We start from the raw sequence: 57671 nt of genomic DNA, 5'->3' as shown, positions 1-57671 counted from the left end.
ACAGCGTGCAATGGGCCAAGTATGCGGGGAGAGGCGTGCCCTATACGGTGAAGCAGGACAACAAGGCGGGAAATTCGTTGGGACGCATCATCTTCCGTTTCCCTAATCCACACGCCGTCTATCTGCACGACACCCCTTCGCGCTGGGCTTTTACGCGTAAGAACCGGGCGGTGAGTCACGGATGTGTGCGTTTGCAAAAAGCACTCGACTTTTCCTTCTTCCTGTTGAAAGAACCCGACGAACTGCTCGAAGACCGCATCCGCCTTGCTATGGACATCAAGCCGGTGAGCGACGAAGGGAAAAAGTTGGCCGGCAGTGAGGAGTACCACGAATTGAAACATTACAGCCTGAAAGAAAATATCCCTTTGTTTATCGACTATCAGACAGTCTATCTCTCTGCCGATAATCATCTGATATATTGCGAGGACGTTTACCACTACGACGCCTCTTTGCTTAAGGCAATGGACAATCGCAAATTGAAACCATAAACAACAAACCACAGATAACGAGAGATGATGACCCCTTATAACGAACGTGAGGTTCTGAAACTTCTTCAGGAAGAGAGTACCCAACGGCAAGGATTCGAAATGATTGTAGCGCAGTATAGCGAGCAGTTGTATTGGCAAATCCGCCGGATGGTGCTTTCGCACGAAGATACGAACGATTTGTTGCAGAACACTTTCATCAAGGCCTGGACGAATATCGACTATTTCCGTGCCGAGGCGAAACTGTCTACCTGGCTCTACCGTATCGCATTGAACGAGTGTCTGACCTTCCTCAACAAACAGCGCGCCGTCGCCACCTTAGCCATTGACGACCCCGAAGCGATGATGGTGCATAAACTGGAGAGCGACCCCTATTTTTCGGGCGACCGTGTACAGTTGTGCTTGCAGAAGGCACTGATGACACTGCCCGAGAAGCAACGTATGGTGTTCAACCTGAAATACTTTCAGGAAATGAAATACGAACAGATGTCCGAAGTGTTCGGAACATCGGTAGGTGCGCTGAAGGCATCTTATCACCATGCTGTGAAGAAAATAGAAAAGTTTTTGGAAGAAATTGATTAAACCTTTGGACGCACATGATGTCTAAGGAAAAAGAGAGGAGAAAATGTATGAAAGAAGAAGATATCCTGTTTAAACGGCTCGGTAAGGAAAATTCCTTCAAAGTTCCCGACGGCTACTTTGAAAACCTTGCTTCGGAGGTGATGAACAAATTGCCGGAGAAACCGCAGGTTGTTTTTAAGGAAGAGACGGTCAGTACATGGACAAAGCTGAAACCGTTGTTGTATATGGCGGCCATGTTTGTAGGAGCTGCCTTGATTATCCGGGTGGCGTCCACCACTCCCAAGAGCGCAACCACGGATGAGGTGGCCGCTACGGAAGTTGATGTGGAAGCCATATCCGACGATATGCTTGACGTAGCCTTCGACCGTGCCATGTTGGACGACTACTCATTATATGTCTATTTGAGTGACGCAAGTGTAGAATGATTTTTAAAACCGATTTGAATACAGAAAATGAAAAAAGTAATCGCATTAGTCGTTTTGTTGTGTAGCTTTATGTCCGTTCTCCGGGCCGCCGGTGGATGCGACCAGCATTTATCCCGCGAGGAGTTCAGAGCAAAGCAAAAAGCGTATATCATCGAACAGGCGGGATTGACGAAAGATGAAGCAGCCAAGTTCTTCCCGATTTATTTTGAACTGCAGGACAAGAAGAAGAAACTGAATGACGAATCGTGGGAGGTGATGCGCAAAAGCAAGGATGAAAAGATTACGGAAGCCCAGTATGAAGGTATCAACGAGAAAGTGATTAATAACCGTATCGCTGCCGATCAACTTGATAAAAACTATTTGAGTAAGTTCAAAAAGATTCTTTCCAATAAGAAAATCTTCCTTGTGCAACGGGCGGAGATGCGTTTCCACCGGGAAATGATAAGGGGAGTGAACCGCAATGATAACGGAAGAGGAAAAAGAAAATAGCTTAGGGAATAGCCTTTAGTGTCGTCAATACCTGAGTTCTCAATAATTGATGGTGGAGAACTCAGGTATTAATCGTTTGTTACAACCCTTTCTCCTTAGCCTCGTTCCAGATGGCATCCATTTCTTCGAGTGTCATCTCTTTCAGATTTTTTCCCTCTTTGATGGTATGTTCTTCGAGGTAATTGAAACGGCGGATAAATTTCTGATTGGTGAGTTCCAAAGCATTGTCCGGATTGATTTTATAAAGGCGGGCAGCATTGATAAGGCTGAACATGACATCTCCGAATTCGGCCTCTGCTTTTTCCTTGTCCATATTGGCTACCTCTTCCTGAAACTCTCCGATTTCTTCTTTCACCTTATCCCAAACCTGTTCGCGTTCTTCCCAGTCGAAGCCTACGTTGCGTGCCTTGTCCTGTATGCGGTAAGCCTTGATAAGTGAGGGTAGGGCAGCGGGGACACCGCTCAGCACACTCTTATTTCCATCTTTTTCTTTCAGCTTCAACTGCTCCCAGTTTTGGGATACCTCACCGGCCGTTTCAGCTTTCGCTTCTCCAAATACGTGAGGATGGCGGAATATCAGTTTGTCGCACAGCTTGTCGCAGACATCTTTGATGTCGAAATCTCCTGTCTCCGAACCTATCTTCGCATAGAAAGCAACGTGCAGCAACACGTCGCCCAATTCTTTGCAGATATCCTTTTTATCCTCTCTCATCAGCGCATCGCAAAGTTCGTAGGTCTCTTCTATCGTATTGGGGCGCAGGCTTTCGTTGGTCTGTTTGCGGTCCCAGGGACATTTCGTGCGCAGTTCGTCGAGAATATCCAAGAAGCGGCCGAAGGCTTCCATTTGTTCTTGTCTGGTATGTAACATAATTGTATATTTTTTGATTGGGTGAATATTGCACTGTAAAAGTGCACAAAGTTACTATTTTATGCACTTCTGTAGTACAGTTTGGTTTGTTTTCTTTTCCCACTCCCGATAAGAAATCAGCAGCCCCACCACTTCCGAGTAATTCTTCCGTCCGCTTTCTATCTTGTTTCCTTTCAGATAGAGGTCATACATCCAGTCCTGTACGGCACCCACCACCGGACTGTATTTCGCTGTCCAATACGCTTGAGTATCCTTTGCCAGTCCGATGATTTCCGGACGGATGCGTTGGACAAACTGTAGATATTCTTCCTTCGGAATCAATCGCTGTGCATTGCTCAGTACATGGCCGAGTATCGAGAAGTATCCCGAAAAGCGTATGGCGGGCACTGTGGAACGCGTACAGACCTGATACGCATAAAAATTGGCTTCCGCTTCGCTTGTGATACCCAACAGATGTGCCAACTCGTGCGCATAAGTGGCAGGATAATTGGCGGGAAGCAAATCGCCATTCAAGGTAAATTCGCAGAAGAAAGGTCCCATGCTGCCGGTCACGCCCACCATAGATATGAATGGCGTAAACAGCATCGTCTTCGCTTGGGGAGATGCGTGGGGCGGGCGGTGCACACGAAGGCTGTCGCTCAACAGATTATATAATCGTACGGTTTCTTTGCCTGTCAAATCCCGGTCAATGCTATTTGCCGGCGTGTAAGAAAGGTTGAGCTGTACGATATACTCATCTACAAAGGCTTTAAAATGCTCCGGCGTATAGGCGGTATAAGGAATTCTGGTTCGTTGATAAAAGTTCTTTTGCGAGTAATTGAGCCCCCAGGCAAGGTAGAACCATGCGTAAATCCACAACAGATACTCTCCGTCGTGCAGCAAGACCTTTTTCCAGGGCAATTTCCGATGAAAATGACCGTAGAAAGGATAGATAACAACCCCAGCAATGCTGAGAAAAATGAATAAGTCGCCTATGGCAAAAGGGAAGAGGTTGGAAAAAGCCGACAGACCGTAGGAAATAAGCGGATAAATGGTGTCGGAATATACGGCTGCCCAAGCGGGAATCAACTTTGTAAGCCATACCGCAAGCAGCACTGTTTCCAATGCTATATGCCTATGTTTCAACCGTCGTTTCATCATTATATTCAGTTTTTGAAGAGCAAAAATATGCATTTAATAAACGTTGCGCGAAAAAATACCTCTATATTTGCAAAAAAACTGTTAAGGGCTGAATTTAAATTATTAATTTTGTGCCCGTTATTTTTTTGACAATACATTATTTATACATAGAAAAGCAATATGGAATTAGCAAGTAAGTACAATCCCGCTGACGTAGAGGGAAAGTGGTACCAGTATTGGCTGGACAATCATTTATTCAGTTCAAAACCCGATGGTCGTGAACCTTACACCGTCGTCATTCCGCCCCCCAACGTCACAGGTGTGTTGCACATGGGACATATGCTTAATAATACCATTCAGGATATTTTGGTTCGCCGTGCTCGTATGGAAGGCAAGAATGCTTGCTGGGTGCCGGGAACCGACCACGCTTCGATTGCTACCGAAGCGAAAGTAGTAAACAAACTCGCCGCTCAAGGCATCAAGAAAACCGACCTGACACGCGAAGAATTCCTGAAACACGCCTGGGAATGGACGGAAGAACACGGAGGCATCATCCTCAAACAGCTTCGTAAACTCGGCGCATCCTGCGACTGGGACCGTACTGCCTTCACGATGGACGAAAAACGGAGCGAGAGCGTACTTAAGGTTTTTGTCGACCTGTTCGATAAAGGCCTGATTTATCGCGGTGTCCGCATGGTAAACTGGGACCCGAAGGCGCTGACTGCCCTTTCGGACGAAGAGGTTATCTACAAGGAAGAGCACGGAAAACTCTATTACCTCCGTTACAAAGTGGAAGGCGACGCCGAAGGACGTTATGCGGTAGTGGCAACCACCCGTCCCGAAACCATCATGGGCGACACGGCGATGTGCATCAACCCGAACGACCCGAAGAACGAATGGTTGAAAGGCAAGAAAGTAATTGTTCCGTTGGTAAACCGTGTCATTCCGGTGATTGAAGACGACTATGTAGACATCGAATTCGGTACGGGCTGTCTGAAAGTGACCCCGGCTCACGATGTGAACGACTATATGCTTGGCGAGAAGTACAACCTGCCCAGCATCGACATCTTCAACGACAACGGTACGTTGAGCGAAGCCGCCGGTATGTACGTAGGCATGGAGCGTTTCGACGTACGCAAGCAAATCGAGAAAGACCTGGAAGCCGCCGGCCTGCTCGAAAAGACCGAAGCCTATACCAACAAGGTGGGATACTCCGAACGCACCAACGTGGTGATTGAGCCGAAACTGTCGATGCAGTGGTTCCTCAAGATGCAGCATCTTGCCGACCTGGCACTTCCGCCCGTGATGAATGACGAACTGAAATTCTATCCGGCAAAATACAAGAACACCTACCGTCACTGGATGGAGAACATCAAAGACTGGTGTATCAGCCGCCAGTTGTGGTGGGGACACCGCATTCCCGCTTACTTCCTGCCGGAAGGCGGATACGTGGTGGCCGTTACCCCTGAAGAAGCATTGGCGAAAGCGAAGGAAAAGACCAGAAACGAAGCCCTGACGATGGATGACCTCCGCCAAGACGAAGACTGTCTGGACACATGGTTCTCGTCCTGGTTATGGCCTATCTCCCTGTTCGACGGAATCAACAATCCGGGCAACGAGGAAATCAGCTACTACTATCCGACCAGCGACCTGGTGACGGGACCGGACATCATCTTCTTCTGGGTAGCCCGCATGATTATGGCCGGTTACGAATACGAAGGCAAGATGCCGTTCAAGAACGTTTACTTCACAGGTATCGTTCGCGACAAGTTGGGACGCAAGATGTCCAAGTCGCTCGGCAACTCGCCCGACCCGTTGGAATTGATTGAAAAATACGGTGCCGATGGTGTGCGTATGGGTATGATGCTCTCTGCCCCCGCCGGAAACGATATTCTCTTCGATGACGCACTCTGCGAACAGGGACGTAACTTCTGCAATAAGATATGGAATGCCTTCCGTCTGATTAAAGGATGGACGGTCGACGATACCCTCCAGCCTGCCGAAGCAGCCCGCCTGGCTACACACTGGTTTGAGTCGAAGCAGAACGAAGTAGCGGCAGAGGTAGCCGACCTCTTCAAGAAGTACCGTCTGAGCGAAGCCTTGATGGCTGTCTACAAACTGTTCTGGGACGAATTCTCTTCTTGGTATCTGGAAATGATTAAGCCCGCTTACGGACAAGGTATCGACCGTGACACCTACAACGCCACGCTCCGTTACTTGGACAATCTGCTTCACCTGCTCCATCCCTTCATGCCGTTCATCACCGAAGAGTTGTGGCAGCAGATGACGGAACGCAATGTTGCAGCTGGCGAAAGTTTGATGGTAAGCGCTTTGACTATGAATACGAGTGTTGACGCCGACAACGTGGCACAGTTTGAAGTTGTGAAGGAGATAATCAGCAACATCCGCAGCATCCGTCTCCAAAAGAACATCGCACAGAAGGAAGCGCTCGAACTGCAAATACTGGGCGAGCATCCGGTTGCGCCGTTCAACGCGGTTATTCAGAAGATGTGCAACCTCTCTTCTGTCACTGTGGTAGAGAACAAGGCAGAAGGTGCCGCTTCTTTCATGGTGGGAACCACCGAATTTGCCGTACCTTTGGGCAATATGATTGATGTGGAAGCAGAAATAGCCCGCATGGAAGCCGAACTGAAACACAAGGAAGGTTTCCTGCAAGGCGTATTGAAGAAACTTAGCAACGAGAAGTTTGTCAACAACGCTCCGGCCGCCGTTATTGAAATGGAACGCAAGAAACAAGCGGACGCCGAAAGTATCATCCGTTCGTTGAAAGAGAGCATTGCTGCATTGAAGAAAGCGTAAGTACCCGATACTTAAATATACGAAAAGGCTTCCCAATATGAATTTGGGAGGCCTTTCTTTTTGGGACGATATTCCTGTATACCGCTTGTAGAATACCTTACGTTTGTCTGCAATCGATAGGTGGAAAAGTTGCACGCTATCGGATGAAAACTTTTTTTCATCCAATCGCAAAGTTGTTTTTTCTCTCTTTCAAACTATAAATGCAACCTTTGTTTTTATAAATGAAGCCTTCGTTTATAAAAACAAAGGTTGCATTTATATAATCGGAAGTTGCGTTTATAGTTTGTTATTGGAAAATTTGAAGTTTGTTGCGAGGAAAAAAGAAGTTTGGTTTCGATGCAGTGAAAGTTTTCTCTTAGTACTTTCGGAGAAAGAGAACGGTAGACTGATAATAACCACAGGGGGGAATCATGGATAATGATTCAGTTTGTTTCAAGGAAGTAAAAGAGGAAGCAGTAATGGAAGATAATCCTTCAAATCTGTGCGTAGTTGTTTTAATGCTTGCTGAATACGGTAATCTACAGTTTTCGGAGATACTCCCAGCGTTTCGGCAATCTCTTTGTAACTCATGTCACGGAAGCGGTGCATCACGAAAGATTCCCGATAACTTTCGGGTAGTGAGGCGATGGCTTCTTCAATTCGTTTGGTGAGTTCCTCAATCTGATAGTAATCCGTATCTTGCAGCATTTCCTGCATCTCCTCGTAGAAGCGTGTATCGGCTCGTTGGGCGGCGTCGATGTGTGCTATTTTGTTCAAAGCCCTGCGATACACCATTTTAAAAAGATAAGAATGAAGAGAAGACTCGATGACCAGCGTTTCTCTGTTTTCCCAAATCCATAAAAGAGCATCTTCCACGATTTCTTCCGCATCTTCCAACTCGACAAACCGTTGACCATACGCGCACAGCATCGGATAATATCTCCGAAACAGTGTATCAAACGCTTTCTGATCTCCGCGTTGAACGGCTGATAATAGAAAATCATTGTCTGATTGATAGGTTCCTTTCATGTATTAGTCCTGTATTTCAACTGCAAATATAGCTTTTTTATGAGAAAACAAAGATTTTCTGAAAAAAAATGGTTTTTAGTTTAGGAGTCTTCCGGTTCTCTCTTGTCTTATAATAAAAGGCAATAAAATAGCATATGGATAATACAGGTAAAAATAAGATAGAAGAACTGCTTCCCCGTTATTGTGAAGGACTGACAACGGAGGAAGAACGCCTGCAAGTCGAAGCTTGGATGGATGAATCGGAAGAGAACCGACGGATGGCAAAACAAGTTCATGCACTTTATTTGGCTACGGATACACTTCATGTTATGAAGAAAGTAGACACAGAGAAAGCTTTGTCAAGGGTAAAAAGCAGGATGACAGGTAAGAAGAAAACGATGTGGTGGGAATGGGCACAACGTGCGGCAGCAGTTCTGTTCATTCCACTTCTCGTCACTTTGATGGTGCAGCATTGGGGAAATGATGAGCAAGAGCTGGCACAAATGATGGAGATAAAGACTAATCCCGGAATGACTACTTCGTTAACATTACCTGACGGTACACTTGTGTTCTTGAATTCAGAATCAACACTAAGTTACCCGTCACGCTTCGACGGAGATACGCGAAACGTAAACTTACAGGGAGAAGCTTATTTCGAAGTTGCCAAGAATCCGGAAAAGAAATTTATAGTCTCTACTCCTCATCGGTCGCAAATAGAAGTACTGGGCACTCATTTCAATGTAGAAGCATACGAAAAAGAAAATAGAGTTTCGGCTACATTGGTAGAAGGAAAAATAGGTTTTATCTACAAATGCGATAATGCTTCGAAGAAAGTACTAATGGCTCCCGGCCAAAAATTGATCTATGATTCGAAAGACAGTAAGGTACAACTTTATGCCACTTCCGGTGAATCGGAAATTGCATGGAAAGAAGGGAAGATTATCTTCAGAAACACCCCTCTCGAAGAAGGTTTGCGAATGTTGGAAAAACGGTATAATGTAGAGTTTATCATTAAAAACAATCGTCTGAAAGGAGATTCATTTACAGGTGCATTCACCAACCAACGCTTGGAACGTATCCTTGAATACTTCCAGCTTTCTTCTCAAATCCGCTGGCACTATCTTGATTCTCCGGATATAACAGATGAAAAGAGTAAGATTGAAATATATTGATTGAATAACCTTAATACAGAAATGCAATGAAAGACAGTCCCCCTTAAATAAAAAAACATACGGGATGATATTGGCGTATCTTCCCGTATGGAAATCGGTAAATCTTTTTGATGCTTGTTTGGCGACAAGCTTAGATAAACTTTTTATTAATTTTAAGTCATCACAAATTTATGCAAAATTATTTTAGCATCCAATTTTTATGGGTGGTAAAGTCGCTTTGGCTAACCTCAAAAAAAATCCCATTATCTATGAGACTATTAGTTTTGTTCTTAGTATGTTCTATCGGGCTGGGTTATGCAGCCGATAGTTACGCTCAGAAAGCTATGATTAGTATCGATGCCCGCAATCAGCGTGTAGAGGATATTCTGAAAGAGATTGAAGCACAGTCGGACTTTGACTTCTTCTTCAACAACAAGCATGTTGATTTGAATCGCCGTGTATCAGTCTCGGCTGATAAGAGTAATATTTTTAATGTATTACAAGAAGTCTTTGCCGGTACGAATGTGAAATATTCAGTGTTGGATAAGAAAATTATATTGTCTGTTGAAGCGCAATCATCACAACAGGAAAAGAAAGTAACAATATCGGGTATGGTACTGGACACTCATGGTGAACCGATAATTGGAGCCAGTGTATTGGAGAAAGGCGTACAGGGAAATGGAACGATTACAGACATTGACGGTGTCTTCAAACTTTCCGTATCTTCATCGAAAGCACTATTGGATATTTCCTATATCGGCTATCAGTCACAGACTGTTGCGGTGCAGGTCGGTAAAAATCTAAAAATCATTTTACAGGAAGATTCCAAGCAATTGGAAGAAGTAGTCGTGGTAGGTTATGGAACACAGAGTAAAAAGACATTGACAGGTGCTGTCTCTATGGTGAATATGGGGGATGTAGAAATGAATACTGTTCCGAATGTATCTCGTGCATTGGCAGGTAAGGCTGCCGGATTTCGTGTAAATCAGATCTCTGCGCAACCTGGTGGTGAGGCTAAATTCCGTATTCGTGGTGAGACTTCTATTAGCGCGGGTAATGAACCCTTGTTTGTTATTGACGGTTTTCCAGTGTCGTCTTCCGGTAATTTAAGTTCGGGGAACGGCTATTATGAATCTGGTAATATTGATAATGTGTTGGAGTCTTTGAATCCGGATGATATTGAATCAATTTCAGTATTGAAAGATGCCGCTTCTACGGCTATTTATGGAGCACGTGCCGGTCATGGAGTTGTTTTGATTACAACAAAACGAGGTAAGAGTCAGAAGCCCAGAGTGACTTATTCCGGTATGGGATCTGTGCAGGTAGCCCGTTCGAATTATAAGATGCTTGATACTCGTATGTATATGGATATGTACAACAAACAGCAGTATGAAGAATGGATGAAACTGAACGGTATGGGCATTTACGAAGGATACGTGGCAAAGTCGGAAAAACCGACTCAGTATAAACCGGCTTTCAATAATGACGAGATTTTGTTGGCAAGCGGTACCGATTGGTTGGATGCAGTGATGCGCAACGGTTATACGCAGCAACACAATCTTTCCGTGAATGGCGGTACGGAGAAAACCCGTTATCTGGCTTCCGTCAACTATATGGATCAAGAAGGTATTGTGAAGAATAATGGCGTTAGCCGTTTTTCCGCTCGTTTGAATTTGGATCAGGAACTGAATGAATACGTTTCTTTCGGATTGACTGCCACATACACACAGAACAGATACGATAATGTTCCCTTGGGCGATGGACAGAATGAATATTCCGGCGTGCTGACCGGTGCCATTGAATCCAATCCTACTATTCCTATTTATGATGCAGAAGGAAACTATTATATCGATCCGAAACGACCGTTTGTAGCCAATCCGGTATCGTTGTTGGAAATACAAGACAATACGGTGAAAGACCGTTTGATGGGTTCGGCATTCGTCTCAGTGAAACCTTTGAAAGAACTGGAAGTGAAACTGCAATTAGGGGCCGACCGCAGTTTTCAGAAACGTTCCAGCTACTTGCCTAAAACAACTTTGCAAGGAGCTAACAAGAACGGAAGAGCGGATATTTCTCAATCGACCAACACTACTTATCTGATGGAGTTGACTGCTCAATATGCGAAGAGTTTCGGCGACCATAATGTGAAAGTAATCGGTGGCTATTCGTTCCAGAAATTTAAGAATGATGGTTTTAGTGCCGGCAATTCGGATTTTTTGGTAGACGGGTTTGGTTACAATAGCTTAGGTTCGGGCAATTACAAGAAACCTTCCGTAGGTTCATGGGCTTCTATCAATAGTATTGCTTCGCTGTTTGCCCGTGCCAACTACTCTTATCTGGGAAGGTACTTGCTCGAAGCTACGTTACGTGCCGATGCCGCATCCAATTTTGCACCGGAAAACCGTTGGGGATATTTTCCTTCTGTATCGGCAGGTTGGATGATTAGTGAAGAAAACTTTATGAAAGGGGCTTCCAAATGGCTCTCTATGTTGAAGTTGAGAGCTTCTTATGGGCAAACTGGTAATTCCAACGTTGGTTATCGCATTTATGACTATTATGAGGTAGGCAAGAACTCTATTATAGGCGGAGCGGAGTCGACGGGAGTATATGCTTCGGATTTGGGAAACAAAAGCATTACATGGGAGACAACGACGGAATTTAACCTCGGAGTGGACTTCGGAATATTCAACAACCGCTTCAAGTTGGCAGCCGAATACTTCAAACGTAAGATAACAGACCTGCTCCGAACGGACAAGCCATTGCCTTTCTATAACGAGATAAACAAAATCGCCGGAAATATAGGAGCCACGCAAAGTCAGGGTGTGGAAATCACTCTGAATACAGTGAATATTGTTACAAAAGATTTTGAGTGGGATACCACATTGACCTTGTCACATTATAACGACCGTTGGCTGAAACGCGACCCGAACTGGAAACCGAGAGCTTATGAGAAAGAAGACGACCCGATACGTGCGTGGTGGGAATATGAAGCAATCGGCATCCTGCAACCGGGCGAAAAGGCTCCCGAAGCACAAAAAGACTTGGTGCCGGGTATGATGAAACTGAAAGACCAAGATGGAAACGGTGTGTTGGGAGATGAAGATAAAGTGTATATGGGTAATGGCGACCCCAAAATCATTTATGGTCTGAACAACTCGTTCCGCTACAAAAACTTCGATCTGAATATTTACTTCTACGGTGAAGCGGGCAGGAAGCGCGGAGCCAGCTATTACGAAGGATGGACACGCATGGATAACGGCATCAACGTTTCTACTTATGCATTGAAAGCATTCAACAGCAACAACCTTTCTGCTACAGACCCTACTTATGTAAGAGGGGGAAACGGTTGGGGCGATTATTACGTGAAATCTATCTATTATGTTCGTTGCGGAAGTATAACGTTGGGATATAAAGTGCCGATTAGTCAAAAGATTGTGAACAATCTTCGGGTATACGTAGATGTGAACAATCCGTTTGTGATTACCAACTGGACAGGTCTGGATCCTGAAACGGATAACGGAACATATGCATATCCGAATGTGACTTCTTATAATTTCGGTGTATCAATCTCTTTCTAATAAGTCGTAAATATGAAAAGGATAATTTATACAGCAATAGCAACACTCTTGTTTCTTGTTTCGTCTTGTACGTTGGAACAAGAAGTCTACAATAAAATAAACCCGGGAATGTTCCCGCAAAACGCTGAAGATGTAAATGCGCTAGTCAATGCGAGCGCCTATCACGTGTTCTCCCCGTGGGGGATTTTTGAAGTGGCGGCAGGTTATGTGACGACTTCGGAAATGGTGACCGATTATGTGGAGAATACATGGGGATGGACTACCGTATACAATTCATACGAAGCCAACGACTGGCACATCGACGGAGACTGGCGTCGCGTGTATGACTACTCCCAATACTTGGCTTCCATGACGCTGACGATGGAACGTATCAAGAATGTAAATATGGATGAAACACTGAAAGCTCGTTATATGGCAGAGTTGAAATGCGGACGCGGCTTTCTTGCTTTCCTGATGTATGACATGTATGGTCCGATACCTATTGCCGATTTGGAAACGTTGCAGAAACCGGAAGCGGAGATTGTCATCCCCCGCTTGTCTGAAGAAGCGATGCGTGAATACATTGTTACTAATCTGAAGGAAGCGGCTGACATATTACCTTATAAATATGAAGATACGGATTACGGACGTTTCACGAAAGGGCTTGCCAACACACTGTTGTTGAAGTTTTATATGATGACCAGGCAGTGGGACGAAGCGGAGAAAATAGGACGTGAACTGACCAAATCAGAATACGGTTATAAACTGGTAAACGATTATCATTCTTTGTTTTCTCTATCCGGAGAAAAGAATTCGGAAGTCATCTTTTCTTGTGTAGCCGAAGCTGGTGTAATGGAGCAAAAATGGTTTGCACACGTATTGACATCTGATTATCCTGTTCCAGCCGGAATGGCAGTGACGGCATGGGGAGGATACAAAATATCATGGCCTGCCTACGAATCATTTGATCCTAAAGATAAAAGACGGGAAAGAATTATAGGCGAGTATACCGGTACGGAAGGTGTATATCACAGTCGGGCTACCGACCGTGACGGGGGGACAACTGGTGTACTCTTTTATGGTGCAATCCCGGTGAAGTATAAAATCGAAGGAGTGATAGGAGAACTGTGTGAAATAGATATGCCAATCTACCGTTATGCTGACGTATTAACTTTGCTTTCGGAAGCAATTGTCCGCAATGGAAATAGCATAACTCAGGAAGCTGTCGGGTTATTGAATCAGGTACGTGTTACCCATGGCGGACTGAAAGCTTATCAATTGAGTGATTTCGCTTCAGTGGAAGATTTCCTTGATAAATTGTTGGAAGAACGTGGGCATGAGTTCTATTTTGAAGGTGTACGTCGACAGGATTTGATTCGTCACGGAAAATTCATAGAAGCGGCACTTGCTAAAGCAAGATTTGCGGGTCAGCCGACTGGTAAAATCGAAACGAAGGTGGATGGGCAATATAAATATGAGAAGTTTCCGTTACCTACTCATTTGATTACTGAAGGACAAGGTCTTATAATTCAAAACCCCGGTTACTAAAAATGGATAGTATTATGAAACATTTATTATATACTCTATTAGGTATTTTATTACTTGCCGGATGTAAAGAGGACAAGTATAATGTAATTATTCCTATGTCGGATATTTACCTGAGTGCGCCTCAGGATGGAACGAAAATTGACTTGAATGATTTGTCAATCGATGAATATAGTTTCTCATGGGATAAGGCATTGGAGAAAGGTGCCAAACTGATTCTTTGTGCTACCAGAGATTTCAAAAAGCCGGTGAAGATTGACGCTGGTAAATCGACCTCTTTTACTTTGTCCGTATTGGCAGCCGATCAGTATTTCTCTCAGTTGGGAATAAAGGCCGGTCAAGAAGCGCTGTTGTATTGGACTGTTAAAGAGACTGGCAATACTACGGCTGCTGCGTCGGATGTGCATACGATTCATGTGAAACGTATGTCTACCAAGTTATTACAACCTGAGGATATGACTGAGATTGCTTTGGCTGAAGATAAACCGGAAACTGCCGTACAGTTTGAATGGGATACGGAAGGAAGGCCTGAATCAACCTCATATTCACTCTGTCTGTCACTTGATCCTGAAATGAAACAGACTGTAGCCGAGCAAAGTGTAGGGATTGTAAAAGGTAAGTCTTCTCTGACACACGAGCAACTTCAGACCTTGCTCGACCAACTTTCTATTAAACGTTGGACATCCAACGCTATATATTGGAATGTGAAGACTGATGACGGGCAACTGGTGTCACGTTCTTCCGGAGTACTAAATATGACGGAAATGATGCGTTTCATTGATGTTCGCGGTGATGAGAAGATAACCTATCGGGTTGCCCGTATTTCTTATAGTGACGGAACTTCATTGGTTTGGCTGGCGGATAATTTGCGGACGACCAAGTACCCTGACGGAACCGACATTGAAGCAAATAACTATAAGGATACACCGGCATCCCTCGGAGAAGGAAGAGTGAAAGCATACGGAGTTCATTATCATTATGACATTCGTGACAAAATAGCTCCTACGGGTTGGCGTTTACCGACTATGCAGGAATATAAGACTCTGTTTATCGAAGCTGGGACGGCCGAAGGGCAATGGAATGTATTGAAAGATCCTGAATATTATGAGTCAGTGAAAGGGCAGGCTTATCTGAATGACTGGAAATTTAATTTGTGTGCTTCCGGTCAATGGGTAGAACCGAATATTAATAATCACACTGGACAGTATTGTTATTTGTTGGTGAGTGATAATACAGAGCATGCATGTATGCTTCATGATGGTGGAGCAACATTGTGGACTCCTTGGACAACGGGAGCTCCTGCACGTTTTATCTTCAATGAAAATTAATCAGGCGAAAATTAAAAATAGATCAATCATGTTAATCAATATAAAGAAAACTATGACCATATTATCTACCTTATTATTAGGTATTATGTGTAGCTTTTGTTCTGATACAATAGATGTGTATGCAGGACAGTACGGAGAGGAAGAGGGTACGAATGAACCGGAAACCCCGGAAGTTGTAGGTAAAATTGTTCATATTGAATCGTTGAGAAATCCGGATAGAGGTTTTCATCTTGAATGCAATTTGCTTGCTGATGAGATGAAAAGTCCATATAATGATTATGAGGTATATGGTGAGGATTTGTATAAGAAGAAAATAGAGCAGTTTGATGCGAAAGATGATAATCTGACTCTTGTGCAGCAGTATATTTATCTGACCAAGTGGGTGAGTAAAGACCTTGATGATGAGGCTTTGAATAATATCCGCAAGGTGTTTGAGTTGATGAAAGCTCAGGGATATAAAGCCATTCTTCGTTTTGCATACAATCATGCGGGGCTTAATACGTCTGGCGGTGAATCTAGACAATGGATTCTTAGGCATATTGAACAATTGACACCGTTGTTGAATGAATATATCGGTCAGATCGCTACGGTGCAAGTTGGTTTTATTGGTGCTTGGGGAGAGTGGCATACGTCGCCGTTAGCAAATGATCAGGATGCGAAAAATGCAATTGTCAGTGCTTTACTGAGGGCTTTGCCATTACCTTATTGTGTAGAAATGCGTTATCCGAACCATAAGAAAGCACTGACATTGGAACAAGAAGAATACCGCGGACGTATTGGTTATGCGAACGATTATTTTACGGCCGGTGAACATTCTCATGCACCGGGCAATGACTTTGTTCCTAATACGGATGATTATAAGCAGATAACAGAAGAAGTAAAAGCGAATAACTTCTATATGAGTGGTGAAATCCCTTATGATGAAGATACTGAATGGGGATTGTCTGCACTGATTACTCCGATGAAGTCGTTGCGTATTTTGCGTGAGCACCGTTATTCGGCTTTTGATGTGACACAGAATTTTGCTTTGAATATCATGAGCTGGAAGCAAGTGAAAGTATATCCGTCTTTATTGAATGATAATAACATTCTCTTTGATGAGAGTTATTTTAAGGATGCCGAAGGGAATGACGTAGTCCGTTCATTCTATGAATTTGTACGCGACCATTTGGGCTATCGTCTGAATCTCCAAAGTGAATCGAAAGTAGAGGCAAAGGGTGGAAATCTGGAATATGACTTGACGATAACCAATACAGGATTTGCTACGGTGATTAACCCGAAAGAGGTTTATTTAGTACTTGTTTCCGGTGACGGTCAGGTAGTAAAAGAGATAAAACTGGATGTAGAGCCGAAAAACTGGATTCCTTCTACCAATGAAGAACCGAATCAGGCGGCGGAGTATTCCATAAAAGGAAGTATGGCTGCTGGATTGAGCGGGACATACAAGGTAGGGATTTGGATGCCGGAGAAAGTTACCGATTTGAAATACAATCCGGTTTATGCTATAAAGTTTGCTCCGACAGAGAAATTGACTCATTGGTATGATGACGCAGGAAAATATGTAGTAAATATTTTCGGTGAGGTTACGTTCTGATAAGGATTGATGAATACTCCGGTCTGGAATAGGAGACAGGCTTTACAAACAGGTCGGAGTATTCAATACTTATGATATATTTGAATGAAGATGAATAAAAATCGAAACAAGGTATTTATTATACTTAACTTAATTGTATCATTTTTTATTTCTGCCTGTTCCTCCCCCAAGGAACAGGTTAAAATAGAAAATGGTACTTTTAATATTAACGGGAAAGATGTGCAACTGATTTGCGGAGAAATGCACTATCCCCGTATTCCACACGAGTATTGGCGTGACCGTCTGCATAGGGCGCGTGCAATGGGACTGAACACAGTGTCTGCATATGTCTTTTGGAATTTCCACGAACGCCAACCGGGTGAATTTGACTTCAGCGGGCAAGCGGATATTGCCGAATTTGTCCGTACCGCACAGGAAGAAGGACTGTATGTCATTCTTCGCCCCGGACCGTATGTATGTGCGGAATGGGATTTCGGCGGATACCCTTCATGGCTTCTGAAAGAAAAAGACATGACCTACCGCAGCAAAGACCCGCGCTTCCTTTCCTATTGTGAACGCTATATCAAGGAACTAGGCAAGCAACTGTCTCCTCTAACCATCAACAATGGCGGAAATATTATCATGGTGCAGGTAGAAAACGAATATGGTTCGTATGCGGCGGATAAAGAATACCTTACCGCTATTCGTGATATGATAAAAGAGGCCGGGTTTAATGTTCCGTTGTTCACCTGTGACGGTGGCGGACAGGTGGAAGCCGGTCATATTGACGGCGCATTGCCTACACTGAACGGTGTGTTCGGTGAAGATATTTTCAAGGTGGTGGATAAGTATCATCCGGGCGGCCCTTATTTTGTGGCGGAATTCTACCCGGCTTGGTTTGATGAGTGGGGGAAGCGCCATTCGTCTGTCGCTTATGAGCGTCCTGCCGAACAATTGGACTGGATGTTGAGCCACGGAGTGTCTGTCAGCATGTATATGTTTCATGGCGGAACCAATTTCTGGTACACGAATGGAGCCAATACCAGTGGTGGCTATCAACCTCAGCCGACAAGTTACGATTATGACGCGCCTTTGGGCGAATGGGGAAATTGCTATCCCAAATATCATGCATTCAGAGAAGTGATTCAGAAATATCTGCCTGAGGGGACTGTATTGCCGGAAGTGCCTGCTGATAATCCGACCACCACTTTCGCTACAGTCGAATTAAAGGAAAGTGCCCCTTTGACTGCCGCTTTTCATCAGACTATACGAACGGAAGAGGTACTGTCAATGGAAGACGTAGGAATGGATTTCGGATATATTCATTATCAGACAACCATTCAGAAAGCAGGAAAGCGGAAACTTATCATACAGGATTTGCGTGACTATGCTGTTATTCTGATAGATGGAAAACAAGTAGCTAGCTTGGATCGCCGTTACAATCAGAATAGCGTGACGCTGAATGTACAGAAAGCACCCGCTACGCTGGAGATTCTGGTTGAAAACACCGGGCGTGTGAATTACGGTCCCGATATACTGTTCAATAGGAAGGGCATCACCAGCCAAGTCTTGTGGGACGATGAAAAATTGACCGGATGGTCTGTTACTCCGTTACCTTTGTATAAGGAGAAAGTTGCGGAAATGAATTTCGGTGAAACCATCGAAGGAGTTCCGGCTTTCCATAAAGGGACATTTACGGTTCATAAGAAAGGTGACTGCTTTGTTGATATGAGCCAATGGGGCAAAGGAGCCGTTTGGGTAAATGGCAAGTCACTCGGACGCTTTTGGAATATCGGTCCTCAGCAAACACTCTATCTGCCTGCTCCATGGTTGAAAGAAGGGGAGAATGAGATTGTAGTCTTTGAGATGGAAGATACGGGCAATCGTACTTTGCGGGGACTGGAACAGCCTGTCCTGGATAGCTTGGGTATAGACAAGAACTACCAAAGAGGACAGCACCGTGCAATAGTGGGTACTCCGATTCTGGAAGACGGCGACATAGCTTTGAAAGCCACTTTGCAGGAAACCAATGAATGGCAAGCCTTTGATTTCCCTGTCGCAACGACTCTTCGTCATTTCTGTATCGAGACTCTTTCTTCTTACACGGAAGACCATCAGGCTTGCATTTCAGAAGTAGAACTGATAGACGATAAAGGGCAGCCGATTGATAAGAAAAAATGGGAAACCGTTTATGTGAGCAGCGAGCAGACTGATAAGAATATGGGTGTAGCGGAGAATCTGTTCGACGGAGATATCTCTTCTTTCTGGCATACAGATGCGGGCGCCGAACCCTATCATCCTCATCGGATTATTGTTGATATGAAGGAAATATATAAAGTCTCCGCTATCCGCTTGAAAGTTCGCAAAGGCTCATTCTTATCAGGAAAGGTGAAAGACGTAAATATATATGCTCGTCCACAATTCTTCTTGTTTCAATGATTAAAGATAACTCTTAATTTCGTATATTTACCGCATCTTATTAAAACAAACTAACTATATTATGTGTATACGCTTTTTGTTAACTTTATTATTGGGGACAGCGCTGCTGTGCGGCTGTCAGCCGAAACAGTTGCCCGTTGATGCGCTGGCGGGACGTGTGACGGAAGGTACTTCCAAAGACCGGATTCTTTTCCGCTTGGTTGCCGACGAGAACAATCCGTCGAAAGATTACTTCGATATTTCGTCAGAGAACGGGAAAGTGTTGATTACCGGAAATTCCGACATCTCCTTGTCCACAGGATTAAACTGGTATCTGAAATACGTAGCCGGGATGCATATCTCCTGGAACAATCCGTCTCAGAAGTTGCCCGAAACACTGCCGCTTCCGAAAGAGAGAATCCGCAAAGAGACATCCATGCAACACAGATATTACCTCAACTATTGCGCCCACTCCTACTCTATGGCCTTTTGGGACTGGGAGCGTTGGGAGAAAGAAATCGACTGGATGGCAATGCATGGTATCAATATGCCTTTGAGCATCGCGGGAATGGAAGTGGTGTGGTACAATCTGCTGAAACGCGTAGGATATACCACCGAAGAAGTGAACGGGTTTATCGCCGGTCCCGCCTTTATGGCGTGGTGGCAGATGAACAATTTGGAAGGGTGGGGTGGCCCCAACCCCGATAGTTGGTACCGTCGGCAGGAAGCTCTTCAGAAGAAGATAGTGAAACGTATGCGGGAGTTGGGCATCGAACCGGTCTTTCCCGGATATTCGGGGATGGTTCCCCGCAACATAGGCGAGAAGTTGGGCTACAACATTGCCGACCCCGGCACGTGGTGCGGCTTCCCCCGTCCTGCTTTCCTCTCTGCGGAGGACGAACATTTTGAATCGTTTGCCGCCATGTATTACGAGGAACTTGAGAAACTGTACGGAAAGGCGAAATATTACAGCATGGACCCCTTCCACGAGGGAGGAAATACGGCAGGAGTCGACTTGGCAAAGACCGGAACTGCCATCATGGCAGCGATGAAAAAGGCCAATCCGCAGGCAGTCTGGGTAATTCAGGCCTGGCAGGTAAATCCCCGTGAAGCGATGATAGCTCCTCTCGACCAGGGAGACCTGATGGTGCTGGACTTATACAGCGAGAAACGTCCGCAATGGGGCGACCCCAGTTCGGAATGGTATCGCGAACAGGGATTCGGCAAGCACGACTGGCTCTATTGTATGCTGCTCAACTTCGGCGGCAATGTAGGTTTGCATGGCAGGATGAACCAGTTGATAGACGGATATTATGATGCGTGCGCGCATTCCAACGGCAAGAAAATGCGTGGGGTAGGAACGGCTCCCGAAGGGATTGAGAATAATCCGGTGATGTTCGAACTGCTCTACGAACTTCCCTGGCGTAAAGAACGTTTCTCTGCCGACGAGTGGCTGCAAGGCTATCTCAAAGCCCGTTATGGCGGTGATGTTTCGCCTCAAGTGCTCGAAGCGTGGAGGGCGTTGGAACATACGGTCTACAATGCGCCGAGAAACATTCAGGGCGAAGGCACAATCGAATCGCTCTTGTGTGCCCGTCCGGGATTTCACTTAGGCAGGACATCCACATGGGGCTCGGCCAAATTGTTCTACGCGCCCGATTCGACGGCTAAAGCCGCCGGACTGATGCTGTCGGCTTCCGCCAGCTATGCAGGAAACAATAATTTTGAATATGACTTGGTGGATATTGTACGTCAAAGCAATGCGGACAAAGGCAATGCATTACTCAAAGAAATATCGCAGAGCTATGACCGCAAGGACGCAGGGAACTTTCGGCAGCAGACGCAACAGTTCCTCGAACTTATTTTGTCGCAAGACAGTCTTCTGTCTACCCGAAAGGAATTTGCCGTCTCTTCCTGGCTGAACGCCGCCTGTTCCTTAGGGGATACGGAAGACGAGAAACAGCTTTATGAGTGGAACGCCGCCGCTCTTATCACCGTGTGGGGCGACAGCATAGCTGCCAACCAGGGCGGATTGCATGATTATTCCCACCGTGAATGGAGCGGACTTCTGAAAGAGCTTTATTACCAGCGTTGGAAAGCATTCTTTGAGCAGAAACAAGCGGAACTGGACGGAAAACCAGCCGGCGATGTGATTAATTTCTATGGAATGGAGAAGGCATGGGCGGAACAGTCGCATGAATATTGATTCGCCTGCGTCTATTTTTTATAAACGGAAAAGTAAAAACTATTATGTCTACAAAAACAGTTTTCAAATGTGCGGCAGGATTGATGGCTACTGCCGTACTGGTTGCTTGCAATGCAACAGGTATTGAAGGTAAATGGGTGGAACCTGTTCCCGGAATGGAAAATCAGGTGCAAGGTGTGAATTTGGAAAAAGGCGGTAAGGCTTCTTCCGTCAATATGGCTACTTTGCAATATGAATCATGGGAAAAGAAAGATGGTAAACTGATTCTTTCGGGAAAAAGTATCGGCAATCATCAGACTATCGATTTCATTGATACGCTTGTCATCGAGAAACTGACTGTTGATGAATTAGTTGTGAAACAGGGCGATTTAACTAAGAATTATCGCAAGCAATAGGAGAAAGAAAGGGGGATGCTTTTTAAAACAAAATATGTTCTTGTGTTTTAAAAAGCATCCCCCTCTTTGTTCTTATTTAAATGGAATAACAACTCCCGAGTGGGCAATTTATTGCTCTAACAACTCTTTCAGGAAATCATCCAACTCTTTATCCAGCCCTTTCAGCAATTCGTCATGTACGAGTATGGTGTCGTCATCTACTAACAATAGTTCGGATACGGTTTCTTTTTCTTCATCAACCAATACAAACGAATAGGGTTTCAGAACTGCCATTTTGTCAAAATCGCCTGCGTCTTTCATTTTGCAGAGCGTACTGCGTAGGGTTGGTTCTGTCTTTTCTAAGAAATCATTTCCTTCGTATGTAGCCCATTCTCCTATCAGAGCGTGTGCCAATACTTTGTCATCATCGTTGTAGATGGTTAGTTGTCCGGAAGATTGATCCGGTTGGAGATGGATGTCGGTTACGGTGCCCTGTTCGCAGGTACATATATAGCCGGAGACTGCTTTTTGGATGGTCGCTTCGATTGTCGATAGTGATTGTTGGCTCAGTTTCATGGGTTCCTTCTTTTTATTCGTTCAAAGGTATAAAAAAAATAATATCTGCTGCGCTATTTTCTTAAAAATTGTTCTCAAACCGTTTCATTTGCATCGTTAACTTTGACAATTGGCTGTTGCGCTCCTTCAATTCTGCCAGATATAGGCTGATAAGATAATAGTTCGGCACGTCGGCAATGGTGGCTTGGGCATTTTCGGTTGTTTTCTTTTCCTCTATTTTTCTGGCGAACTGCTGCGCCTTCTCCGCCCATTCCTCTGCCTGAGGCAAGCGATCTGTCATTTCGTAGTAAACGGCAATGTTGTGGGCAGTCTTCATTTTCTTCTTTTCGCTTTTGGTACTTTTGAAAACTTGAAGCCAAAGTTGGTATGCTTCGTCCCATGAGTTTTCGCGTATGTAGACGGTAGCATCGCGCATGGGCACCGACCCGCCGACATACAGCGGACGTGTCCCTGTTTTCCATGTCGGCACGATATACTTCGCCGGAATTGTGCCTGCAAATTCGGCTGCTTCCTGCAACATCTTCTTGTCAGAAATCATATAGGAGGAGGCTTCTACCGCTGTGGAACCGAATTCTTCCCAGAAGATACTGTCGGCAGGGTGGAGCGTGTTCACCGGTCTGCTCCGTTCGGGCAGATAAACACGGACGGTAGGATAAACCTTGACGTCTACCGCTTCTCGGAAACAATTAAATTCGTTCAGATAGTGTATGCTCTTTGTGGCTTTGAATTGCAGGTTTTCTATGGCGATGATTAAATCCACTCCTAAATCTGAAGCTAAACCGCACACTTCTTCTTGGCTCAATGTATTCTCACGGGCCAATTTGTCGTTCGCCCGTAAGGCAGAGTCGCAAATCACCACTTCGTCGAAGTAGTTCTGACGGGCAATCTCTTCGGCAAGTGATTCTGTGGCTGCTTTGACATCTCCGTTTGCATAAGCCGTTGCCCGGCTGACGAGTGATGGGTTTTCTTTCTCTTTGGGCGATTGTGCTGTGAGTTTGTTATCCGGTGTGTTACTGCTGTTGTTTACGATTGCTACTTTCCGGATTTGAGGGGGAAAGCTAAGGGCGGCAGGTTGGAGGTAGTCGATGGAAATGTATTCCAGACTTTGGCAACCGACCAATGTCAGCAGTAACAACGAAACGATAGCCAATGAATAAGATTTTGCCATAGCTTTGTTCTATTTGTTAATTTGAACAAAAGTACTATTTTGAGCGAATAAAAGAAAGTCTCAAACAGTTTTTAACCGTTTGAGACTTTCTTTATAGACAAATTAAAACATGAATATGTGAGTGTGCCGTTTGGCGGGCACACTCTATTGAAAAAGAAAATTAAGCATTTTTCCCGTGGCAGTTCTTATACTTCTTGCCGCTTCCGCACGGGCAAGGATCGTTACGTCCTACCGTCTTTTCTGCACGCATCGGCTCGCGTCTTTGCTGTTCGCGTGTGTCGTGGCTGGCAGCAGCCTGTTGGTTAGGGTCGCTCAATTCCTGTTTGTTTTCGCGATACTTGCTCATGTCCTGGCGCTGTTCGGGAGCAGCTTGGCGTACTTCTACGCGACGTTCGGTCGGTTCTTCCGGTGCTTCCTGTACAGGGATTTGTCCGCGCATCAGGATAGAAACCGTCTGATTATTAATCTTGTTGACCATTGCGTCAAACAGTGTAACGGATTCCAGTTTGTATATCAACAACGGGTCTTTCTGTTCGTAGCTGGCGTTCTGTACCGAATGTTTCAGTTCGTCCAATTCGCGCAGATTCTCTTTCCATGCTTCATCGATAACGTGGAGCAGGATTGATTTTTCGAATGCTTTGACCACTTCTTTCGATTCCGATTCGTAAGCTGCTTTCAGGTTGCAGGAGATGTTGTACATACGTTTGCCGTCTGTGATGGGAATCAAGATGTTTTCGTACATATGTCCCTGGTTTTCATATACCTGCTTGATAACCGGATTGGCGATTTGTGCCAGTCGTTCAGTCTTGCGCTTGAAATTCTCCATAGCGATGTTGAACGTTTTTTCGGTCAGGTCTTCTTTCTTCTCGTTGCGGAATTCTTCTTCGGTGAACGGAGTTTCCATAGCCAACGTTTGGAGCAGTTCCATTTGACATCCTTCGAAGTCGTTGTTTTCGATGGCATTGGCACAACGGTCCCAAATCATATTCACGATATCCATACCGATACGTTCGCCCATCAATGCGTGGCGGCGTTTCGTATAGACAACGGTACGTTGCTTGTTCATTACGTCGTCATATTCCAACAGACGTTTACGGATACCGAAGTTATTCTCTTCCACTTTCTTCTGTGCACGTTCGATGGAGTTGGAAATCATCTTATGTTCTATCATTTCCCCTTCTTGGAATCCGAGTTTATCCATCACGTTTGCAATGCGGTCGGAAGAGAACAGACGCATCAAGTCGTCTTCCAATGATACGAAGAATACAGAAGAACCGGGGTCACCCTGACGTCCGGCACGACCACGCAACTGACGGTCTACACGACGTGACTCGTGGCGTTCCGTACCGATAATTGCCAAACCGCCTGCCGCTTTTACTTCCGGACTTAACTTGATGTCGGTACCACGGCCTGCCATATTGGTGGCGATGGTCACCGTTCCGCTCAAACCGGCGGTAGCAACGATGTCGGCTTCTTTCTGATGCAGCTTCGCGTTCAGCACTTTGTGGTCAATCTTGCGCATGGTAAGCATTTTGCTCAGCATTTCGGAGATTTCGACTGAAGTAGTACCTACCAGTACCGGACGTCCTGCCTGAACCAGTTTTTCTATCTCTTCAATAACAGCTTTGTATTTTTCGCGTTTCGTTTTATAAACACGGTCGTTCATATCTTTACGGGCGATGGGACGGTTGGTCGGGATAACGACTACATCCAGTTTGTAGATGTCCCAAAGTTCGCCTGCTTCCGTTTCAGCAGTACCGGTCATACCGGACAACTTGTGATACATACGGAAGTAGTTCTGTAAAGTAATGGTGGCAAAGGTTTGAGTGGCAGCTTCCACTTTCACACGTTCCTTAGCTTCGATGGCCTGGTGTAATCCGTCGGAGTAGCGGCGGCCTTCCATGATACGTCCCGTCTGTTCGTCCACAATCTTCACCTGTCCGTCGATAACTACATATTCATCATCTTTCTCGAACATGGTGTAAGCCTTCAACAACTGGTTGATGGTGTGTACACGTTCCGACTTGATGGCGTAGTTGGTCAGGAGTTCGTCTTTTCTTTGGAGTTTTTCCTCGTTGGTCAGATTTGGCACATTTTCCAGTTCCGAGAGTTGTCCGGCAATGTCGGGAAGAACGAACAGAGTGGGGTCTTGAGAGTTGCCTGTAATCAGGTCTACACCTTTATCCGTTAGGTCTACGCTGTTCAGTTTCTCATCAATGACGAAATACAACGGGTCGGTCACTTCATGCATCCGCTTATTGTTCTGTTCCATGTAAATCTCTTCCGTCTTGAGCATACCGGCTTTGATGCCTTGTTCGCTGAGGAACTTAATCAATGCCTTATTCTTCGGCAGACACTTGTGGCTGCGATACAGGGCGAGGAATCCTTCTTCCACCTCTTTCTTGTCGCTTGATGCGATAAGTTTTTTAGCTTCGGAAAGGTATTTGGTTGCCAATCCTTTCTGTGCTTCTACCAAGCGTTCTACCAACGGGCGAAGCTGTTCGAACAACTGGTCGTCACCTTTCGGTACGGGACCGGAAATAATTAACGGAGTACGTGCATCGTCAATCAATACCGAGTCTACCTCGTCGACAATGGCGTAATTGTGCGGACGTTGCACCAAGTCTTTCGGGCTGATTGCCATATTGTCACGCAGGTAGTCAAATCCGAATTCATTGTTTGTACCGAACGTGATGTCTGCCATATATGCTTGGCGGCGTGCATCGGAGTTGGGTTGGTGCTTGTCGATGCAGTCTACACTCAAACCGTGGAACATATAAAGAGGTCCCATCCACTCGGAGTCACGTTTTGCTAGATAGTCATTGACGGTTACTACGTGCACGCCGTTTCCGGTCAGTGCGTTCAGGAATACCGGAAGGGTAGCAACCAGGGTTTTACCTTCACCGGTGGCCATTTCGGCAATCTTGCCTTTGTGTAGAACAACACCACCGAACAGTTGGACATCGTAGTGAACCATGTTCCATTTCGTATCGTTTCCTCCGGCTATCCAGTGGTTTTGGTAAATAGCCTTGTCGTTTTCGATGCGTACGAAATCTTTTGTTGTGGCAAGTTGACGGTCGAAATCGGTAGCAGTCACTACAATTTCTTCATTTTCGGCAAACCGTTTGGCGGTAGCTTTGACAATAGAGAAAGCAACCGGCAACACTTCTTCCAGTGCTTTTTCGTACTTCTCCAAGATTTCTTTTTCTATCTTGTCTATCTGTGCGAATACCTCTTCACGCTTTTCTAATTCGATATTTTCGATACCAGCTTTCAATTCTTCCACCTTTGCACGTTCGGCAGAGGCTGATTCGCGGATATATTTTTTCAGTTCTTCCGTTTTGGCACGGAGGGCGTCGTTGTCCAGTTTCTCAACCTTCGGGTAGGCAGCTTTGATTTTTTCTACCCAGGGTTTGATTTCTTTCATGTCTCGCGTGGATTTATTTCCGAAAATCGAGCTTAAAAATTCATTAAATCCCATGTTATATTATTTAGTTATTATTTTTAATCTGTGTAAATCAGTATAATTTGCGGTGAATAATTTTCGCAAAGTTACATTAAAATGCTGATTTATTAATATTTTGCCCTTGTTTTTGTGAGCAAATTTTTATCGTAGGTTGGTGATGGGGGCGACAGAACAAGCGTTGGGAGCCCGTATACGCATGAAATGCGCCAGCGTAGGCGCGATGTGTTCGATAGTTACAGGAGTCTGTATGATGGCGGGTTTCACCGAATGACCGATAAAAATCAATGGTGTAGGAATGAAAGAATGGCGTATTACCTTACTTTCTTTGCTTTCTTCATCTATCATTGTCCATCCGGGAAGGACGTCAATCAAGAGGTCGCCCGAACGTTTGCGATGGTATCCGTTACGTATCTTATGAATATCCGGGGTCCACGAGCCGAGCAGGAGTCTGTTGGCAGAATAGGCTTCGTTTACTCCGCTGAATTGCATAAGGAATTCGGCGGATTTCTCTTGCACTTCCGTCAGGTTCAGTTGTTTTTGTTCCAATAACTTGTGATTCAGGTAAATCTGCTGGTTGTGATAAGTTTCCACATACTTGCCTTCGCCATAGGTAGCCATCAGATACATATTCAGCAGTGCGGCACAACGGTTGAGGTAGAACTCTCCGCCGGGAATTTTATAAAGTCCCAAATCTGCCGATTCGCTGTCTGTATATCCGGTAGCAGTGATGAAGATGAGTACATTTTGCAGACCGACTTTCTGTTCGAGCAAATCAAGCAGGTTGGCTATGCTACGATCAAGTCGTACATAGGTGTCCTGCATTTCCATTGCACATTCCTGTACGGATTTGTGCGCATAGTTTCCGGCATAGTAAGTAAGTGCCAATAAGTCAGTAATGTCATCCTGCCCCATTGCGCTTTTGTTCAGTGCTTCTTCGGCAAGTGCATTCACTTCATCGTTTACAAAAGGGCTGGTGATGAAGCGTCTGTATTTATTGTTTCGTTCATCGTCAAATTTATATTTAAAGGCAACATCTCGCCAATCTGGCAGAAAAGTGTACATTCCACGCGGAAATATGGGTTCCCATATGATGTTGCCGATACGGAAGTCAACGGCTTGGCGATCGTTATACTGGCTTGCCCACCACGGGAATTCTCCATAATAAGTTGTTCCGCTCCATTTACCCGTATTAGGATTAAGCCAAAAAGCACCGTTTCCGGTATGACCGGCTGCAAAAATAGCTGCGTCACATTTTGGGGCGATGGCATATACAATACCTTTGCCTTGAGTTGCAATCTTAAGTTCGTCGGCAATGGTGGAAGTCAGTAATTTAGCGGGCGAACACGTTTGGTCTGTGTAGTAGCCCATGAATGCTGTATCATCCGTACTATTAATAGGACGCAGGGTAGACGCATCCATCCATCGTTTGGAGATAATTCCATTGATAGAAGGCGTTGTACCACTATAGATGGCAGCTATTGCCGAAGAGCGGTCTACGCTGTTGAAAGTATATTGGGCATTATAGAATACTCTTCCCTCTTTCCAGAGACGCTTGAAACCTTTTTCGCCATAGAGTGACGAAAAAGATTCTAAATAGTCCGTACGTAGTTGGTCAATTGTCAATCCTACCACAAGTTTAGGAGCAGTAGGCAGAGACTGAGCTTGCAACCCTGTAAAGGTAAGTACGGTAATAAGGGAAGTAAGTAATCCTTTCATTATTTCTTTTTAGATGTCACTATTAGGTTATTTGCTGAACGTATCAACAAACAAAGTGCCAAAGGTACAACTGCAAAGTCAAATTTTTGCGGAATTACTGGGAAAAGCATTGTAAAAAAAGTTAAAACTATTAGATTTAGAATCAAAAACCAGCATTTCTTTCTTTTTCGGTCGCAATAAATAATGTATGGAAGGAAAAGAAGTAGTCCCGGATGGAATACCAATAGTAAGAAATTGGAGCCGACAGCTGGATGTTTGGAGAAGAGGGTGAGAAAAGCAAGGACACATCCCACGATACCTGCCGCTCCAAAAAGAAGCAGGTCGACTTCCCATAATCCGGTTCTCCGTCGGATACTGTAAATCGTAGCGGCGGCTGTTAATATAAATAATAGCAATGAGCATTGTAGTGGGGTGGGCGTCCAATTATTTTCATCCGATTTAGTCGTTGCATCTACTATCAGTTTCGCGGTTTCTGTAAGTGGACGTTGGATGGAACCATTTTTTACTTGTGCTCCCGCAAAGGAGTTCATTAAGTAAAATGGTGCGAACATCATTTGGCGTTGTGTGATAGGTTGGTCTGCTTCACTTCCGACACATAAATCAATACCGAAACGCGCCCAGGGATGTCCTTTGCAATACTGATGTATGATGTCGCGGAAAGAATGTGAACCGTTTTGCGGAACTATGGGGTAAATTACTTCTCCTGTAATGCTTTCTTCTATTTTATCGCGAGGACGAGTAGCACAGTTATCGTAAAAGAAATTGTAACGATACACCCGGTTTTCGGGACGGTAATTTTTTTTCAATAATCGAATTAATTTGTTTTTCTCTTCATCGGTCAGATTTAATCTCTGTTGCCACACACTACGACCGAAGAATATGTATTCTCCAGCAAAACGGGAATAATCAGTTACGCCTAATTGGTAGTCTGTTTCTCCGAGTGAAAAGCGAAGAATAAAATTGGGGGTGTTAAAGCTGAATAATCCGTAATTGAAAACAATATCAATATCTTGTGAAGGATTTTCGTAACGGATAGCAGTGTGTCCGAATAAAGAATATATCTCTTCGCCAGGGGCGCAGGTCAATAGGCTGAGACGAATGGAATCGTTGCTGTTGGCTGTTGTTTGTCCGAATGGAAGAAGCAACAGAAAAAGCGGGAAGATTGAATATAAAAAAGACCGTTTCATCAGTAGGCTTATTCTATTTTTGCGGCGAATATACAAAGAATTGTTGGATTAGGGAAACAGGGACTTTGTTTTCTCCGAATAAAGTGTCTGTATGAATAGGGAATCCAAATATAAAAAATGAGATAATTCTGTCCATATACTTCCATTTTTCTTTTTTTACTTTACCTTTGCGTCCGCTAAAAGAGGAAAAAGTATTGAATTTAATTATCGACATAGGAAATACAATGGCGAAAGTCGCTCTCTTTCATGATGGAGAGATGATGGAAGTGTTGACGGAATCTAACCAATCGTTGGAGTTTTTGAAAACACTTTGTTCCAAATATCCAGTAAAGCAGGGGATTGTGGCTACTGTCATTGATTTGAATGAACGGCTACTTGCTGATTTGGAGGCTTTGCCGATTCCTTTAATGTGGCTTGACAGCAAGACGTTTTTGCCGGTGGTCAATCTGTACGAAACGCCCGAAACATTAGGTTATGATCGGATAGCTGCTGTCGTAGGGGCCAATGAGCAGTTTCCAGATAGAGATATATTGGTCATTGATGCGGGGACTTGTATTACGTATGAATTTATAGATTCGAAAGGGCAATATCATGGTGGTAATATTTCTCCCGGAATGCAGATGCGCTTTAAAGCACTTCATCTGTTTACCGGACGTTTGCCTATGGTAGATGTCAATGGACGTAAACTACCAATGGGACGGGATACCGAAACTGCTATACGTGCTGGAGTCTTGAAAGGTATGGAATATGAAATTTCAGGTTATATTGAGTCTATGAAGCATAAATATCCTGAACTTTTGGTTTTTTTAACGGGCGGAGATGATTTTTCTTTTGAAAGCAGCATAAAAAGTATCATCTTTGCAGATAGATTTTTAGTGTTGAAAGGATTAAATAGAATTTTAAACTATAATAATGGTAGGATTTAAACACACGTTATGTGCACTTTTGCTCACGATGGTTACAGGAGTAGCACTCGCTCAAAATAATACAAACTCTCCTTATACACGATATGGTTATGGCGACTTGTCTGATCAGAGCTTCGGAAACAGCAAGGCGATGGGAGGTATTGCTTTTGGACTCCGCGATGGAACGCAGATCAATCCATTGAATCCTGCTTCTTATACTGCCATTGACTCGTTGACCTTTCTTCTTGAAGGAGGAGTTAGTCTGCAAAATATGAATATTAGTGGCAGTGGTGCGAAATTGAATGCTAAAAATTCCAGTTTTGATTATGTCGCTATGCAATTTCGTTTGCATCGAAGGGTGGCGATGAGTATTGGTTTGTTGCCATTTTCAAATGTAGGATATAATGTACTGGAAAACAATGAGGCGACAGAGGGTGTTCCTTATAGTACGAAAAGTATTACCGGTGACGGTGGTCTGCATCAGTTATATGTTGGTGCGGGTGTGAAAGTATTGAAGAATTTCTCTCTTGGAGTGAATGTCTCTTATTTTTGGGGAGATATAAATAGAACTTTAACAATGCTTTATCCGAATACAGCTTCGGCTAATTCATTCATATGGCAAACTGCTGTTTCTGTTTCGGATTACAAATTGGACTTTGGAGTTCAATATACGCAACCCTTGAGTAAAAAACATTCTGTGACGATAGGAGCAGTTTATTCTCCCAAACATACACTGAATAATGATTATGTTACCAATATGACCAGTGGTAGCGTTGGAAATGCTACATTGGAACTTCCGGATATGTTTGGAGGCGGACTTACATACAACTACGACAAACGTCTTACAATCGGTGTGGATTATAGTTTGCAAAAATGGTCAAAAGCTAAATTTAGTTTAGAGACTACGAATAATGCTATCAGTCAAGAATTTGAAGATACTTATGCCTATTGCGACCGTCAAAAAATCTCTGCGGGTGCGGAATACATTCCTAATTTGATTGGACGTTCTTATTTATCCCGTATTAAATATCGTCTGGGAGCTTATTATATGACTCCGTATTATAAAATCAAAGGCAAAAAGGCTGCTCGTGAATATGGTGTAACTGCCGGTTTCGGTTTGCCTGTACCTCGTTCGCGTTCTATCCTTAGTGTCGGCGGACAAATTGTTCGTGTCAGTGGACAGGATGCGACTTTTGTTAACGAAAATATCTTCTGTGTAAGTATTGGACTAACTTTCAATGAAGGTTGGTTTTTCAAACGCAAGGTAGAGTAAGATGTTGGAGAAATGTGTGAGAGAAGAGAATAGACGACTTTATAATAACAACTAAAATTTAAATACAATGAAGATTAAAACGCTTGTGGCTATGTTGGTCCTTTCAGCAGGAGCAACCACTGCAATAGCACAGGATGCATCTAACTGTAATTCGAACAGTAGTATTTCGCATGAAGCTGTGCGTGCTGGTAATTTTAAAGATGCGTATACTCCCTGGAAAGCTGTGTTGGATAACTGTCCGACGCTTCGTTTCTATACTTTTACTGACGGATATAAAATTCTGAAAGGCTTGATGGGACAAATCAAGGATCGGAATAATCCGGAATATCAGAAATATTTTGAAGAATTAATGAATACGCATGATTTGCGTATCAAGTACACGCCTGATTTCCTTGCCAAAGGAACAAAAGTGTCTTCTGCTGACGAAGCATTGGGTATCAAAGCTGTAGACTATATTGCTTTTGCTCCGAAAATCGATGTTAATCAGGCTTACCAATGGTTGAGTCAGTCTGTTAATGCTGTAAAAGCAGAATCGGCTGCTGCTACTCTGTTCTATTTTCTGCAAATGTCATTGGACAAACTGAAAGCTGAACCTGCTCATAAGGAACAATTTATTCAGGATTATTTGCTTGCTTCTGAATATGCAGATGGTGCTATTGCTGCTGAAACCAGTGAAGCGAAGAAGAAAAACTTGCTGGGTATTAAAGATAATCTGGTTGCCTTGTTCGTAAACAGTGGAACTGCTGATTGCGAATCTTTGCAGAATATTTATGGTCCGAAAGTAGAAGCTAATCAGACTGATCTTGAATATTTGAAGAAGGTAATCGATATCATGAAGATGATGAAGTGTACTGAAAGCGAAGCTTACCAGCAGGCATCATATTATTCATATAAGATAGAACCGACAGCAGAAGCTGCTACTGGATGTGCTTATCAGGCTTTCAAAAAGGGGGATATTGATGGTGCTGTGAAATTCTTTGATGAATCTATTAATTTGGAAACAGATAACTTGAAGAAGTCTGAAAAGGCATACGCTGCAGCAGCAGTGTTAGCATCTGCTAAAAAACTTTCTCAAGCAAGAGCATATTGTCAGAAAGCTATCAGTTACAATGAAAACTACGGTGCTCCTTATATTTTGATTGCCAATCTTTATGCAATGAGTCCTAACTGGAGCGATGAGTCTGCTTTGAATAAGTGTACATATTTTGCAGTAATTGATAAGTTGCAACGTGCAAAACAGGTAGATCCAAGTGTAGCTGAAGAAGCAAATAAGTTAATTGGCAGATATTCTGCTCATACTCCGCAGGCTAAAGACCTCTTTATGTTAGGTTACAAGCAAGGTGACCGTATTACTATCGGTGGCTGGATTGGAGAGAGTACAACGATTAGATAAATCTATGTTGCGAAAACGAAGTAAACGTTTGTTGCATAAGAGCATGAGCATAACAATTGTCTTTAGGGCAGTTGTTATGCTTCTTTTATTTCCTTCGTGTGGATGTAAGACAAAGGCGGTGGGTGAAGCTATTACTGAACGAGACTCCTTGCCGATAATGAAAACATTAGGGGTTAGTACCCTTATATCTGATTCCGGGGTGACACGTTACAGGGTGAATACAGAAGAGTGGGCGGTGTATGACCGTAAGAAGCCTTCTTATTGGGCCTTTGAAAAAGGAGTATATCTCGAACAGTTCGATTCTATTTTTCATATAGAAGCCAGTATTGAAGCAGATACTGCCTACTATTATGATAAAGAAAGGCTATGGAAGCTGATAGGAAATGTCGATATACAAAACCGGAAAGGCGAACGCTTTAATACGGAGTTGCTTTATTGGAACGAAGCTACTCAAAAAGTCTATTCCGATAAGTATATACGTATCCAGCAGCCGGATAGGGTTATCACGGGATATGGATTTGATTCCAACCAGCAAATGACCATTTATACCATTCATAACATACAAGGTATTTTTTATGTGGATGATGAAGCAGGCACTACAAAACCGGAAGTAAAAGCCGTGCCGGACTCCGTAAAAAAAGATTCTGTGAAATAACTATGAATATTTATATATCTCTAATAATAACAATGGTTTTCTCCGCCTTCTTCTCAGGGATGGAGATTGCTTTTGTGTCAGTAGACAAACTGCGTTTTGAAATGGAGCGTAGGGGAGGAATAACTTCTCGCATCCTTTCTGTCTTTTTTAAAAATCCCAATGAATTTATCTCCACCATGTTGGTAGGGAACAATATTGCATTGGTTATTTATGGTATTTTGATGGCACAGATTATCGGTGATAACTTGTTGTCGGGATTTATTGAGAATCATTTTCTGATGGTGTTGGCGCAGACTGTTATTTCCACGTTGATTATATTGGTGACCGGAGAATTCTTGCCGAAAACAATATTCAAGATTAATCCTAATTTGGTATTGAATATTTTTGCGATTCCGCTTATTATCTGTTATGTTGTTTTGTTTCCTGTCTCTAAATTAGCGTCCGGTCTGTCTTGTTTGTTTCTTCGTATTTTTGGAATGAAAATGAATAAGGATGCTTCCGATATAGCATTCGGTAAAGTCGATTTGGATTATTTTGTGCAAAGTAGTATTGACAATGCTGAGAATGAAGAGGAACTTGACACGGAAGTGAAAATCTTTCAGAATGCGCTTGATTTCTCGAATATAAAAATCCGTGATTGCATTGTGCCCCGTACGGAAGTAGTGGCTGTGGATTTGACAACTTCGTTGGACGAATTGAAAAGTCGTTTTATCGAATCCGGTATATCCAAGATTATCGTATACGATGGAAATGTCGACAATGTAGTTGGTTACATCCATTCGTCGGAAATGTTTCGTGCTCCGAAAGATTGGCATGAAAATGTGAAGCAAGTGCCGATTGTGCCTGAAACCATGTCTGCCCATAAATTGATGAAGTTGTTCATGCAACAGAAGAAAACGATTGCCGTAGTGGTAGATGAGTTTGGTGGAACGTCTGGTATTGTGTCGTTGGAAGATTTGGTTGAGGAGATTTTTGGTGATATAGAAGACGAACATGACAATACTTCTTATATCTGCAAGCAGATTGAAGAACATGAATATGTGTTGTCTGCCCGTCTGGAAATAGAAAAAGTCAATGAAATGTTCGGACTTGATTTACCCGAATCAGACGAATATCTGACGGTGGGCGGACTGATTTTGAGCCAATACCAAAGTTTGCCGAAATTACATGAAGTGATACAAGTGAGACGTTATCAGTTCAAGATAATCAAGGTTACTGCGACAAAAATAGAACTTGTACGCTTGAAAGTTTTGGAATAATAGCGATAATCAAGAAATTTTTGGCTAATAAATAGATGCATATTAGCATTTTTTGTATCTTCGTGCGCTAAAATGACAAAAGAAAGAAATAATAATAAACATAAATCGTATTAATCAAAATGGCAACGTTACAAAACATTAGGTCGAAAGGACCTCTATTGGTGATTGTTATCGGCTTGGCGCTGTTTGCTTTCATTGCGGGTGACGCATGGAAGGTAATGCAGCCGCATCAGTCGCATGACGTAGGTGAGGTGAACGGAGACGCTCTTTCCGCTCAGGAGTATCAGAATTTGGTGGAAGAATATACTGAAGTGGTGAAACTCATGCGTGGGGTGACCGCTTTGAACGATGACCAAACCAATCAGGTGCGCGACGAAGTATGGCGTTCCTATGTAAACAATAAACTGATTGAGAAAGAGGCTGAAACATTGGGACTGACTGTTTCTGCTGCAGAAATTCAGGATATCCTGAAAGCAGGTGTTCATCCTTTGTTGAGACAAACTCCTTTCCAGAACCCGCAAACAGGAACTTTCGACAAAGATATGTTGAACAAATTCCTTGTTGAATATGCGAAGATGAACGAATCTCAGATGCCGGCACAGTATGCAGAACAATACAACAATATGTATAAATACTGGTCGTTCATTCAAAAGACATTGATTCAAAGCCGTTTGGCTGAAAAGTATCAGGCTTTAGTGTCTAAGTCGCTTTTCTCTAACCCTGTAGAAGCACAGGCGTCTTTCGATGCAAGAGCGAACCAGTACAACGTATTGTTGGCAGGTATTCCTTACTCTTCAGTAGTAGACTCTACTATCGTAGTAAAAGAATCTGAGTTGAAAGAACTATACAACAAGAAAAAAGAGCAATTCAAGCAATATCAGGAAACCCGTGATATCAAGTACATTGATGTACAAGTGACTGCCAGTGCAGAAGACAGAGCTGCTATCCAACAGGAAGTAGATGAAGCAACTGCACAGTTAGCTGCTACGACAGAAGATTATACTTCTTTTGTTCGTTCGGTAGGTTCTGAAACTCCTTATGTAGACCTGTATTATAATAAAACAGCATTCCCCTCAGATGTAGTGGCACGTTTGGATTCTGCGATTGTGGGTACAGTTTACGGTCCTTACTACAATGGTGCCGACAATACCATCAACTCCTTCAAAATAGTTGCTAAAGCTGCTGCTGCCGACTCTGTTGAATTCCGTCAGATTCAGGTATATGCAGAGGATGCGTTGAAAACCAAGACATTGGCTGATAGTATTTACAATGCCATCAAAGGTGGTGCTAACTTTGCAGACCTGGCTAAAAAATACGGTCAGACAGGTGATACAAACTGGTTGACTGCTTCACAATATGAAGGTGCGCAAATCGACGGTGAGAACTTGAAGTTCATCTCTGCCATCAACAATGCAGGTGTCAACGAATTGGTAAATCTGCCGATGGGGCAAGCCAATGTAATCCTTCAGGTAACTAACAAGAAATCTGTAAAAAACAAATATAAAGTAGCTGTTATCAAACGTGAAGTCGAATTCAGTAAGGAAACTTACAATCGTGCTTACAATGACTTCAGCCAGTTTATTGCTGCCAATCCTACTGTAGAGAAGATGGTATCTGCTGCTGAAGAAGCCGGATATAGACTGCTTGACAGAACAGACTTGAATAGTTCCGAATACAGTATTGGTGGTGTGAGAGGTACAAAAGAAGCTTTGAGATGGGTATTCGACAAAGCTAAACCGGGTGAAGTATCTGGCCTATACGAATGTGGCGAAAGCGACCATATGCTCGTTGTAGGTTTGGTGAACATCAAACAGGAAGGATATCGTCCGTTAAAAGCCGTACAGGGACAGTTGAGAGCTGAAATCATCAAAGATAAGAAAGCTGAAAAGATTATGGCTGACATGAAAGCTGTCAACGCAACTTCATTCGACCAATATAAGTCAATGGCAAATGCTGTAAGCGACTCTTTGAAGATGGTTACATTTGCAGCTCCTGCTTATGTATCCGGATTGCGTAGCAGCGAACCGTTGGTTGGTGCTTATGCATCTGCGGCCGAAATGAACAAATTGAGTGCCCCCATCAAGGGTAATGCCGGAGTATTTGTTCTGCAAGTATATGGCAACGATAAACTGAACGATACATTCGACGCAAAAGCAGAAGAAGCCACATTGGCTAATATGCACGCTCGTTTCGCCAGCCGTCTGATGAACGACCTGTATCTGAAAGCAAATGTGAAAGATACACGCTTCCTATTCTTCTAAGAGATAAAATTGCCACTATTACACAGATTTCCACAGAAATAAATAGATTAAAAGTGGAATCCGCTTAAGCGATGTAATAATTAATGTGGTATAACATATAGACGCGAATCACTTGGATTTATTCTTAATAATCCGATTGATTCGCGTCTTTTTTATTTAAAAACCTCCCTCTTCCTTCCCTTAATCTGTGAAAATCTGTGTTAATCTGTGGTGAAACTGACTTTATTTCCTTACATTTGCAATTATAAACCATGAACGGAAAGAATAATGTCTAAATATCCTCTTTTAGGAATGAACCTTGTGGAGCTTCAATCGCTGGTGAAAAGATTGGGTATGCCCGGTTTTGCAGCCAAGCAGATTGCGTCCTGGCTTTACGAAAAGAAAGTGGCTTCGATTGATGAAATGACAAACCTGTCGTTGAAACACAGAGAGTTGCTTAAACAGAACTATGAGGTAGGAGTTCTTGCTCCGGTGGATGAAATGCGCTCTGTCGACGGTACGGTGAAGTATTTGTATAGAGTTGGAGAGAATCATTTCGTTGAATCGGTTTATATTCCTGACAACGACCGGGCAACACTGTGTGTCTCTTCGCAAGTAGGCTGTAAGATGAACTGTAAATTCTGTATGACCGGAAAGCAGGGATATACTGCCAATCTGACCGCTAACCAAATTATTAATCAAATTCATTCATTGCCGGAACGTGACAAGTTGACCAATGTAGTCATGATGGGAATGGGCGAGCCGCTCGATAACCTCGATGAAGTACTGAAAGCACTTGAACTGATGACCGCCCCTTATGGATATGCATGGAGCCCCAAGCGTATTACTCTTTCCACAGTCGGTTTGCGGAAAGGATTGCAGCGTTTTATAGAAGAGAGCGACTGTCATTTGGCTATCAGTCTGCATTCTCCCTTGCCAATGCAACGTTCCGAACTCATGCCGGCAGAAAAGGCGTTCTCCATCACTGAAATGGTCGAACTGTTAAAAAATTATGATTTCAGCAAGCAGCGCCGACTTTCCTTTGAATACATTGTTTTCAAAGGACTGAATGATTCGCAAGTTTATGCAAAAGAATTGTTGAAACTTCTCCGCGGACTGGATTGTAGAGTAAACTTAATTCGTTTCCACGCCATCCCCGGTGTAGAGCTTGAAGGAACGGATATGGATACAATGACCCGTTTCCGTGATTATCTGACATCACACGGTCTTTTCACTACTATCCGTTCTTCGAGAGGAGAGGATATTTTTGCAGCCTGCGGTATGTTGTCGACGGCGAAACAGGAAGAGGAAAATAAAAGTTAACATATAAAATCAAACATCATGAAAAAGTACTTTTTTTATTTGAGCATCGCTTTGGTAGCCTTTGTCGTTGCTTCTTGTGGTCTGAAAGGAAATCATACTTCCAGTGGACGTCCGTATGAGCTTTTGGTTGTAGTAGATCACGGTGTTTGGGAGCGTGCTGCCGGAAGGGCTTTGCATGATGTACTTGATTCCGATATGCCGGGCCTGCCGCAATCCGAACCCTCTTTCCGTATCATGTACACCTCACCGAAAGATTATGATTCAACGTTGAAACTGATACGTAACATTATCATTGTCGATATCCAAGACATTTATACGAAAGGTTCTTTCAAATATGCGAAAGATGTATATGCCAATCCGCAGATGATTCTTACTATCCAGGCTCCGAACGAAGAAGAGTTCGGAAAGTTTGTCGAAGAGAATCAAAAGACGATTGTCGATTTCTTTACCCGCGCAGAAATGAACCGTCAAATCACTTCGCTTGAAGAAAAGCATAGCGACTATATCTCACAAAAGGTAGATAGTTTGTTCGGATGTAACATTTGGCTGCCTGCCGAGTTGGCTAATTCCAAGACCAGGGAGAACTTCTTTTGGGCTTCTACCAATACCGGTACTGCCGACCGTAATTTCGTAATATACTCCTATCAATATACTGATAAGGATACATTTACCAAAGAATATTTCATTCATAAGCGCGATTCCGTGATGAAAGCCAATATTCCCGGCTTCAAAGAAGGCGTTTATATGTCAACCGACAGCCTGCTGACTGATGTGCGTCCAATCAATGTGCATAACACTTATACACTCGAAGCGCGTGGACTGTGGCGTATGAAAGGCGATTTTATGGGAGGCCCGTATGTGTCTCACACGCGTCTTGACGAGAAGAACCAACGGATTGTTACAGCAGAAATATTTATTTATTCACCTGATAAAATGAAACGTAACTTGGTGCGTCAAATGGAAGCCTCTCTGTATACGCTGAAACTTCCGAATGAAGTTCAGCAGAATCAGATTTCATTGGGCGGAGTAACCAAAGAGACGGAACAGACTAAAAAATAAAAACGCATGGAAGATAACAAAATAAGAATAGGCATCACCCAGGGAGATATAAACGGGGTAGGCTACGAAGTGATTTTAAAGACATTTTCCGATCCTACCATGTTGGAGTTCTGTACTCCGATTGTTTACGGTTCGCCGAAAGTGGCTGCCTACCATCGGAAAGCATTGGATATACAGACAAATTTCAGTATCATCAATACGGCTTCCGAAGCGGGACACGACCGCTTGAACGTGGTGAACTGTACGGACGATGAAGTGAAAGTGGAATTTTCCAAACCCGACCCCGAAGCGGGCAAAGCAGCTTTAGGAGCATTGGAGCGTGCCATTGAAGACTATCGCGAAGGACTGATTGATGTCATCGTAACAGCTCCTATCAACAAGCACACCATTCATTCGGAAGAATTTTCGTTCCCCGGACATACGGAATATATCGAAGAACGTTTGGGCAATGGCAACAAGTCATTGATGATTCTGATGAAAAACGATTTGCGTGTAGCTTTGGTGACCACTCATATTCCTGTCAGAGAGATTGCAACCACGATAACCAAAGAACTCATTCAAGAGAAACTGATGATATTCCACCGTTGTCTGAAACAGGATTTCGGAATCGGTGCGCCGCGCATTGCCGTTCTTTCTCTCAATCCTCATGCCGGAGACGGTGGACTGTTGGGAATGGAAGAACAGGAAGTGATTCTTCCTGCCATGAAGGAAATGGAGCAAAAAGGAATCCTTTGCTACGGCCCTTACGCAGCCGACGGCTTTATGGGTTCGGGCAATTATACTCATTTTGACGGTATTTTGGCCATGTATCACGATCAGGGATTGGCTCCGTTCAAGGCTTTGGCAATGGATGACGGAGTGAACTATACGGCAGGTCTGCCCGTAGTGCGCACCTCTCCGGCTCATGGCACTGCTTACGATATTGCAGGCCAGGGAGTGGCAAGTGAGGATTCATTCCGTCAGGCAATCTACGTTGCCATCGACGTGTTTCGCAATCGCCAGAGGGAGAAAGTAGCCCGTGCTAATCCGTTGCGGAAACAATATTACGAGAAGCGTGACGACAGTGATAAACTGAAACTGGATACAGTAGACGAAGATTAAAGAGAAGTAATGACAAGAGCGGAGATACAACAAGTGAAACAGCGTTTCGGTATTATCGGTAATACCGAAACGCTGTCACGTGCCATCGATGTTGCCATTCAGGTAGCTCCTACCGATTTGTCTGTGCTGATAACAGGAGAAAGCGGTGTCGGAAAGGAGAGTTTTCCACAGATTATTCATCAATACAGCCGGAGGAAACACGGGCAATACATTGCCGTCAACTGCGGCGCCATTCCGGAAGGCACGATTGATTCCGAACTGTTCGGCCATGAGAAAGGCGCCTTTACCGGTGCCATCGGCGAGCGGAAAGGATATTTTGGTGAAGCCGACGGCGGTACAATTTTCCTCGATGAAGTAGGGGAGTTGCCGATGCCTACCCAAGCGCGTCTGCTTCGTGTGTTAGAGAGCGGCGAGTTTCTGAAAGTAGGTTCGTCCAAAGTACAGAAAACCGATGTACGTATCGTGGCAGCTACCAATGTCAATCTTGTACAGGCCATTTCAGAGGGGCGTTTCCGTGAAGACTTGTATTACCGGTTGAACACCGTTCCCATTCAAATACCGCCTTTGCGTGAGCGGGGAGACGACGTACTCTTGTTGTTCCGTAAATTTGCGGCAGACTTTGCGGAGAAATACCGGATGCCGGCTATTCAGTTGACGGAAGACGCGAAAAAGGAACTGCTGGCCTATTCGTGGCCCGGCAACGTGCGTCAGTTGAAGAATATCACGGAGCAGATTTCCATTATCGAAACCAATAGAGAGATTAATGCTGCTATCTTGCAGACCTACCTTCCCACACAAAATATGCAACGCCTTCCTGCTTTGGCGGGAACACGCGAGAGCAAGGGCTTTGAAAGCGAGCGGGAAATTCTTTATTCCGTTCTGTTCGATATGCGTCAGGAAGTGGCAGAACTGAAAAAGATGGTACATAATCTGATGGCAGAGCGCGCCGGCCAGATAAGTCCGGTCGGAACGGTCGTTTCCACGTCGATGGTGACAGCTCCCCTTCAGCCTGCCGTGCCCGCCATTATTCATACCGTGCAGCAGCCTGCTGTGCGCAAGGATGATGACGATATACAGGATACGGAAGAGTATGTGGAAGAAACGCCGATGTCATTGGATGAAGTAGAGAAAGAGATGATACGCAAAGCGCTTGAGCGCCATCACGGTAAAAGAAAAAACGCAGCTAAGGATTTGAACATTTCCGAGCGTACACTTTATAGAAAGATAAAAGAATATGATTTGGATTAAGAAGATAACACGCTTATTGCTATGGGCTGTTTTGCCGGTAGCGGTCATAGCGTGCACTGTTTCCTATAAGTTTAACGGCTCGTCTATCAATTATGACAAGGTAAAGACGATTTCCATTACCGATTTCCCGATAAAGTCGGAGTATGTATATGCTCCGTTGGCAACAAAATTCAATGAAGACCTCAAAGATATATTCATCCGCCAGACCCGTTTGCAACTGTTGAAACCCAACCAGAATGCAGACTTGCAGATTGAAGGAGAAATTACGGGATATAATCAGTACAACCAGGCGGTATCCGCCGACGGTTATTCGTCCGAAACGAAGCTGACCATTACGGTCAATGTACGCTTTGTCAACAACACGAACCACGCCGAAGACTTCGAACAGCAATTCTCCGCTTTCCGTACCTACGACTCCAGCCAACTGCTGACAGCTGTGCAAGACGGACTGATTGCCGAAATGTCGAAAGAGATAACCGACCAAATATTCAACGCAACCGTAGCAAACTGGTAATATAGATGATTTCCGTAAACTTTCAACAATGGATTCAGCATCCCGAAACGCTGAACAGAGACACTTTGTACGAATTGCGTACCCTTCTTGCGCGATATCCGTATTTCCAGTCACTTCGTCTGTTATATCTCAAAAACCTGTATATCCTCCATGACATCAATTTCGGTAGCGAACTGCGGAAAGCCGTGCTATATATCGCCGACCGCCGGAAACTGTTCCAGGTAATCGAAGGCAGCCGTTTTGTTGTTCAGTCCCGGAAAAAAGAAATGCCGTTGGCAGAAGTACTGAAAGAAGAGCCGTCGGTAGACCGCACTTTGGCGTTGATTGATGCCTTCCTCTCCAAAGCTCCCGAAGAAGTGACCGCCCAAACAGGGTTGGACTACTCGCTGGATTATACCTCCTATCTGTTTGAGGATGATTCCGCTACGGACGCGCCGGCAGAAGATGCGCCGAAACTGAAAGGCTTTGAGTTGATTGACGATTTCATCGAAAAGAGCGGAAACGACTCTCCCCGCCCAATGAAACTGGTGAGGGGGGAAACGGAACAGCCGGCGCCTCCTTCCAACACGGCAAGCGCGGAAGAAGGCGACGATGATAGCTGTTTTACAGAAACTTTGGCAAAAATCTATGTTAAACAGCAGCGATATGCTAAAGCACTCGAAATAATTAAAAAATTAAGTTTGAAATATCCAAAAAAAAATGCTTACTTTGCAGACCAAATCAGATTTTTGGAGAAATTGATTATTAACGCTAATTCAAAATAACTAAAAATGTACTTATTATTCGTTATCTTAATGGTGATTGCAGCTCTGTTGATGTGCTTCATCGTACTGATTCAGAACTCAAAAGGAGGCGGACTTGCTTCCGGTTTTTCTTCATCCAATGCTATTATGGGCGTGCGCAAAACTACAGATTTTCTGGAGAAGGCAACATGGGGACTGGCTATTTTCATGGTTGTGATGAGCATTGCCACTGCTTATGTGATTCCTAATTCGGCTGCCGTTCAGGATGCAGTGTTGGAACAGGCACAGAAAGAAGAGCAAACTAACCCGTACAACTTGCCCGCAGGTACGGCTGCACCGCAAACAGATGCAGTTCAGCAGGATTCTGTTAACTAAGTTTTGTTACGGTTCTTAAAATATTGGGATTAAATCCGTTCAAAAGAGATGTGGGTATTGCTTGCATCTCTTTTTTATTAACATAAAACAAAAAAAAACTGTGAAAACAACATTAAGAGATTCGGCAGCGATGCGATGGACTGTATTGCTGTTTCTGGCGTTTGCCATGTTTTGTTCATACATATTTATGGACATCCTTTCTCCCATTAAAGATTTGATGCAATCCACACGCGGGTGGGATTCTACCGCCTTCGGTACGATGCAGGGTTCGGAAACCTTCCTCAACGTATTTGTCTTCTTCCTTATTTTTGCGGGAATCATTCTCGACAAGATGGGCGTACGCTTTACTGCCGTCCTGTCGGGCGTAGTGATGCTGGTAGGAGCGGTCATCAACTGGTATGCGGTGACCGACACTTTTGCCGGAAGCAGCCTGGAGACTTGGTTTAACAACAACCTCAATTATATTCCTGGGTTCGATGAACTCGGTATTTCTCCTTTTTACCGAGGAATGCCTGCATCGGCAAAATTGTCGGCTGTCGGCTTCATGATATTCGGTTGTGGAGTAGAGATGGCGGGGATAACCGTTTCGCGCGGTATTGTGAAGTGGTTCAAAGGCCGCGAAATGGCGTTGGCTATGGGTTCGGAAATGGCACTGGCACGCTTGGGAGTGGCTACCTGTATGATTTTCTCGCCTGTGTTTGCCAAGTTGGGTGGTGTCATCGACGTGTCCCGTTCGGTAGCCTTCGGAGTGGTATTGCTGATGATAGCGCTTATCATGTTCATCGTCTACTTCTTCATGGACAAAAAACTCGATGCGCAGACCGGCGAGGCTGAAGAGAAAGACGATCCGTTTAAGCTCAGCGACTTGGGCACGATTCTGAAAAGTAGCGGTTTCTGGCTGGTGGCGCTGCTGTGTGTGCTTTACTATTCTGCCATTTTCCCGTTTCAGAAGTATGCCGTTAATATGTTGCAGTGCAATCTGACGTTTACCGAAGTGTCGGCCGACTCCTTTTGGGCAACCAATACGGTGACTATTATTCAGTATTGCATCATGCTGGTAGTGGCTGCTGCCGCGTTTGCCAGCAACTTTTCGAAGAACAAAAACATGAAATCGGGTTTGCTCGTATTGGCCGTGGCAGCTTTGGTCGTATTCTGCTACATGGGATATATGCGTCAGAGTGCAGAGACGGTGTTTGCCGTGTTCCCTCTTTTGGCTGTCGGTATTACGCCGATTTTGGGCAACTATGTGGACCACAAGGGAAAGGCGGCTTCCATGTTGGTCATCGGTTCCGTGCTGCTTATTCTTTGCCACCTTACTTTTGCGTTTGTGCTGCCCGGCTTCAAAGGCAATCCGGTGGGAGGTATCATTGTTGCCTACCTTACTATCCTGGTGTTGGGAGCCAGTTTCTCACTGGTTCCGGCTTCCTTGTGGCCGAGTGTGCCGAAATTGGTGGATGCCAAGATTATCGGTAGTGCTTATGCGTTGATATTCTGGATACAGAACATCGGTCTGTGGCTTTTCCCGTTGCTTATCGGCAAGGTGCTCGACCGTACGAATCCGCAGCTTGTGAGCGATTTGAAGAACGGAGTCATTACACCCGAAGAGGCGGCTACTGCCTATGATTATACGGCGCCGTTGGTAATGCTGGCTTGTCTCGGAGGAGCGGCGCTGATTCTTGGCTTCGTGCTTAAGGTAGTCGACAAGAAGAAGGGCTACGGGCTGGAAGAACCCAATATCAAAGAATGACGTTACACCGGAAAAGAAAGAGAAATAGATGACTGCTAAAGAGAAAACAAACTTGTTGGAGGTTGTTCCTTGTCGCAGTGAACATATTACAGCTAAGTGGGAAGGGGAGACTGTCGTGCTCTCCTTCCCTCGTTTTAAGCGTTCGTGGATGCAACGCTTCCTTGTGCCGAAGGGAATGTCGAAAGAATTTCATGTGCATTTGGAAGCACACGGCACGGCTGTGTGGGAACTGATAGACGGACGGCGTACGGTTGGCGAGATAATAGAGGAACTTGCTGGCCATTTTCAGAATGAAACGGGCTATGAGGCGCGTGTGTCCGCTTATCTTTATCAGATGCGGAAAGATGGATTTATAAAATGGATGGCGCCGGTTGCAAATCGTGACAAAGCATAACTCTGAACTGCATAGTAAACCCTCCTCCTTCCCCGGAAGGAGGAGAGTTTAGTTCTTTTTATTCACATTGACTTATTCTTTTCGGAAAGGTGGCAGCCTTTTCAGATTGACTTGAGAATCATACTGTTTGCCTTATCCACCGCCGACGTATCCAGCGAAGCCAGATAAATCTGGGTAGTGCTTTCCGAGTCGTGCCCCATTGCTTCGCTGATGGTGGCGATAGGGATATTCTTGCTTCTGGCAATGCTTGCCCATCCGTGCCGTGCGACGTAGGTGGTGAGGGGAATGGCCAGTTCCAGTTGTGCCCCTATTATTTTCAGTTTGTTGTTTACCAGGTGTGCGGCGTTTTTGTATTGCAGTCTTTCGTCCTTTCCGTTGTTTTTGATGATGGGCAGCAGGTAGGGAGTGCCTGTCGTGTCATATTTGTCTACGATGTCCTGCATGGGTTTTTCCCATTTGATAAGCAGTTGTTGGTTGGTTTTCTGCCGCCGGTAGGACAAGATTCCGTTTTGCAAATCCTTCTTTTTCAGATAAGCCATGTCGACAAACGACATTCCGCGCGTGTAGAAACTGAACATAAAGATGTCTCTCGCATAGTCGAGCATGGGAGTGAGGGTGAGATCCAGGTTGCGTATCTGGCGGATTACTTTCAGTGGGACGGCGCGTTTCACGGTCTTGTCTATTCCCGTATATACGTGCTTGAAAGGGTTGCGTTGGGGCGTCAGTTCCTTTTCCACGGCGCGGTTGTATATGGCCCGCAGGCTTCGCATATAGTAGGAAGAGGTGTTGGGGCAGACGCCGGTTTCTTTCAGGTATATTTCGTATTTCACCATCAGGTTGGAGTCTACGGCTTCGAGGGGGATGTCTTTTTCTTGGCGGAAACGTGTGAAACTATTCAGGGTGGTGGCGTAGGTTTCTGCTGTTCGCAGTTTGCCGATTTGCGTCAGTTGGTTGATGAGGTCTTGTATGAAGGCTAAAAAACTGTCGTGGCGCGAAGGCAGGTTGTAGAGTTGTACGATTTTGGCTGTCGTGTAGTTGGTGCCGCTGCGTTGCAGTCGGTCGATGATTTCTCTCAGATGGGCCGATTCTTCTTGTACTTGTTTCTCCAATGCGGTGAGATAGTTGCGGCGGCAGGGGGCCGTGTTGGGAGGGATGATGATGCGGGAAGTCAGTTTGTCCCACTCCGAAGGGAAAATCTTGTGGCGGGTGGTGATTTGCTTCACAATTCGGTGGTGGATTACTTGATAAAACAGCACGCCTTCTTTGGAACTGTTGGCCGAAAGACGCAATTTAATTTTTAAAGTTGCCATAAATAATTTTTTAAGAGTTAGATTACAACCCTAATAAATGGCAAAAAAGTGCTTTTCTTATCTGCTTTTTCTGTTTTTAACGTCAGTTCGATATAACAATTAATTTTATCGAGCTCAATTCGTTGCATACACACGCATGAGCCTTGTATAAAACTAATCTTTTTCCTGCGATGGACTGTCGGCTGCCATGCGAATGTCTGTTGGTTTTCTTACTGAAATTTATTCGTCTGACTATAGTGGTCTTTTCGTCTGACTATAGTCAGACGAAAGAAACACTACAGTCAGACGCAAGTTCAACTATAGTCAGACGAATAAATTTATGCATCCCGGCCGTTAGTTTGTAGGCAACGGAAAATTAAATCGTAGGCAATTCTCCGCTAACCGATAGGTGAACGTAAGCATCCTTGATTCACAAAACTTTCCCATTGGGTCGTAGCAACTTTATGAGCGTATGTTTGGGGCAAATTCTCCTTTGTTGTGGGCTGTTGGACTCCCTTCAATGGTTGGAAGGAGGAGAAGGGGGAATGGTTGCGTGGGTTGTTTTCTTGCAGGTCGTCAGTCGTTGAGCAGTTTTAGCAGCTCTTGTGGTGTGGTTTCCTTTAGCAATACGGTTTTGTCCTTGTCGAGCAGGTAGATGGTGGGCATTTCCGGTAGGATGTACAGTTCGCGGTCGAATATTTCTGCTGTGGCGAAGCCTGCGTTCCAGTCGCGGGGTAGCTTGTCCTTTTCGCGTTGCCATAGGATGCGGTCGCCGTCGGCATAGATGGCGAGTATGGTCCATGTTTTTTCGCGTACTTGGCGGCGTAGCCGGGGATGGTTGTCGAGTGTATTTATCGTTTCTATGCAGTGCGGGCAGTCGGGTTCGTAGAATAGGAGCAGGAGCCGATTGGCTTTGATGCGGTAGAGGGTGGTTTTCTTTTCCTGTCGGTTGAGATAGGCAAAGTTGGCGGCTCGTGTGCCGGGGCGGTTCTTTTGGGCGGCTTTCTGTAGGAAAGTCTGGTGGATGCTGTCTTGCAAGGATGTCGTGCGGGGCGATTGGGCAGGGGAGGGGATGGTATCGGCCGTGGCGGTCGGTACGACCGCCACGGGGGTGTTTTCTGTCGCTGCGTTACAGTAGAGGGCAGATGCGGCGAGAAGGGTGAAGAGGATTTTTATTGGTTTTGCTTTCAATACCTATGTTTTTATCTGTTTACACACCGTATAAAGCAGGCATCTTTGGCCTGTTTGGTTGCATAATAGGTGATGGGGAAGAAATCGAATGTAAAATAATTGAAATCCCATCCTGTAGCGTTGCCATCTCCGGGAGCATTAGCTGTTACAAAATTGCTCACCCAATAGATAGCTCCGGGACGCATATATACATCGTAGAAGAGGGGAGCGTCTTTGACGCCATTGGGATAAGCATTACCAATAGGTGTAGTGGGGAATTTGTCGTCCCGGCTAGATGCGTATCTTAGCGTACCTGCTCCTTTGGCATCTGCGTTTTTCCTGTGTCCGTATCCGGAAGCTCCGATAGGGAAGAACAGATTCTTTCCGGTCTCTTGGTTGTAGACAAAACAACCGCGCATTCCGCGTTTGGTATTCCGGTAGTCATAGCCGTAGGCTTCTATGATATCATCTTCGGTATCTTCCGATTCGTCTCCATATAATATACCATACCCTTGTTTGATGTCTGTGTGTTCGTATAATGCTTTGAAATCGTCGTAAGAAGCTATTCTTGCATTTAACGGGAGTTCCGACGGATCGACGAAAGGCTGTCCAACAGGGGGGGTAGCTAACTCTTTAGCCAATATCTCTCCCCATGTCTTTTCTGTAGACGAACCGGCAAGAGTTAACTTACCTTCTAAGCCCTTGAAAGAATCCGGATCGACGTCTATCCAATATTCTTTAGGATTCTTGTTGTTAAGCGCGTCAATAGCATCATCAAGGTTTCCCCATTTGAACAACGACCCCTCTTCCAATGGCGAACTGGTTTCTTCGCTTTTGGTCTTCATATTGTATGCGTGCCATTGGGTACCTCCTTCAATCAAATCATCGGGAGCATCGCCCTGGCGTACGAATATCAGATGATAGCAGGTATAGTTGTGATACTCTACCCGTATGATGGCATATCGGTTTTGCTCCTTTCCGCAACTACCTTTAAAATCTATTCTGAAGTCTATATTCGAACCGGTTTTTCCATAGACGGTATCGTTGCTTACTTTGTTGTTTTCCTTGCCGCCGCCTAATTCGATGAAGTTGGCATCACCACGCACCACATAGGCTTTCCAGGGGCCTTCGGAGGTGAAGACTTCAAATGTTTTTCCATTTTCTTGAGGCAGCCGTTTTAGTAATACATTGAAACCTTTGTTGTTGTCAGAGCTGCGCCAAATACCTTTGGGGTTGACAACGCGGTGCACTTGATAAATGACAGGGTTCTCGTTGCCTTTGGTTGTATTGGTGGCAGGAGTATTTGTAGTGATTGTTCCCCATTCCGAGCCGTCGGGATCCAATAATGTTGCCTTTATTTCTACTTCCGCCCGGCGTTGATAGGCTACATAGGGATTATTTCCAGTGTAACCGGTTTCTTTGATTAGCTGTTTGGCACGGGTGTACATAGGTAGCAGGACGTGATAGATACTATCACCCTCTTTCCTGACTTTATATTCTCCGTCATTTTCTTCTCCTGCTTCGCCATAGTAGGAATGTTCTTCTTCGTCTGTTATATCTTCAATAGGATAAGTGCGTTCTCCTCTTTTATGACTCTCGTAATAAGGTTGGTTGGAGGTGACGGTATAAGGTGAGGTTCCAGGTATGAACAAATCTTTGGTAGCACGCAGTGAAAGAAAACCATTCCACTGATTGCTGTTTGCTATGTCCATCTCTTTAAAATAATCGAAGGTTTCCCGTGCATTGTGGGGACCCCAACGGTTGTCTACAATCCTTGCTTCTATCTTACTCAGTTTGCGTCCTCCTGTCCTGATTTTCATGGGCAACATCATGGAGTGGTTGTATAGATAAGAAATATAGTAAGGATTGGGCACTTCGATACCCGGTTCCGGTTCTTCGTATTCGATGTGCCAGTCGGCATCGTTGGCGTAGTTCTTGAACTTCAGTGTCAGTTTGTAATGATGATTGCGTTCGGCATTATAGTCGGTGGTTGTATTTTTGCCGAGCATGAAGCGATACTTTATATTGCCGCTACCCACTTTGTCGCTGTTGATGGAGCGGTAATAGGCATCTACTTCGATGTATGTGCCATAGGGCATGGCGTCTTTCGGACGGTAGTTGGGATATTTGTCCGGCTTATCGGGTAGTCCGGGGTGGTCTAACTTTCCGTCTTCGTTTGCATCTTGTCTTTTGTCGGGGCCTGTTCCTTGCATATTCTCAAAGAAGAACAGGGCATTGGTGAGTTCGTCATGGGCTTTCTCTACCGGATAGCGGGGCTCGCCTGTAGTGAGGCGTACCGGATAGGACTCATCGAACACGGTGGGCTCTTCTCCTTCGTAGTATTTGATAGTTTCTCCTTGCAGCAATTCCGAGCCTAACTCGTAAGCAGGTTTATCATTATCTCCTTCAGCTCCTACATTGTTCTCTTTGCCCAAATAGCAGTGTGCAGGGATATCTTTGATTTGTACCGACTTCAGATAAATGAACACACCCTCTTTCAGTCCGCTTGCATCGTAGGCAATGGTCACTTTGGAAGCCGCACGGCGTATCCATGCGTGCAGTTTCATTCCTTTCTTATTGACGGTGACGGGGGCATCCTGCGTGTTGCGGTTTGCTTTTGCCGGGGCATTGTCTTGTGTGGTGAAGTAGCCGAACATCTGGTTGTTGGCGGTGGCTTTTGTTTGCTTGCCGTCTCCTTCTTCGGTGGTAGTAACCCATTCCGTGCTCCATTGCAGGTCGATGGATTTCAGTCCTTCGGCCGTCTTTATAAGTTCTTTGTAAGTGTCCGATTTGGCGAGGTTGCCCATATTGGCAACGGCATACATATAATAATGTCCGTAAGGTATCTGAGATAGTTTGAAAGAGGCCTGTTTGGTTTGGCTTTCTGCCGTTTCCGGCTTTGTGCCGCCTGTGCCGCCTACTGCGTCCGCGTCGGTGCGGGGTTCGTCCTTAACGGTGAATTCGCTGTCTTTCTCCTCTGTCGATGCGGAGCCTTCCGGCAGGAGGTAGTAGGATTTTATAAAGTCTCCTTCCGTATCGTACAGCAATACGCAAAGATTATTGATGTCTTTGATGGCATCTCCCGCCGTGCGGGTGTTCACATCCAAAGCCGGGCGGAGAGGAAGAAACTCCACAGTCGCAGTTACGCCGGTTTCTCCTTCCGGCATTTGTCCGCCTTCGTTGTTCAACCAATCGTCTGTGCAGGCTGTCAAGGCAAATGTCAGCACTGCCAATAGACTATAAATCATGTTTCGTTTCATAATTTCCTCTTTTTATATTCCGAATCCGGGGTCCAGTATTACTTCGGTGTAGGGACGGACGTCTACTACACAGTCCATTTCTTGTTCGTTAATCGTAATATTTACCACTACATAAGTATTGCGTGGCAGTTGTGGCAGATTGGGTAAATAGCTTTTCAGTTCTGCTCCGTTAACTCCTAATGTCAGCAGATAGGGATTTTCGTTATTGTTGGCGTCGGTATGTTTTCCTTCCAATAGATAAATCGGTTGGTTGTTGTTTGTCCGGGTCTCTCCGTTTTTCAATTCACCTGTGAGCGATTGTGGTGCATCATATGTGTAATATCCCGATTGGGGAGGAACGTCAAAACTTGTTATCTCTTTATATATCTCTCCCTTTTCTGTCTCTTTTTCCGTGTACGTAGCGTTGCGCGGCAGATAATATGCTTCGCGTGCCATTTTGTCTATTGCCAGTTTGGTGATGTTGACAGGTTGCAGGCTCTTATTGGTTATGTTAAATGTGAGCTTGGTAGTGGCTCGCGTTACAAACAACTTACATTCGTAGTCTTCGCTTTTTACATCTATTGTATGGCATTCGCTCATTGGCAACAGACCGTCTATCTTTTCCGTTGCTCCGTTCAACAGGATAGTCAGATTGGAAATCACTTCTGTAGGAAACGGGCTGCCGAGCTGAATCTTGTTGAAATCGTAGTCTATTAATTTACGTTTCGCGGGAAATCCGGGTGTAGTCATTTCCGCTCCTTCGTTCACAAGTAGGTAAATCCGTTTTTTCTCATTCCCTACCACTTTCATTTTTTCGGCGTAATAGTCTGTAGTGGGGGCGGATTGTAAATTGTAGATTCGGTTTTGTTCTACTATATTATCCGTGTCGGGATTGCGTACAACGATGATACGCAGACTTTGTATCTTTTCATTATCATTAATCGGCGGGGTGGGATAAGTGTCGTTGGCCCGTGTTCCTGCTTGCGAAATGTCGGACAAGGCAACGCTGATGCTTAGATTCACCAGTGTTGTCTCGCTGTCGGGTATTTCGAGAGCCGTATCATGGCTGCATCCCCCGCAAAAGAGAGGGATGAACCATGCTATGATAATATAAGCGATTTTCTTCATTGTCCTATATTGTTGATTCTGACAGTCCAATCGTTAATCTTAATGTAGGTTTTAATCCATTCAAGATTCGGGCTTAGGAAGAATATCATCGACCATTCGCTTTCGCGGTCGAGAAATTCCTGTGATTCCATACTTGCGTATAAATCACTTTTAAGCATAAGCAGGTAGTTGATGAGTGGAATGTTGATGATGTCCGTGCCATCAGACTTGCGGCGGATTTTTAATTTGGGTGAATGCCAGTCGCTCACCATCAACCGCGAAACTGATAACTCGGCGTAAGCCACTATTACCTCCTGTCCTTCATCGGTAACCCCTGCCGAAACCTGACCTTGCGACCACGGTGTGTATGTCACTACGCCGTTTTCGAGCAAGTTGTTGTCGTAGTTGAACAGTGTGTTGTCATCAGTGATTTCAAACTCAAAGTCTTTGTCGTTTACCGGCTCGCCGCTCATCTGTTGCAATACGATGCGGATATTGTTGGTATTCTTCATCATTTCGACAGTACCTTCGCTATAGAGGTCGGCAGTGGCAAGGGTGAGTTCGCCCCAATATAATCCGTGCAGGTTTTTGCGTGCAGGATTTGTCAGGCATTCTTCCTCTAATTCTACCCGTAAGTCGGTATACCGTGTCCCCTCCTTAGGAGTATGGTTCATCAGAAAAGAACTTTTGTCGCAGGCAAGACCGCCGTAAGCCACGAAATGATAATTCCCTTGTTCGAGGTCCAGTTTCATTCGGTAGTTTTCGTCCTGCAACTCCGTACCCGTCACAATGCGGGTATCCACATAGTTGCCTTTATCATCGTAGATCAACAGCGTCAGGCAATCCACTTTCTTGGGAAATGCATTGGCATATTCCATATTGTAGTCGTAGATGAAGCGCAACGATACGCCGTGCGGACACGGTTCGAGGTCTTCATAAATACGCTCGCACGATGAAAAGACAAAGTTCATCAGTATGGTGCCGAGCACCATACTGATAAACCGTGAAATTATATTTCGTTTGTTGTTATGCATTTTTTATTTCTTAGAATTCAATGTTATTGATACGGACTACCCACGGCAGTACGTCCACTGAAACTGTCAGGTAGATATCACCTCTTTCGTCCGGTGTTTCGGGGGTCGGGTTGTCCGGGTCGTTGTCGGAAATACGCGGATGACCGAGACGTGAGATGTTGGTAACGGCAAGTTTATAAACATTGTTACGTACCACGGCAAATTCCATTGGAGCCATTTCACCTTCTATACCGTTGTCGTTGTGACGATTCCAATAGTAATAGTAGCAGTAATATCCCCACTCGCCTGCATCGTCCTTGCTTGATTGGTAGATTGTGATACCGGCACCGGTAGCTGCTTGTCTGAAAGCTTTCAGCTTGTCGTCAAGTGGTTTGCCGGCGTTGTCCCAAAGATTCCATTTGTAGTTGGCGCAGTCTTGGTCTTGAGGGCTGGCATCACCAGTTTCACCTGTTCCTCCTGTACCATATACGGCTACATAAAGCGGATGTGAACGGCTCCATGTTTGCGTTGTTTCATCGTACGCTACGGCTTTTACAGCTTTGCGTATATTCGGCCAACTTACGTACAGATTACCGCCGAACATATAGATGATAGGGTCTTTGTAGGAGTCTTTCTGCAAATCGGTGGCAGTGTAATTCAGCACTTCTGCCAAACGCCGAGTGGCTTCATCGGTACTTTTAACGGCAGCTTCGGTAGCTATCATTTTTCCTTTGAATACGATTCCGGTAGTGATTCCGTTTACTTGATTGGTTACAGGACCGGGAATTGTATTCTCAGTCACATAACGCCAAATGTGGTAATCACCATGTTGTTTGTCGGTATTCCAACTGTTATCGTTATCATCTTCTTTTTTTAAAACATCCGATATTAAATAGGTGTCCCAATTATTTTGTTTGGTGTTGTCTATCGAACCGTCCTCTTGGAAAAGAGGGTATTGGAAGTAGTTCTTTAATTCATTGGTTTTGATACCTGCCGCTTTTTCAGTTGCCCAAGCATCTACCACGTAGTTACCTACGAGCGGACTGCTTATTCCTCCCGGAGCGGTAAACCACGGCTTTTCCACACCGCAAAGTTCCTGCGAAGCGGGCAGCCCGTCATCAGAGACTCTACGCAAATAGTGGAATCCTTTATTCATATTCACCAAAGCCATTTTTCCCAACTGCACATTTACGATATACTCGCCCAGAGTTCCATCCGGTTTTATATCCTGTACTACCGGATAAGTATTGCTACCTTTAGGACTTCCGTCTTTGAAATCAAAACGTGCCATTGCGCGTTCTACTTTTACTGCACCGCCTACACTATTGTCTACCTGCGAACTGCTTCCTGCGTTGTTTATTCCCGAAAGATTAAAAGGATTTGCTTCATTGTAGAGCAACCAGTCTGTCATTGTGTTGGGTAACAGACGTTTGGCTATGGTGTAGTTGGACATAAGGAAACTGCCGCCTGCATTGATATTCCATATGTTTTCTATTTCACTTTCGCCTTGACAGAGTTCATTATACCATGTAACATCGTTATATTCAGCCTTGCTGATGATATTTACCAGATGGTCGGTCGGGTTACAGAATATAAATACATTTACTTCTTTTTTATCGACAGGCGTTGATTGGTCGTTATAGAATTGTGCCAACTGTGTCTTGGTGATTTTGGAAGTTCCGGTATACGCCTGCTTGTTGGCCGATTGTTTCATCTTGTCCGACATATCACCGAAAGCAATAAATGCATTATCGGTACTGCGAGCGAGTACCACATACATTCTTTTCACATTGTTTTCATAGTCTTTGCCAATTTCCACTCCGTCATTGCTGCCACCGCCTTCAACTGTGTTGCTACGGCTGCCGGGTGCAGAAGGCATCATTACTTGTACTGTCATGTACGTTTTCTCTCCCTCATAAGTAGTAGGGTCAAAGTTGGTTTCGCCGAATTTATCATCAGCACAACTTGCTGTGAAAGCCACGACAAAAAGGCCTAAAAAATACTTACTAATTCTTTTCATAATCTGAATATTGAATGAATTAATTAATAACTTCTATGTCTTACTATTTAGATCCTGTTAATGTTTTATCTCCTTTATCTGCTCCAACATCTTCTGAGCATCCTCCAATCCCTTGCGGGCTGCTTCGGCAAACAGTTTCTCTGCCGCATCGAAGTCTTTCTTCAAGGCTGCATACGTTCCTCGTGCATAGACGGCTTGCGGCGAGTTTCCTGCTTTGGCAAGGTAACGTTCGGCAGTATTCATGTCGCCACGGCTCATGGCGGTGTTTGCCGCATTCAGGTTGGCAACTTCGTCGTCGGGGAACATACGCACGGCAATGCTGAACGTCTCGTTGTATTCGTCGCTGCCCGGTTCCATCTCCTGTGCGGCGAGATACATTTCGTTGAGGCTCAACTTTTGCGGTTGCGTCTTTAGCAGACGTTTGATTTCTGCCACATCCGTATATGCACGTACTTCATACTTCACAGCATAGTCAGAGTGGCGCAGTCCGGGATATACCTCTTTTAATAAGAAAGCATAATCTTTTGGGAAGGCAGTTTTGATGCTCCGTTCCTTAGCGTCCGGTTCCATATTGCTGCGTATCAGTGCGAGGATACCCGCTTTGTTTTCGAGCGAAGAACTTTCTACGTAGCGTTCCAGTCCGCCCCAGTCTTCCGGCTCGTAGTCGGTGATAAATTGTGAGTCGGCAAAGTCGTACTGCTTGCGCACATATTCTTTGAGCGTCCGCGTGCGTCCCATTGCCAGGCGCTCGTTGTTGGAATAGGGGCTTTCGGGCGATGCATACCCTTTGATGCTGACGGAGATGATGCGCGTGTCTGCGTCGTTCTTCACGGCATCGATTGTGGTAAGGATTTTCTGCAACTCTACAGGGTTGCGGCGGTAGTTCTCGTGGATTTCCGTACGGTTGACGGGGAAATCAATATACGCCGACCCTTCTAATACATTGATTTTAGGCGTGGCTTTCGGGCGGATATATACATAGGCGGGAACAAATTCTTTCGGTTCGAGGTAAAGCGCCAACAGAGGGTCGTTGCCATCGGTAAGCAGGTCGCTGCAACAACCGCAGGTTTCGTTGTCGGTGCTGAGGGTGGCACGGTTCATCCAGTCGGCATAGGGAACCACTGTACGATAGTTTACTACGGATACTTTACCGCTTTGATAAAGTGTCATATTGTCCGTACGCAAGCCGTTGCGCAAGTGGTGGTAATAGCGGTTGCGTCCGGCAATCAGGATAGACGGCAGGTTCAGGCTGTCGATTCCTTCAGACAGTTTGGGTGTGAGAATAACTTCGCGGTTGCTTTTTACGTCCAGTGCCGAAACGTTTATGTCCATCGACACAAATAATTTGTCTCCCGAGCGAGATACGGCAAGGTCGGACACTGTTACGTTTCCATTCATGATGGTTTGTGCTTGCACTCCTGTGGCAGACGACAGGAGTAGCAAACTGCTGCAAAATAGTTTGGCTATAGTATTCATATCTTTACTCCGTACAAATTAGAAAGTATAAATCAGATTGACAGCCGCCTTTGTAGGACCGACGTAATGATGAGATTTGTTTTTTTCG

General features: G+C 44.6%; 44 protein-coding genes (1 of these 44 running past the window's edge). 28 read left to right on the top strand and 16 right to left on the bottom strand.

The window, feature by feature from the left end; genetic code table 11:
• The 4 genes in view from QZ331_RS01315 to QZ331_RS01300 are tightly spaced (at most 47 nt apart) and all read left to right on the top strand, a layout consistent with a single transcriptional unit that may run on beyond the window.
• Window positions 1-488: the end of a L,D-transpeptidase family protein gene (locus QZ331_RS01315; RefSeq protein ID WP_294627330.1), read on the top strand. It extends 1063 nt beyond the left edge of the window; only the last 488 of its 1551 coding nucleotides appear in the window; its start codon lies beyond the left edge, outside the window; its stop codon occupies window positions 486-488.
• Between the two features lie 27 nt (window positions 489-515).
• On the top strand, window positions 516-1067 hold the full coding sequence (locus tag QZ331_RS01310) for an RNA polymerase sigma factor (protein WP_294627497.1): 552 nt from the start codon (window positions 516-518) through the stop codon (window positions 1065-1067).
• A 47-nt stretch (window positions 1068-1114) separates the two neighbouring features.
• Window positions 1115-1492, top strand: a complete 378-nt coding sequence (locus QZ331_RS01305; protein WP_294627328.1) for a hypothetical protein — start codon at window positions 1115-1117, stop codon at window positions 1490-1492.
• A 27-nt stretch (window positions 1493-1519) separates the two neighbouring features.
• Window positions 1520-1981: a hypothetical protein gene (locus tag QZ331_RS01300; RefSeq protein ID WP_294627327.1), complete on the top strand. Its 462-nt coding sequence runs from the start codon at window positions 1520-1522 to the stop codon at window positions 1979-1981.
• Between the two features lie 79 nt (window positions 1982-2060).
• On the opposite strand, the gene mazG is transcribed toward QZ331_RS01300, so the two are convergent.
• Window positions 2061-2849, bottom strand: coding sequence for a nucleoside triphosphate pyrophosphohydrolase (gene mazG / locus QZ331_RS01295; protein WP_294627325.1), 789 nt, complete (start codon window positions 2847-2849; stop codon window positions 2061-2063).
• Window positions 2850-2903: 54 nt separating this feature from the next.
• Window positions 2904-3989, bottom strand: coding sequence for a DUF3810 domain-containing protein (locus tag QZ331_RS01290; protein ID WP_294627323.1), 1086 nt, complete (start codon window positions 3987-3989; stop codon window positions 2904-2906).
• A 159-nt stretch (window positions 3990-4148) separates the two neighbouring features.
• Here QZ331_RS01290 and QZ331_RS01285 point away from each other — a divergent pair, with 159 nt between their 5' ends.
• Window positions 4149-6788: a valine--tRNA ligase gene (locus QZ331_RS01285; RefSeq protein ID WP_294627321.1), complete on the top strand. Its 2640-nt coding sequence runs from the start codon at window positions 4149-4151 to the stop codon at window positions 6786-6788.
• Between the two features lie 432 nt (window positions 6789-7220).
• Here QZ331_RS01285 and QZ331_RS01280 read toward each other — a convergent pair whose 3' ends face one another.
• Window positions 7221-7796 (bottom strand): RNA polymerase sigma-70 factor, encoded by a 576-nt coding sequence (locus tag QZ331_RS01280; RefSeq protein WP_294627319.1) that lies wholly within the window; start codon window positions 7794-7796, stop codon window positions 7221-7223.
• Window positions 7797-7930: 134 nt separating this feature from the next.
• On the opposite strand from QZ331_RS01280, the gene QZ331_RS01275 reads away from it, so the two are divergent.
• From QZ331_RS01275 to QZ331_RS01240, 8 genes are all read left to right on the top strand, one after another.
• A complete protein-coding gene (locus QZ331_RS01275) occupies window positions 7931-8947 on the top strand; it encodes a FecR family protein (protein ID WP_294627317.1) in 1017 nt (338 codons plus the stop codon).
• Between the two features lie 170 nt (window positions 8948-9117).
• Complete coding sequence (locus tag QZ331_RS01270; protein WP_365975651.1) at window positions 9118-12504, top strand: TonB-dependent receptor; 3387 nt, start codon at window positions 9118-9120, stop codon at window positions 12502-12504.
• 12 nt (window positions 12505-12516) lie between these two features.
• Window positions 12517-14031, top strand: coding sequence for a RagB/SusD family nutrient uptake outer membrane protein (locus QZ331_RS01265; protein ID WP_279086208.1), 1515 nt, complete (start codon window positions 12517-12519; stop codon window positions 14029-14031).
• A gap of 14 nt (window positions 14032-14045) precedes the next feature.
• On the top strand, window positions 14046-15356 hold the full coding sequence (locus QZ331_RS01260; protein WP_294627312.1) for a SusE domain-containing protein: 1311 nt from the start codon (window positions 14046-14048) through the stop codon (window positions 15354-15356).
• Between the two features lie 28 nt (window positions 15357-15384).
• A complete protein-coding gene (locus tag QZ331_RS01255; RefSeq protein WP_302580932.1) occupies window positions 15385-16950 on the top strand; it encodes a DUF4874 domain-containing protein in 1566 nt (521 codons plus the stop codon).
• Window positions 16951-17040: 90 nt separating this feature from the next.
• Window positions 17041-19368 carry a beta-galactosidase gene (locus QZ331_RS01250; protein ID WP_300548032.1) on the top strand — a complete coding sequence of 776 codons (2328 nt, stop codon included), beginning with the start codon at window positions 17041-17043 and terminating at the stop codon, window positions 19366-19368.
• A gap of 61 nt (window positions 19369-19429) precedes the next feature.
• On the top strand, window positions 19430-21553 hold the full coding sequence (locus QZ331_RS01245; RefSeq protein ID WP_294627307.1) for an alpha-N-acetylglucosaminidase: 2124 nt from the start codon (window positions 19430-19432) through the stop codon (window positions 21551-21553).
• A gap of 44 nt (window positions 21554-21597) precedes the next feature.
• Window positions 21598-21948 (top strand): lipocalin family protein, encoded by a 351-nt coding sequence (locus QZ331_RS01240; protein WP_294627306.1) that lies wholly within the window; start codon window positions 21598-21600, stop codon window positions 21946-21948.
• Between the two features lie 108 nt (window positions 21949-22056).
• On the opposite strand, the gene QZ331_RS01235 is transcribed toward QZ331_RS01240, so the two are convergent.
• The 5 genes from QZ331_RS01235 to QZ331_RS01215 all read right to left on the bottom strand — a co-directional run bounded on the left by QZ331_RS01235 (window position 22057) and on the right by QZ331_RS01215 (window position 30040).
• Complete coding sequence (locus tag QZ331_RS01235) at window positions 22057-22503, bottom strand: hypothetical protein (RefSeq protein ID WP_294627304.1); 447 nt, start codon at window positions 22501-22503, stop codon at window positions 22057-22059.
• A gap of 61 nt (window positions 22504-22564) precedes the next feature.
• Window positions 22565-23671 carry a DUF6340 family protein gene (locus QZ331_RS01230; RefSeq protein WP_294627302.1) on the bottom strand — a complete coding sequence of 369 codons (1107 nt, stop codon included), beginning with the start codon at window positions 23669-23671 and terminating at the stop codon, window positions 22565-22567.
• Window positions 23672-23831: 160 nt separating this feature from the next.
• Window positions 23832-27152, bottom strand: a complete 3321-nt coding sequence (secA, locus tag QZ331_RS01225) for a preprotein translocase subunit SecA (protein WP_294627300.1) — start codon at window positions 27150-27152, stop codon at window positions 23832-23834.
• Between the two features lie 126 nt (window positions 27153-27278).
• Complete coding sequence (locus tag QZ331_RS01220; protein ID WP_294627298.1) at window positions 27279-28853, bottom strand: alkaline phosphatase family protein; 1575 nt, start codon at window positions 28851-28853, stop codon at window positions 27279-27281.
• Window positions 28853-30040 (bottom strand): DUF4105 domain-containing protein, encoded by a 1188-nt coding sequence (locus QZ331_RS01215; protein WP_294627295.1) that lies wholly within the window; start codon window positions 30038-30040, stop codon window positions 28853-28855. The genes QZ331_RS01220 and QZ331_RS01215 overlap by 1 nt, the downstream gene beginning before the upstream one ends.
• A 194-nt stretch (window positions 30041-30234) precedes the next feature.
• On the opposite strand from QZ331_RS01215, the gene QZ331_RS01210 reads away from it, so the two are divergent.
• From QZ331_RS01210 to QZ331_RS01140, 15 genes are all read left to right on the top strand, one after another.
• Window positions 30235-30966 carry a type III pantothenate kinase gene (locus QZ331_RS01210; protein WP_294627293.1) on the top strand — a complete coding sequence of 244 codons (732 nt, stop codon included), beginning with the start codon at window positions 30235-30237 and terminating at the stop codon, window positions 30964-30966.
• Entirely contained in the window at window positions 30953-32218 is a 1266-nt protein-coding gene (locus QZ331_RS01205; protein WP_294627291.1) for a hypothetical protein, read from the top strand. Before QZ331_RS01210 ends, QZ331_RS01205 begins: the two co-directional genes overlap by 14 nt.
• Before the next feature lie 67 nt (window positions 32219-32285).
• Entirely contained in the window at window positions 32286-33611 is a 1326-nt protein-coding gene (locus tag QZ331_RS01200; protein ID WP_294627290.1) for a hypothetical protein, read from the top strand.
• A gap of 43 nt (window positions 33612-33654) precedes the next feature.
• Window positions 33655-34266, top strand: coding sequence for an LPS export ABC transporter periplasmic protein LptC (lptC, locus tag QZ331_RS01195; protein ID WP_294627288.1), 612 nt, complete (start codon window positions 33655-33657; stop codon window positions 34264-34266).
• Window positions 34267-34268: 2 nt separating this feature from the next.
• The gene (locus QZ331_RS01190) at window positions 34269-35525 is read left to right on the top strand and encodes a hemolysin family protein (protein ID WP_294627287.1); all 1257 of its coding nucleotides are present in this window, start codon (window positions 34269-34271) and stop codon (window positions 35523-35525) included.
• 119 nt (window positions 35526-35644) lie between these two features.
• Entirely contained in the window at window positions 35645-37786 is a 2142-nt protein-coding gene (locus QZ331_RS01185; protein WP_294627285.1) for a peptidylprolyl isomerase, read from the top strand.
• Between the two features lie 267 nt (window positions 37787-38053).
• Window positions 38054-39088, top strand: a complete 1035-nt coding sequence (gene rlmN / locus QZ331_RS01180; RefSeq protein ID WP_294627284.1) for a 23S rRNA (adenine(2503)-C(2))-methyltransferase RlmN — start codon at window positions 38054-38056, stop codon at window positions 39086-39088.
• 18 nt (window positions 39089-39106) lie between these two features.
• Window positions 39107-40147 carry a DUF4837 family protein gene (locus QZ331_RS01175; RefSeq protein WP_294627282.1) on the top strand — a complete coding sequence of 347 codons (1041 nt, stop codon included), beginning with the start codon at window positions 39107-39109 and terminating at the stop codon, window positions 40145-40147.
• Between the two features lie 6 nt (window positions 40148-40153).
• Window positions 40154-41248 (top strand): 4-hydroxythreonine-4-phosphate dehydrogenase PdxA, encoded by a 1095-nt coding sequence (pdxA, locus tag QZ331_RS01170; RefSeq protein ID WP_294627280.1) that lies wholly within the window; start codon window positions 40154-40156, stop codon window positions 41246-41248.
• A 9-nt stretch (window positions 41249-41257) separates the two neighbouring features.
• Window positions 41258-42496: a sigma-54 dependent transcriptional regulator gene (locus QZ331_RS01165; RefSeq protein WP_294627278.1), complete on the top strand. Its 1239-nt coding sequence runs from the start codon at window positions 41258-41260 to the stop codon at window positions 42494-42496.
• Window positions 42483-43010, top strand: coding sequence for an LptE family protein (locus tag QZ331_RS01160; RefSeq protein WP_294627276.1), 528 nt, complete (start codon window positions 42483-42485; stop codon window positions 43008-43010). Before QZ331_RS01165 ends, QZ331_RS01160 begins: the two co-directional genes overlap by 14 nt.
• A 5-nt stretch (window positions 43011-43015) precedes the next feature.
• A complete protein-coding gene (locus tag QZ331_RS01155; protein WP_294627274.1) occupies window positions 43016-43774 on the top strand; it encodes a tetratricopeptide repeat protein in 759 nt (252 codons plus the stop codon).
• Window positions 43775-43780: 6 nt separating this feature from the next.
• Window positions 43781-44128 carry a preprotein translocase subunit SecG gene (gene secG / locus QZ331_RS01150; RefSeq protein WP_294627273.1) on the top strand — a complete coding sequence of 116 codons (348 nt, stop codon included), beginning with the start codon at window positions 43781-43783 and terminating at the stop codon, window positions 44126-44128.
• A 130-nt stretch (window positions 44129-44258) separates the two neighbouring features.
• Window positions 44259-45875, top strand: coding sequence for an MFS transporter (locus QZ331_RS01145; RefSeq protein ID WP_294627495.1), 1617 nt, complete (start codon window positions 44259-44261; stop codon window positions 45873-45875).
• 28 nt (window positions 45876-45903) lie between these two features.
• A complete protein-coding gene (locus QZ331_RS01140; protein WP_294627271.1) occupies window positions 45904-46269 on the top strand; it encodes a PqqD family protein in 366 nt (121 codons plus the stop codon).
• A 101-nt stretch (window positions 46270-46370) separates the two neighbouring features.
• On the opposite strand, the gene QZ331_RS01135 is transcribed toward QZ331_RS01140, so the two are convergent.
• The 8 genes from QZ331_RS01135 to QZ331_RS14430 all read right to left on the bottom strand — a co-directional run.
• Window positions 46371-47579, bottom strand: coding sequence for a site-specific integrase (locus tag QZ331_RS01135; RefSeq protein WP_294627269.1), 1209 nt, complete (start codon window positions 47577-47579; stop codon window positions 46371-46373).
• Between the two features lie 555 nt (window positions 47580-48134).
• Window positions 48135-48749 carry a hypothetical protein gene (locus tag QZ331_RS01130; RefSeq protein ID WP_294627267.1) on the bottom strand — a complete coding sequence of 205 codons (615 nt, stop codon included), beginning with the start codon at window positions 48747-48749 and terminating at the stop codon, window positions 48135-48137.
• A gap of 11 nt (window positions 48750-48760) precedes the next feature.
• The gene (locus tag QZ331_RS01125; protein ID WP_294627265.1) at window positions 48761-51988 is read right to left on the bottom strand and encodes a DUF4906 domain-containing protein; all 3228 of its coding nucleotides are present in this window, start codon (window positions 51986-51988) and stop codon (window positions 48761-48763) included.
• A 12-nt stretch (window positions 51989-52000) separates the two neighbouring features.
• A complete protein-coding gene (locus tag QZ331_RS01120; RefSeq protein WP_294627263.1) occupies window positions 52001-53095 on the bottom strand; it encodes a hypothetical protein in 1095 nt (364 codons plus the stop codon).
• The gene (locus tag QZ331_RS01115; protein ID WP_294627261.1) at window positions 53092-54108 is read right to left on the bottom strand and encodes a FimB/Mfa2 family fimbrial subunit; all 1017 of its coding nucleotides are present in this window, start codon (window positions 54106-54108) and stop codon (window positions 53092-53094) included. The genes QZ331_RS01120 and QZ331_RS01115 overlap by 4 nt, the downstream gene beginning before the upstream one ends.
• Before the next feature lie 10 nt (window positions 54109-54118).
• Window positions 54119-56107 carry an Mfa1 family fimbria major subunit gene (locus QZ331_RS01110; protein ID WP_294627259.1) on the bottom strand — a complete coding sequence of 663 codons (1989 nt, stop codon included), beginning with the start codon at window positions 56105-56107 and terminating at the stop codon, window positions 54119-54121.
• 57 nt (window positions 56108-56164) lie between these two features.
• On the bottom strand, window positions 56165-57583 hold the full coding sequence (locus tag QZ331_RS01105; protein WP_294627257.1) for a DUF3868 domain-containing protein: 1419 nt from the start codon (window positions 57581-57583) through the stop codon (window positions 56165-56167).
• Between the two features lie 18 nt (window positions 57584-57601).
• The coding region (locus tag QZ331_RS14430) for a DUF3575 domain-containing protein (protein ID WP_365975683.1) at window positions 57602-57671 on the bottom strand (70 nt) is incomplete at its 5' end.

Source organism: uncultured Bacteroides sp. (assembly GCF_910586915.1).
Classification (GTDB): domain Bacteria; phylum Bacteroidota; class Bacteroidia; order Bacteroidales; family Bacteroidaceae; genus Bacteroides.
Note: the sequence above shows the minus strand (reverse complement) of the source record. Positions and strands in the feature narration are given on the sequence as shown.

Coding starts and splice junctions, on each gene's coding strand:
- QZ331_RS01250 (WP_300548032.1), top strand. CDS start 17,041: ATGAATAAAAATCGAAACAAGGTATTTATTATACTTAACTTAATTGTA.
- QZ331_RS01300 (WP_294627327.1), top strand. CDS start 1,520: ATGAAAAAAGTAATCGCATTAGTCGTTTTGTTGTGTAGCTTTATGTCC.
- QZ331_RS01120 (WP_294627263.1), bottom strand. CDS start 53,095: ATGAAGAAAATCGCTTATATTATCATAGCATGGTTCATCCCTCTCTTT.
- QZ331_RS01220 (WP_294627298.1), bottom strand. CDS start 28,853: ATGAAAGGATTACTTACTTCCCTTATTACCGTACTTACCTTTACAGGG.
- QZ331_RS01145 (WP_294627495.1), top strand. CDS start 44,259: ATGCGATGGACTGTATTGCTGTTTCTGGCGTTTGCCATGTTTTGTTCA.
- QZ331_RS01285 (WP_294627321.1), top strand. CDS start 4,149: ATGGAATTAGCAAGTAAGTACAATCCCGCTGACGTAGAGGGAAAGTGG.
- QZ331_RS01185 (WP_294627285.1), top strand. CDS start 35,645: ATGGCAACGTTACAAAACATTAGGTCGAAAGGACCTCTATTGGTGATT.
- QZ331_RS01105 (WP_294627257.1), bottom strand. CDS start 57,583: ATGAATACTATAGCCAAACTATTTTGCAGCAGTTTGCTACTCCTGTCG.
- QZ331_RS01205 (WP_294627291.1), top strand. CDS start 30,953: ATGGTAGGATTTAAACACACGTTATGTGCACTTTTGCTCACGATGGTT.
- QZ331_RS01265 (WP_279086208.1), top strand. CDS start 12,517: ATGAAAAGGATAATTTATACAGCAATAGCAACACTCTTGTTTCTTGTT.
- QZ331_RS01175 (WP_294627282.1), top strand. CDS start 39,107: ATGAAAAAGTACTTTTTTTATTTGAGCATCGCTTTGGTAGCCTTTGTC.
- QZ331_RS01160 (WP_294627276.1), top strand. CDS start 42,483: ATGATTTGGATTAAGAAGATAACACGCTTATTGCTATGGGCTGTTTTG.
- QZ331_RS01240 (WP_294627306.1), top strand. CDS start 21,598: ATGTCTACAAAAACAGTTTTCAAATGTGCGGCAGGATTGATGGCTACT.
- QZ331_RS01230 (WP_294627302.1), bottom strand. CDS start 23,671: ATGGCAAAATCTTATTCATTGGCTATCGTTTCGTTGTTACTGCTGACA.
- QZ331_RS01310 (WP_294627497.1), top strand. CDS start 516: ATGACCCCTTATAACGAACGTGAGGTTCTGAAACTTCTTCAGGAAGAG.
- QZ331_RS01200 (WP_294627290.1), top strand. CDS start 32,286: ATGAAGATTAAAACGCTTGTGGCTATGTTGGTCCTTTCAGCAGGAGCA.
- mazG (WP_294627325.1), bottom strand. CDS start 2,849: ATGTTACATACCAGACAAGAACAAATGGAAGCCTTCGGCCGCTTCTTG.
- QZ331_RS01115 (WP_294627261.1), bottom strand. CDS start 54,108: ATGCATAACAACAAACGAAATATAATTTCACGGTTTATCAGTATGGTG.
- secA (WP_294627300.1), bottom strand. CDS start 27,152: ATGGGATTTAATGAATTTTTAAGCTCGATTTTCGGAAATAAATCCACG.
- QZ331_RS01215 (WP_294627295.1), bottom strand. CDS start 30,040: ATGAAACGGTCTTTTTTATATTCAATCTTCCCGCTTTTTCTGTTGCTT.
- QZ331_RS01235 (WP_294627304.1), bottom strand. CDS start 22,503: ATGAAACTGAGCCAACAATCACTATCGACAATCGAAGCGACCATCCAA.
- QZ331_RS01155 (WP_294627274.1), top strand. CDS start 43,016: ATGATTTCCGTAAACTTTCAACAATGGATTCAGCATCCCGAAACGCTG.
- QZ331_RS01190 (WP_294627287.1), top strand. CDS start 34,269: ATGAATATTTATATATCTCTAATAATAACAATGGTTTTCTCCGCCTTC.
- QZ331_RS01135 (WP_294627269.1), bottom strand. CDS start 47,579: ATGGCAACTTTAAAAATTAAATTGCGTCTTTCGGCCAACAGTTCCAAA.
- QZ331_RS01270 (WP_365975651.1), top strand. CDS start 9,118: ATGCAAAATTATTTTAGCATCCAATTTTTATGGGTGGTAAAGTCGCTT.
- QZ331_RS01260 (WP_294627312.1), top strand. CDS start 14,046: ATGAAACATTTATTATATACTCTATTAGGTATTTTATTACTTGCCGGA.
- QZ331_RS01125 (WP_294627265.1), bottom strand. CDS start 51,988: ATGAAACGAAACATGATTTATAGTCTATTGGCAGTGCTGACATTTGCC.
- rlmN (WP_294627284.1), top strand. CDS start 38,054: ATGTCTAAATATCCTCTTTTAGGAATGAACCTTGTGGAGCTTCAATCG.
- lptC (WP_294627288.1), top strand. CDS start 33,655: ATGAGCATAACAATTGTCTTTAGGGCAGTTGTTATGCTTCTTTTATTT.
- QZ331_RS01245 (WP_294627307.1), top strand. CDS start 19,430: ATGTGTATACGCTTTTTGTTAACTTTATTATTGGGGACAGCGCTGCTG.
- QZ331_RS01280 (WP_294627319.1), bottom strand. CDS start 7,796: ATGAAAGGAACCTATCAATCAGACAATGATTTTCTATTATCAGCCGTT.
- QZ331_RS01305 (WP_294627328.1), top strand. CDS start 1,115: ATGAAAGAAGAAGATATCCTGTTTAAACGGCTCGGTAAGGAAAATTCC.
- QZ331_RS01165 (WP_294627278.1), top strand. CDS start 41,258: ATGACAAGAGCGGAGATACAACAAGTGAAACAGCGTTTCGGTATTATC.
- QZ331_RS01275 (WP_294627317.1), top strand. CDS start 7,931: ATGGATAATACAGGTAAAAATAAGATAGAAGAACTGCTTCCCCGTTAT.
- QZ331_RS01290 (WP_294627323.1), bottom strand. CDS start 3,989: ATGATGAAACGACGGTTGAAACATAGGCATATAGCATTGGAAACAGTG.
- secG (WP_294627273.1), top strand. CDS start 43,781: ATGTACTTATTATTCGTTATCTTAATGGTGATTGCAGCTCTGTTGATG.
- QZ331_RS01255 (WP_302580932.1), top strand. CDS start 15,385: ATGTTAATCAATATAAAGAAAACTATGACCATATTATCTACCTTATTA.
- pdxA (WP_294627280.1), top strand. CDS start 40,154: ATGGAAGATAACAAAATAAGAATAGGCATCACCCAGGGAGATATAAAC.
- QZ331_RS01110 (WP_294627259.1), bottom strand. CDS start 56,107: ATGAAAAGAATTAGTAAGTATTTTTTAGGCCTTTTTGTCGTGGCTTTC.
- QZ331_RS01140 (WP_294627271.1), top strand. CDS start 45,904: ATGACTGCTAAAGAGAAAACAAACTTGTTGGAGGTTGTTCCTTGTCGC.